This window comes from Streptomyces sp. HP-A2021 (genome assembly GCF_022807935.1).
Lineage (GTDB): Bacteria > Actinomycetota > Actinomycetes > Streptomycetales > Streptomycetaceae > Streptomyces > Streptomyces afghaniensis.
On sequence record NZ_CP094344.1, the window covers coordinates 5,124,157 to 5,177,976 of the forward strand.

57 protein-coding genes, 3 tRNA genes and 3 pseudogenes (2 of these 63 cut by a window edge) are annotated in these 53,820 nt (G+C 68.8%); 22 read left to right on the forward strand and 41 right to left on the reverse strand.

The genetic code is table 11. The annotated features are described in order from the left end of the window. Positions 1-3,728: the 5' portion of a PAS domain-containing protein gene (locus MQE23_RS23035; protein ID WP_243380118.1), read on the reverse strand. It extends 1,099 nt beyond the left edge of the window; 3,728 of the gene's 4,827 nt are visible here — the first part of the coding sequence; the start codon lies at positions 3,726-3,728; its stop codon lies off the left edge, out of view. A 325-nt stretch (positions 3,729-4,053) separates the two neighbouring features. Further along, complete coding sequence (locus MQE23_RS23040; RefSeq protein ID WP_020274954.1) at positions 4,054-4,605, reverse strand: SSI family serine proteinase inhibitor; 552 nt, start codon at positions 4,603-4,605, stop codon at positions 4,054-4,056. 244 nt (positions 4,606-4,849) lie between these two features. On the opposite strand from MQE23_RS23040, the gene MQE23_RS23045 reads away from it, so the two are divergent. Further along, positions 4,850-4,940 (forward strand) — tRNA-Ser (locus MQE23_RS23045). Positions 4,941-5,002: 62 nt separating this feature from the next. Here MQE23_RS23045 and MQE23_RS23050 read toward each other — a convergent pair. Further along, entirely contained in the window at positions 5,003-5,773 is a 771-nt protein-coding gene (locus tag MQE23_RS23050) for an arginase family protein (protein ID WP_243380120.1), read from the reverse strand. Between the two features lie 232 nt (positions 5,774-6,005). Here MQE23_RS23050 and MQE23_RS23055 point away from each other — a divergent pair. Continuing rightward, positions 6,006-6,078: transfer RNA gene (locus MQE23_RS23055), tRNA-Arg, on the forward strand. Between the two features lie 77 nt (positions 6,079-6,155). Here the strand turns inward: MQE23_RS23055 and MQE23_RS23060 are convergent. The 10 genes from MQE23_RS23060 to MQE23_RS23105 form a co-directional block, all read right to left on the reverse strand. Beyond that, positions 6,156-7,391, reverse strand: coding sequence for a site-specific integrase (locus MQE23_RS23060; RefSeq protein ID WP_243380122.1), 1,236 nt, complete (start codon positions 7,389-7,391; stop codon positions 6,156-6,158). Then, positions 7,379-7,588, reverse strand: a complete 210-nt coding sequence (locus tag MQE23_RS23065; RefSeq protein WP_243380124.1) for a helix-turn-helix domain-containing protein — start codon at positions 7,586-7,588, stop codon at positions 7,379-7,381. Before MQE23_RS23065 ends, MQE23_RS23060 begins: the two co-directional genes overlap by 13 nt. Further along, complete coding sequence (repSA, locus tag MQE23_RS23070; protein WP_243380125.1) at positions 7,585-8,964, reverse strand: replication initiator protein RepSA; 1,380 nt, start codon at positions 8,962-8,964, stop codon at positions 7,585-7,587. The genes MQE23_RS23065 and repSA overlap by 4 nt, the downstream gene beginning before the upstream one ends. Beyond that, complete coding sequence (locus MQE23_RS23075) at positions 8,957-9,142, reverse strand: hypothetical protein (RefSeq protein WP_243380127.1); 186 nt, start codon at positions 9,140-9,142, stop codon at positions 8,957-8,959. The genes repSA and MQE23_RS23075 overlap by 8 nt, the downstream gene beginning before the upstream one ends. Before the next feature lie 88 nt (positions 9,143-9,230). Further along, entirely contained in the window at positions 9,231-9,548 is a 318-nt protein-coding gene (locus tag MQE23_RS23080) for a SpdD-like protein (protein ID WP_243380128.1), read from the reverse strand. 27 nt (positions 9,549-9,575) lie between these two features. Further along, the gene (locus tag MQE23_RS23085) at positions 9,576-9,731 is read right to left on the reverse strand and encodes a hypothetical protein (RefSeq protein WP_243380130.1); all 156 of its coding nucleotides are present in this window, start codon (positions 9,729-9,731) and stop codon (positions 9,576-9,578) included. An 11-nt stretch (positions 9,732-9,742) separates the two neighbouring features. Further along, positions 9,743-9,934 (reverse strand): mobile element transfer protein, encoded by a 192-nt coding sequence (locus MQE23_RS23090; protein ID WP_243380132.1) that lies wholly within the window; start codon positions 9,932-9,934, stop codon positions 9,743-9,745. A gap of 21 nt (positions 9,935-9,955) precedes the next feature. Then, positions 9,956-10,630, reverse strand: a complete 675-nt coding sequence (locus MQE23_RS23095; protein ID WP_243380134.1) for a DUF2637 domain-containing protein — start codon at positions 10,628-10,630, stop codon at positions 9,956-9,958. An 84-nt stretch (positions 10,631-10,714) separates the two neighbouring features. After that, positions 10,715-12,070, reverse strand: coding sequence for an FtsK/SpoIIIE domain-containing protein (locus tag MQE23_RS23100; protein ID WP_243380135.1), 1,356 nt, complete (start codon positions 12,068-12,070; stop codon positions 10,715-10,717). Positions 12,071-12,072: 2 nt separating this feature from the next. Next, complete coding sequence (locus tag MQE23_RS23105; protein ID WP_059423151.1) at positions 12,073-12,426, reverse strand: hypothetical protein; 354 nt, start codon at positions 12,424-12,426, stop codon at positions 12,073-12,075. Between the two features lie 331 nt (positions 12,427-12,757). On the opposite strand from MQE23_RS23105, the gene MQE23_RS23110 reads away from it, so the two are divergent. Then, entirely contained in the window at positions 12,758-13,891 is a 1,134-nt protein-coding gene (locus MQE23_RS23110) for a helix-turn-helix transcriptional regulator (protein WP_243380137.1), read from the forward strand. On the opposite strand, the gene MQE23_RS23115 is transcribed toward MQE23_RS23110, so the two are convergent. After that, a complete protein-coding gene (locus tag MQE23_RS23115; RefSeq protein WP_243380138.1) occupies positions 13,875-14,669 on the reverse strand; it encodes an NUDIX domain-containing protein in 795 nt (264 codons plus the stop codon). The two genes, MQE23_RS23110 and MQE23_RS23115, sit on opposite strands and share 17 nt — an antisense overlap. A gap of 625 nt (positions 14,670-15,294) precedes the next feature. Between MQE23_RS23115 and MQE23_RS23120 the strand changes: the two are divergent. Then, positions 15,295-16,496 (forward strand): annotated as a pseudogene (locus MQE23_RS23120) (IS110 family transposase). Between the two features lie 271 nt (positions 16,497-16,767). Here the strand turns inward: MQE23_RS23120 and MQE23_RS23125 are convergent. After that, entirely contained in the window at positions 16,768-19,197 is a 2,430-nt protein-coding gene (locus tag MQE23_RS23125) for a S8 family peptidase (RefSeq protein ID WP_243380140.1), read from the reverse strand. After that, positions 19,194-20,147: an ATP-binding protein gene (locus MQE23_RS23130; RefSeq protein ID WP_243380141.1), complete on the reverse strand. Its 954-nt coding sequence runs from the start codon at positions 20,145-20,147 to the stop codon at positions 19,194-19,196. Before MQE23_RS23130 ends, MQE23_RS23125 begins: the two co-directional genes overlap by 4 nt. 487 nt (positions 20,148-20,634) lie before the next feature. Between MQE23_RS23130 and MQE23_RS23135 the strand changes: the two genes are divergently transcribed. Together MQE23_RS23135 and MQE23_RS23140 are read left to right on the forward strand one after the other, a co-directional pair. Then, positions 20,635-21,321, forward strand: coding sequence for a hypothetical protein (locus MQE23_RS23135; protein ID WP_243380143.1), 687 nt, complete (start codon positions 20,635-20,637; stop codon positions 21,319-21,321). Positions 21,322-21,446: 125 nt separating this feature from the next. Further along, positions 21,447-21,617: a hypothetical protein gene (locus tag MQE23_RS23140; protein ID WP_243380144.1), complete on the forward strand. Its 171-nt coding sequence runs from the start codon at positions 21,447-21,449 to the stop codon at positions 21,615-21,617. 341 nt (positions 21,618-21,958) lie between these two features. On the opposite strand, the gene MQE23_RS23145 is transcribed toward MQE23_RS23140, so the two are convergent. Both MQE23_RS23145 and MQE23_RS23150 read right to left on the reverse strand, forming a co-directional pair. Next, a complete protein-coding gene (locus tag MQE23_RS23145) occupies positions 21,959-22,237 on the reverse strand; it encodes a hypothetical protein (protein ID WP_243380146.1) in 279 nt (92 codons plus the stop codon). Continuing rightward, complete coding sequence (locus MQE23_RS23150; RefSeq protein ID WP_243380147.1) at positions 22,237-22,446, reverse strand: hypothetical protein; 210 nt, start codon at positions 22,444-22,446, stop codon at positions 22,237-22,239. The genes MQE23_RS23145 and MQE23_RS23150 overlap by 1 nt, the downstream gene beginning before the upstream one ends. 236 nt (positions 22,447-22,682) lie before the next feature. Between MQE23_RS23150 and MQE23_RS23155 the strand changes: the two genes are divergently transcribed. Continuing rightward, complete coding sequence (locus MQE23_RS23155; protein ID WP_020274950.1) at positions 22,683-22,946, forward strand: winged helix-turn-helix domain-containing protein; 264 nt, start codon at positions 22,683-22,685, stop codon at positions 22,944-22,946. A gap of 51 nt (positions 22,947-22,997) precedes the next feature. On the opposite strand, the gene MQE23_RS23160 is transcribed toward MQE23_RS23155, so the two are convergent. The 3 genes from MQE23_RS23160 to MQE23_RS23170 form a co-directional block, all read right to left on the reverse strand. Then, entirely contained in the window at positions 22,998-23,834 is an 837-nt protein-coding gene (locus tag MQE23_RS23160; protein WP_037671349.1) for a protein kinase, read from the reverse strand. A gap of 71 nt (positions 23,835-23,905) precedes the next feature. Continuing rightward, a complete protein-coding gene (locus tag MQE23_RS23165) occupies positions 23,906-24,349 on the reverse strand; it encodes a hypothetical protein (protein WP_020274948.1) in 444 nt (147 codons plus the stop codon). A gap of 205 nt (positions 24,350-24,554) precedes the next feature. Then, positions 24,555-24,797: a hypothetical protein gene (locus MQE23_RS23170; protein ID WP_037671347.1), complete on the reverse strand. Its 243-nt coding sequence runs from the start codon at positions 24,795-24,797 to the stop codon at positions 24,555-24,557. A gap of 113 nt (positions 24,798-24,910) precedes the next feature. Here MQE23_RS23170 and MQE23_RS23175 point away from each other — a divergent pair, with 113 nt between their 5' ends. Beyond that, on the forward strand, positions 24,911-26,251 hold the full coding sequence (locus tag MQE23_RS23175; RefSeq protein ID WP_243380149.1) for a helix-turn-helix transcriptional regulator: 1,341 nt from the start codon (positions 24,911-24,913) through the stop codon (positions 26,249-26,251). Here MQE23_RS23175 and MQE23_RS23180 read toward each other — a convergent pair. Further along, a complete protein-coding gene (locus MQE23_RS23180) occupies positions 26,229-26,762 on the reverse strand; it encodes an NUDIX hydrolase (protein WP_243380151.1) in 534 nt (177 codons plus the stop codon). The genes MQE23_RS23175 and MQE23_RS23180 overlap by 23 nt on opposite strands. Before the next feature lie 229 nt (positions 26,763-26,991). On the opposite strand from MQE23_RS23180, the gene MQE23_RS23185 reads away from it, so the two are divergent. Beyond that, positions 26,992-27,873 carry a hypothetical protein gene (locus tag MQE23_RS23185; protein WP_128092637.1) on the forward strand — a complete coding sequence of 294 codons (882 nt, stop codon included), beginning with the start codon at positions 26,992-26,994 and terminating at the stop codon, positions 27,871-27,873. A 349-nt stretch (positions 27,874-28,222) separates the two neighbouring features. Beyond that, the gene (locus MQE23_RS23190; RefSeq protein WP_020274943.1) at positions 28,223-28,549 is read left to right on the forward strand and encodes a GYD domain-containing protein; all 327 of its coding nucleotides are present in this window, start codon (positions 28,223-28,225) and stop codon (positions 28,547-28,549) included. An 18-nt stretch (positions 28,550-28,567) separates the two neighbouring features. Here MQE23_RS23190 and MQE23_RS23195 read toward each other — a convergent pair. The 3 genes and pseudogenes from MQE23_RS23195 to MQE23_RS23205 all read right to left on the reverse strand — a co-directional run. Then, a pseudogene (locus MQE23_RS23195) lies at positions 28,568-28,954 on the reverse strand (PIN domain-containing protein); the annotation flags it as partial. Between the two features lie 11 nt (positions 28,955-28,965). Continuing rightward, positions 28,966-29,191 (reverse strand): annotated as a pseudogene (locus MQE23_RS23200) (hypothetical protein); the annotation flags it as partial. A 109-nt stretch (positions 29,192-29,300) separates the two neighbouring features. Continuing rightward, the gene (locus MQE23_RS23205; protein WP_020274942.1) at positions 29,301-29,777 is read right to left on the reverse strand and encodes a MarR family transcriptional regulator; all 477 of its coding nucleotides are present in this window, start codon (positions 29,775-29,777) and stop codon (positions 29,301-29,303) included. 103 nt (positions 29,778-29,880) lie between these two features. Between MQE23_RS23205 and MQE23_RS23210 the strand changes: the two genes are divergently transcribed. The 8 genes from MQE23_RS23210 to MQE23_RS23245 all read left to right on the forward strand — a co-directional run bounded on the left by MQE23_RS23210 (position 29,881) and on the right by MQE23_RS23245 (position 39,946). Further along, positions 29,881-30,276: an HGxxPAAW family protein gene (locus tag MQE23_RS23210; protein ID WP_243380153.1), complete on the forward strand. Its 396-nt coding sequence runs from the start codon at positions 29,881-29,883 to the stop codon at positions 30,274-30,276. A 127-nt stretch (positions 30,277-30,403) separates the two neighbouring features. Then, positions 30,404-31,276 carry a DUF2797 domain-containing protein gene (locus MQE23_RS23215; RefSeq protein ID WP_037671343.1) on the forward strand — a complete coding sequence of 291 codons (873 nt, stop codon included), beginning with the start codon at positions 30,404-30,406 and terminating at the stop codon, positions 31,274-31,276. A gap of 175 nt (positions 31,277-31,451) precedes the next feature. Then, a complete protein-coding gene (locus tag MQE23_RS23220; protein ID WP_037671358.1) occupies positions 31,452-32,192 on the forward strand; it encodes a response regulator transcription factor in 741 nt (246 codons plus the stop codon). Then, entirely contained in the window at positions 32,189-33,811 is a 1,623-nt protein-coding gene (locus MQE23_RS23225) for a HAMP domain-containing sensor histidine kinase (protein WP_243380154.1), read from the forward strand. Before MQE23_RS23220 ends, MQE23_RS23225 begins: the two co-directional genes overlap by 4 nt. Positions 33,812-33,825: 14 nt before the next feature. Then, positions 33,826-35,202, forward strand: coding sequence for a bifunctional glycosyltransferase family 2/GtrA family protein (locus MQE23_RS23230; protein ID WP_243380156.1), 1,377 nt, complete (start codon positions 33,826-33,828; stop codon positions 35,200-35,202). Then, positions 35,199-37,406 (forward strand): glycosyltransferase family 39 protein, encoded by a 2,208-nt coding sequence (locus MQE23_RS23235; RefSeq protein ID WP_243380158.1) that lies wholly within the window; start codon positions 35,199-35,201, stop codon positions 37,404-37,406. The genes MQE23_RS23230 and MQE23_RS23235 overlap by 4 nt, the downstream gene beginning before the upstream one ends. A 118-nt stretch (positions 37,407-37,524) precedes the next feature. Beyond that, entirely contained in the window at positions 37,525-39,021 is a 1,497-nt protein-coding gene (locus tag MQE23_RS23240; protein ID WP_243380160.1) for an MFS transporter, read from the forward strand. A gap of 157 nt (positions 39,022-39,178) precedes the next feature. Beyond that, positions 39,179-39,946, forward strand: a complete 768-nt coding sequence (locus MQE23_RS23245) for a TetR/AcrR family transcriptional regulator (RefSeq protein ID WP_243380162.1) — start codon at positions 39,179-39,181, stop codon at positions 39,944-39,946. A 7-nt stretch (positions 39,947-39,953) separates the two neighbouring features. On the opposite strand, the gene MQE23_RS23250 is transcribed toward MQE23_RS23245, so the two are convergent. Together MQE23_RS23250 and MQE23_RS23255 are read right to left on the reverse strand one after the other, a co-directional pair. Continuing rightward, positions 39,954-40,424 carry a PPOX class F420-dependent oxidoreductase gene (locus tag MQE23_RS23250; RefSeq protein ID WP_020274933.1) on the reverse strand — a complete coding sequence of 157 codons (471 nt, stop codon included), beginning with the start codon at positions 40,422-40,424 and terminating at the stop codon, positions 39,954-39,956. Positions 40,425-40,434: 10 nt separating this feature from the next. Then, a complete protein-coding gene (locus MQE23_RS23255; RefSeq protein ID WP_020274932.1) occupies positions 40,435-40,728 on the reverse strand; it encodes an STAS domain-containing protein in 294 nt (97 codons plus the stop codon). 276 nt (positions 40,729-41,004) lie between these two features. Between MQE23_RS23255 and MQE23_RS23260 the strand changes: the two genes are divergently transcribed. Together MQE23_RS23260 and MQE23_RS23265 are read left to right on the forward strand one after the other, a co-directional pair. Further along, positions 41,005-41,727, forward strand: a complete 723-nt coding sequence (locus MQE23_RS23260) for an ANTAR domain-containing protein (RefSeq protein WP_051185655.1) — start codon at positions 41,005-41,007, stop codon at positions 41,725-41,727. A gap of 57 nt (positions 41,728-41,784) precedes the next feature. After that, the gene (locus tag MQE23_RS23265) at positions 41,785-42,486 is read left to right on the forward strand and encodes a GAF and ANTAR domain-containing protein (RefSeq protein ID WP_020274930.1); all 702 of its coding nucleotides are present in this window, start codon (positions 41,785-41,787) and stop codon (positions 42,484-42,486) included. Here MQE23_RS23265 and MQE23_RS23270 read toward each other — a convergent pair. The 3 genes from MQE23_RS23270 to MQE23_RS23280 form a co-directional block, all read right to left on the reverse strand. Next, positions 42,469-43,290, reverse strand: a complete 822-nt coding sequence (locus MQE23_RS23270; protein ID WP_020274929.1) for a YceI family protein — start codon at positions 43,288-43,290, stop codon at positions 42,469-42,471. The two genes, MQE23_RS23265 and MQE23_RS23270, sit on opposite strands and share 18 nt — an antisense overlap. Positions 43,291-43,380: 90 nt before the next feature. Further along, the gene (locus tag MQE23_RS23275; protein WP_243380164.1) at positions 43,381-45,927 is read right to left on the reverse strand and encodes an MFS transporter; all 2,547 of its coding nucleotides are present in this window, start codon (positions 45,925-45,927) and stop codon (positions 43,381-43,383) included. Between the two features lie 13 nt (positions 45,928-45,940). Beyond that, positions 45,941-46,429, reverse strand: coding sequence for a MarR family transcriptional regulator (locus tag MQE23_RS23280; RefSeq protein WP_020274927.1), 489 nt, complete (start codon positions 46,427-46,429; stop codon positions 45,941-45,943). A gap of 215 nt (positions 46,430-46,644) precedes the next feature. Between MQE23_RS23280 and MQE23_RS23285 the strand changes: the two genes are divergently transcribed. Beyond that, a complete protein-coding gene (locus MQE23_RS23285) occupies positions 46,645-46,842 on the forward strand; it encodes a hypothetical protein (protein WP_020274926.1) in 198 nt (65 codons plus the stop codon). Positions 46,843-47,136: 294 nt separating this feature from the next. On the opposite strand, the gene MQE23_RS23290 is transcribed toward MQE23_RS23285, so the two are convergent. The 8 genes from MQE23_RS23290 to MQE23_RS23325 form a co-directional block, all read right to left on the reverse strand. Beyond that, positions 47,137-48,042 carry an RNA polymerase sigma factor SigF gene (locus MQE23_RS23290; protein ID WP_243380166.1) on the reverse strand — a complete coding sequence of 302 codons (906 nt, stop codon included), beginning with the start codon at positions 48,040-48,042 and terminating at the stop codon, positions 47,137-47,139. A 268-nt stretch (positions 48,043-48,310) separates the two neighbouring features. Further along, positions 48,311-49,156 (reverse strand): RNA polymerase sigma factor SigF, encoded by an 846-nt coding sequence (locus MQE23_RS23295; RefSeq protein ID WP_128092436.1) that lies wholly within the window; start codon positions 49,154-49,156, stop codon positions 48,311-48,313. A gap of 213 nt (positions 49,157-49,369) precedes the next feature. Then, a complete protein-coding gene (locus MQE23_RS23300) occupies positions 49,370-49,663 on the reverse strand; it encodes a Dabb family protein (protein WP_037666512.1) in 294 nt (97 codons plus the stop codon). Further along, the gene (locus tag MQE23_RS23305) at positions 49,663-49,839 is read right to left on the reverse strand and encodes a hypothetical protein (protein WP_243380167.1); all 177 of its coding nucleotides are present in this window, start codon (positions 49,837-49,839) and stop codon (positions 49,663-49,665) included. The genes MQE23_RS23300 and MQE23_RS23305 overlap by 1 nt, the downstream gene beginning before the upstream one ends. Positions 49,840-49,922: 83 nt before the next feature. Continuing rightward, a tRNA-Ser gene (locus MQE23_RS23310) sits at positions 49,923-50,007 on the reverse strand. 45 nt (positions 50,008-50,052) lie between these two features. Then, positions 50,053-50,484 carry a tRNA adenosine(34) deaminase TadA gene (tadA, locus tag MQE23_RS23315; protein ID WP_243380168.1) on the reverse strand — a complete coding sequence of 144 codons (432 nt, stop codon included), beginning with the start codon at positions 50,482-50,484 and terminating at the stop codon, positions 50,053-50,055. Positions 50,485-50,540: 56 nt separating this feature from the next. After that, positions 50,541-51,077: a hypothetical protein gene (locus MQE23_RS23320; RefSeq protein ID WP_020275502.1), complete on the reverse strand. Its 537-nt coding sequence runs from the start codon at positions 51,075-51,077 to the stop codon at positions 50,541-50,543. A gap of 275 nt (positions 51,078-51,352) precedes the next feature. Further along, positions 51,353-51,607, reverse strand: coding sequence for a hypothetical protein (locus MQE23_RS23325; protein WP_037671906.1), 255 nt, complete (start codon positions 51,605-51,607; stop codon positions 51,353-51,355). 132 nt (positions 51,608-51,739) lie between these two features. Between MQE23_RS23325 and upp the strand changes: the two genes are divergently transcribed. Further along, entirely contained in the window at positions 51,740-52,375 is a 636-nt protein-coding gene (upp, locus tag MQE23_RS23330; protein WP_037671908.1) for a uracil phosphoribosyltransferase, read from the forward strand. 15 nt (positions 52,376-52,390) lie between these two features. Here upp and MQE23_RS23335 read toward each other — a convergent pair whose 3' ends face one another. The 3 genes from MQE23_RS23335 to MQE23_RS23345 form a co-directional block, all read right to left on the reverse strand. Beyond that, positions 52,391-53,008 (reverse strand): LytR C-terminal domain-containing protein, encoded by a 618-nt coding sequence (locus MQE23_RS23335; RefSeq protein WP_020275505.1) that lies wholly within the window; start codon positions 53,006-53,008, stop codon positions 52,391-52,393. A gap of 121 nt (positions 53,009-53,129) precedes the next feature. Next, the gene (locus MQE23_RS23340; protein ID WP_003991361.1) at positions 53,130-53,426 is read right to left on the reverse strand and encodes a type II toxin-antitoxin system VapB family antitoxin; all 297 of its coding nucleotides are present in this window, start codon (positions 53,424-53,426) and stop codon (positions 53,130-53,132) included. A gap of 338 nt (positions 53,427-53,764) precedes the next feature. Beyond that, positions 53,765-53,820, reverse strand: the final stretch of a protein-coding gene (locus MQE23_RS23345) for a hypothetical protein (protein WP_020275506.1). Its footprint extends 97 nt past the window's final position; only the last 56 of its 153 coding nucleotides appear in the window; the start codon falls outside the window, past its right edge; its stop codon occupies positions 53,765-53,767.

The window sequence follows — 53,820 nt, forward strand, 5'->3', positions numbered from 1 at the left end:
GTGCCGAGCTTGCGGCGCCGGCCCGATCCGCCCGACTGGTGCGGGGGCGGCGTCGCCGTCGACTGGGGCGCGGGCGCGCCCGGCGCCTGCGGTACGGAAGCGGCCGAGGGACGCGCGGCGGGCATGCCCGACGGCTGCTGCATCTGCTGCACCTGGGCCGCCTGCCGGTTGAACGGCACGCCCTGCCCCAGCGTCCGCACGCTGATCGCCCGCCCCTGCGTCGAGTTCGGATCGACGGGCGCGGCCGCCTCGGCGGGCAACGGCTGAGCCGCCCGCTGCGCCTGCGCCGCGCCCTCCGGCGGCAGCGGGGTCCCGGGGGCCGGGGTGCCGGGCTGGGGGGCCGGGGCCTGGGCCTGTGCCGCGGGGGTGCCGTTCGCGGGTACGGGGTGGGCGATGCCGTTGGGGGCTACGGACTGTGCCGCGCCATTCGGAGGAACGGCTTGTGCCACGCCGTTCGGAGGAACGGACTGTGCCGCACCGTTCGGAGGTACGGCGACACCGGCCGCCGGGCTGTCGGCGGCGGGCCAGGGCTGTGGCTGGGGGGCGGGGGTGCCTTGGGCCGGGGCCGGGGCAGGGGCTCCGGGGGTGGCGGTGCCCGGGGCAGGGGTTCCCTGGGCCGGGGTGCCCTGTCCGGGGGCGGCCTCGGCGGGGAGCGGCTGACCTGCGGAGGTCTGCTGCTCCGGCGCGGCGACACCCTGCTGCGGCAGGGGCTGGGCGCCGTAGGGCTGGTTCGGGGACGCGGGCTGAAGCGCCTGCCCCGGGAGAGCCGCCGCCTGCACGCTGTGCCCGAGACCGCCCGGGGCGGGCACGGACACACCCTGCGGAGGTACGGCGACGCCCTGCACGGGTACGGCGACGCCCTGGGGCGGGACTGCGGTGCCCTGTGGTTGGGGGACGTTCCCTTGCGGAACGCCGCCCTGCGGCTGCATGGCGTTGGGCTGTGGGTGAGCGGCGTTCCCCTGCGCCGGAACCGCCACGCCCTGCTCGGACCCGGCCCCGTCCGCCGGCTGCGCCGCCACGGCCCGCCGCCGACGCCCGGTCGGCGCACTCGTGGGATGCGGCTGGGGCGGGGTGTGATCGGCGGACTGGTCGTGCGGGACGGCGTCGTGCCGCCCCTCGTCGGCGACCCCGTCACCGGCCGCACCCGAACCGGGAACCGCCACGACCCCGTGCTCCTGCCCAGGCACCTGCGCCTGGCCGGGCACCTGTCCCTGGCCGGGCACCTGCCCCTGACCCGGCACACCACCTGGGGCGACCTGCTGCCCCTGGTCGGCCGGGCTGGACGTGCCCGCCGGACCGGCCGGGGCCTGATCCGCCTCGGCCGGCGGCAGGGCGAACACCGGACGCGGCCCCGCCGCCTCCTGCGCGGCCGCCCGCTCGGCGGCGGCCGCCAGCGCCCGTCGCCGACGCCCGGTCGGCTGAGCAGCCTGACCTTGCCCCTGCCCTTGACCCTGACCCTGGGCCGCATCGGCGGACCCCGTGGCGGCCTCGCCGGACGCCGCGGGCAGCGCAGGCGGCAGCGCATGCTGCTCGCCGGGTTCACGCCGGGCCCGCCGCCCGGAGGGCGCGGGCACGCCCTGCGGCGGAACGGTCCCGCCCAGCCCCGTACCCGAGGCGGCGGTCCCCGCCGCGTGCTCGGCTGCCGTGACCACGGCCCCTTCGGCGACTCCCTGGACGGCACCCCCGACGGGCAGGGCCGCAGCCGCACCGGCGTCCTCGGCCGCACGCCGCCGACGCCCGGTACCGCCCGACCCGGCCGCACCCTCACCGGAAGCCTGCGCGGGAAGGGCTGCCGGTTCCCCGGCAGCCCGCCTCCGGCGCCGCCCGGTGGGCACGGCCCCCTCGGCACCGGACCCAGCGGCCCCACCGTGCCCGCCAGTCCCCTCACCCTCAGCCGGAACGTCACCGTCCAGGAAGGCATCGGTGGTGGCCCGCCGAGCCCGGCGCCGCCCTCCACCAGAAGTCTGCCCACCGGCGGTCTGCCCACCGGAGGTCTGCTCACCGTCGGCAGCGGGCAGCAGCCCCTCGTCGACCGCCTGGGCGGCGGCATCCGCCGCGACGGCCCCGGCCCCGCCCCCGATCGGCACTTCGAGGACGTACGCGTTACCGCTCATCCCCGGCACTTCATGCGTCTGGAGCACGCCACCGTGGGCCCGGACGATCCCGCGGACGATGGGCTCGTGCACGGTGTCGCCGCCGGCGTACGGCCCGCGCACCTCGATACGTACGACCTCTCCGCGCTGCGCCGCCGCCACCACGACGGTGTTGTCCAGGTAACCGCCCGCCGACACGGGCGTGTTGCCGGTCGCGTCGACCCCCGCCACGTCCGCAACCAGGTGCGCGAGGGCGGTGGCGAGCAGCCGGGGATCGACCTCGGCCTCGATGGGCGGCGCGTGCACGGCGAACTGCACCCGCCCGGGCCCGATGAGCTCGACGGCCCCGTCGACACCGGCGGCGACGACGGCGTCCAGCATCACCTTCGTACGGGAGATGCCCTCGCTGCCCGCGTCGAGCCGCTGGTAGCCGAGGACGTTGTCGATGAGCGTCGTGATGCGCGAATAGCCGGCGGACAGGTGGTGCAGCACCTGGTTGGCCTCGGGCCACAGCTGCCCGGCGTCGTCCGCGGCGAGCGCGGCCAGCTCGCGCCGCAGCTCCTCCAGCGGCCCGCGCAGCGACTGCCCGAGCAGGGTCAGCAACTGCTCGTGCCGCGCGGCGAGCGCCTCGTACCGGTCCTTCTCCCGCTCCCCGAGGGCGGCGTACCGGTCCTCGTTCGCGCCGAGTTCCTCGGCGTGCCGCTCGTGCAGCTCCTCCAGCTCGGTGACGTGCTGCTGGCGCAGCGCGGTCAGCTCGGAGGCGTGCTCCTCGGCGATCCGCTCCAGCTCCTCCGCGTGGCGCTTCTCGGCCGCCTCCTTCTCCTCGACGACGGCGTCGTACGGCCGCCGGTCGGTGAAGGTCATCACGGCGCCGACGAGCTGGTCGCCGTCGCGCACGGGCGCGGTCGTCAGGTCGACCGGCACCTTGCCGCCGTCCTTGGCGTACAGCACCTGCCCGCGCACCCGGTGCTTGCGCCCGGAGCGCAGGGTGTCGGCGAGCGGCGACTCCTCGTACGGGAAGGGGGAACCGTCGGCGCGCGAATGCAGTACGAGATCGTGCAGCGCGCGGCCGCCGAGATCGCTGGCCCGGAAACCCAGTATCTGAGCGGCGGCCGGATTGACGAGCACGATCCGCCCGTCGGTGTCGGTTCCTACGACACCCTCGGCCGCGGCCCGCAGAATCATCTCGGTCTGCCGCTGCGAACGCGCGAGCTCGGCCTCGGTGTCGACGGTCCCGGTCAGGTCCCTCACGACGAGCATGAGCAGCTCGTCCCCGCTGTACCCGTACCCGTCGTAGGCCTGCTGCCCGTTCTCCAGATTCGCACTGGTGACCTCGACGGGGAACTCGGTCCCGTCGGTCCTGCGCGCGATCATCCGGGTCGGCTTGGTCCGGGCCTGCGGATCGAGGTGCTCCGGCCGCCGCATGGACCCCGGGATGAGCTTGGAGTCGAACTGCGGCAGCAGATCGAGCAGCCCGCGCCCCACCAGAGCGGTCCCCGGGGTCTCGAAGGCCTCCAGGGCGATGGTGTTCGCGTTGACGACCGTCCCGTTGGCATTGACCAGCACCAACGCGTCGGGGAGGGCGTCCAGTATGGCTGCGAGGCGAGCAGCGCCTCGGGATGGCCTGCTGCTCACGAGACGCTTCCTCCCTGTTACCGCACCTTGCCGACCGCTCGGGCCATCTTGCCAACCGTCCCGCGGCGTGTCACGCGAGGGAGTCTAAGGGCTGCGGTTGCGCTCGCGACGCCGGATGAGAGCGAGGTCGCACGAGGAAGTGACCCCGAACTGACGACCGAGTAACCGTAAACGCCCGCCCTCCTGCAACGACGTCGCGGGACCTTCGCGGGACCTTTACGTGGGCAGTGTTTCTGTACCTTTTTGCCCGGGTGGCCGAATGGGGCCGTGAGGTGGCCGGATAGGGGCGCGAGCGGCGACACGGGGCGAAACCGCGACGGTTCCTTCAGAAGCGCTTCCCGGACCTCATGTCCGGCAGCAGCGGCACGAGCCGGTCCCAGCGGGCGATCCCGCAGCCGTCACGCCGGTCGTACGTGGCGTCGACGGGCCGCCCGGCCCAGGTGCCGGTGACACGCGCGGTGGCCGGCCCGCCGTACTGCATGGTGCAGAAGCCGCCTTCCGGGGCGGGTGCGAAGACGTCCTTCCCCCACCGCGTGTCCCGCTCCAGGGCGGCACAGGCTCCGCGCGGGTCGGGATGACTCCCGCCGGCGGGCCCGCAGTACAACTCGTACGTCCCGTCGGCCCCACCGCCCGCGTTCCGCACGGTGACGGTGAGACGGTCCCGGTCCGGGCCCCCGGTGAACCCGGCTCGGGACGGGCCGGCCTGGGCGTACGCGGCCGGGGACACCGAGGCCAGAGCCCCGAAGGCGGCGACGGAGGCGGCGGCACCGACGACGAGCCGCCGCAGACCGGGGCGAGCGGTGGTCGGGGAGGTCCGGGAGATCTGGGAGCTCCGGGTGGCGTTTCCGGGTTCAACCCGGCGAATGGCATGCAGCATGACCTGCCTAACGCGGCGCGGCCCACTACGTTGCGCGCCGGGCGGACGCGCCACACGACTCCACCGCACACCCAGCCGCCCCCACACCCCGGCACACCCTCCGACACCGGCGCTACCGGCCGACACAAGGCCTTTGCCCTGCGACCTTCCCGCCTAGTACCGTGGGGGTCGATTGGTGACAGCACGCTCGACTGTGTCATCATCGGCACGCACCGACTCGCGCTCGCGCGGGCGGATGTGCACTGGAGGCGTCGCCTAGTCCGGTCTATGGCGCCGCACTGCTAATGCGGTTTGGGCCTTAAAGCCCATCGAGGGTTCAAATCCCTCCGCCTCCGCACTCTGACCAGGGAGTTCGGCCCCACGCGGCTGGACTCCCTGAGTCGCGTTCAAGCCGCCTTCACCGGTCGGCCTCGAACAGCCCCTCCACGATCCGCCGCAGCACCGCTTCCTCCTGGGCGACGGCTTCCGTCCGCTCGTACTCGGTGAGCGCGAGGCCGGCGAGAGCGAACTCGTCAGTCAGTGCCCGCACTGCCCCGACCAGCTCCTCCACGCCGACTCCGCCCGGCTCGGGCGTACCGACGGCCGGGAACACAGTCGGGTCCAGGACGTCGAGGTCGATGTGGAGGTACACCGCCTCGGCGCCGGTGGCGCGCACGGCGGCCAGGAGCGGCCCCGGCTCTGTCAGCTGCTCGGCGCCGACGTGCCGTATGCCGCGGCTCTTCACAAGGTCCTGCTCACCCGGGTCCAGCGACCGCGCGCCCGCCAGCACGACGCGGTCGGCCGACAGGCTCCGCGCGGGCCGAAGGCCCTCCGGCCCGTCGCCGATGAGGGCGCGCAGCACCATGCCGTGGAAGGCTCCGGAAGGCGACGACTGGGGGGTGTTGAGATCCCCGTGCGCGTCGAACCACACCACCGTCAGCCGGTCTCCGTACGCCGAGAGCGCGGCCTCGACCGGCGCGAGGTCGACCGCGCAGTCGCCGCCGATGGTCACGGTCGGCTCGCCGGCCGGAACCTCGGCCAAGGCCGTGCGCACCGCCAGCAGATGGCGCTCCAGCACATCGGCGCTCTGGACACCGCCCCGTGCCTTGCCGACGCTGTCGTCGATCGTGACCGTGTGCCGTCGGCCTGCGGGTATCAACCCGGCGAGCCAGGCGGCCCCCCTGGGCAACCGACGGGCCGTAGGGGCCCCCGACCCCTGCCACTGCGCCACCTCAAGCACCACCGGACCGCCCACGAAGGCTCCCCTCCACCACTCGATCACGAAGCTCCATCTGAGGCCATTTGCGCAGGTCACAAGTGGTATGGCAAACGGATTTCACATGGCGGCGGCAGTCATGTAATGTTCTTCCTGTCGCCGCGAGCGAGCCGCAAGGCCCGGGAGCGGCGAAAAAACAAAACAAGCACTCGTAGCTTAACGGATAGAGCATCTGACTACGGATCAGAAGGTTGCAGGTTCGAATCCTGCCGAGTGCACACAGGTCAAAGCCCCCTCGGGATCTTCCCAGAGGGGGCTTTGTTGTGCCGTACAGCAGCGAAGTACAGCAACCGTGTCAGCCGGTACCGCCCATGGCGTCGGACAGCTTGCCGATCGCGGCCCGTACCGCTTCGTCGCTCGCCTCGCCATACACGTCCATGGTGATGGCGATCTGCGAATGCCTGAGAATGCGCTGCGCCACCTTGGGGTGGACTCCGAGAGCCACTAGAAGCGCGGCGACGGTATGCCGGGTGTTCCGTAGCGGGATCACGCGGAGGCCGGCGCGACGAACCCGCAGCGCGAACATGCGGGTCAGGTTCCCCGGCTCGATGGGCGTGCCGTACTTGGTGGTGAAGATCAGGCCGTGTGTGTCCTGCCAGAGGTCACCGGCCGCCTTACGATCGCCGATCTGCTGAGCACGACGGATCCGGAGCGCCTTGAGGCACAGGGCAGGCAGCGGCAGGAAGTCGTCCGACTCCTCCGTCTTGGTCTCGCGATGCAGGATCTGCCGTCCGGCGCGCTGGATCTGGTGATCCACATAAAGCTCGCCGGTCTCGAAGTCGACCGACTCCCAAGTCAGTCCCAGCACCTCGCCCCGACGCAGGCCAAGACAGAGCACGAGCACCCAGGCCGCGAACAGGCGATCCCCGCGAGCGGCGCAGTCGGCGAGGAACCGGCCCGCTTCGGCAACCGACCAGGGCTTGATCTTCCTCCGCCGAGGCTTGGGGACCTTGACCAGAGAGGCCACGTTCTTGCTGATCTCCTCCTCAGCCACGGCATGGGTCAGGGCCGCACGGAGGGCATCACGAGCCGCTTGGACGACGCGCCGCGACGGGTGAGCCTCGCAGCACTCCCCGATCGCGCAGCATCGCTGAGCCTCGCGCCGACGCTTGGCGTCCTTGCCCTGGGCACAGCACTGGCACGAGGTTGAGAGCTTGTTGATCCATTCCCGCACGTCCCGGACAGTGAGCTTGTCGATCCGCTTCGCGCCAAGGTGCGGATTGATGTAGAGCCGGACGCAGCCTTCGTACGAGACATACGTCAGAGGCGCCAGGTTCGGCTTCACGACCGAGTCGAGCCAGTACGTCAGGAACGCAGCCACCGTCCGGTGCCGAGTGACGACAGGCCCCTTCTTCGCCTCCGCATGGAGGTTGAGCCACTTCTCGTGGACCTCCTCGCGGGTCTTGCCGTAGGCGTACTTCCGCGCCCGCTTGCCGTCCGGCTTGGTCACCCAGACGTAGGCCGCGTAGCCGTTCTTGTACGGGTAGATCGAGCCTTCGCCGTTACCTCGCTTGCCACTCACGCCGACCACTCCTGTTCGGCTTCCTGGGCGCGACGATCGATGTACTCGTCCACGTAACGGGGCAGAATGCGGCGGTTACGGCCGTCCTTGATGGAGCGGATCTCCCCGGTGAGGACCAGCATCTTGGTCTTGGAGAGGCCGAAGCCGAGCATCTCAGCAACCTCGCGTGTGGTGTACCACTTCCGTTCGATCACTGCGGTGGTCATGCTGCGGGTCCTTCCTGTGCGAGTTGGTCGCGTAGGGCTTCGCGGGCGGTTTCGCGGTTGAGTTGGAGGTCGCGGGCGATGGTGGCGGCGAGGGCGGATTCGCCGGGGGTGTGGCCGTGTCCGGCGTACTGCCAGTCGGCCAGGACCAGGACGGTGTCCGGCTCGCGGTCGTCCAGGCCGAGAGCGGCGTGTTCCTGTGCGGCGCGGTAGTCGGCGCGGGCCTGGCGGAGGGCGCCGAGGGTGGTGGAGTAGCGGCGGGACTTGGAGGAGAAGTGGCCGCGGAAGCCGAGCATGTGAGCCCAGGCCCACAGGCGCCGGTCCGGGTAGAGCGGGTCGAGTTCCTTGCAGGCCTTGATGAGGCGGCGGGTGTGGTCCGGGACGCTGTGGCGGTCGAGTTCGGATAGTTCGCCGATGCGCCGGTCGAGGGTGCCGGTGTTCTCGGCGGCCTTGGTGGCGTACTTGGCCACGTACGAGGCCACGGCCTGTTCGGTGATCTGGGAGCCGTCGCCGAAGGCCTTGACGGGCCGGACGTCGAGCTGGGTGCCCCAGCGGAAGGTCCGGGCGGGCTGGTCTTCGGCGGCCGGGACGGAGACCGAGGTGTAGGAGTGCGCGGCAGCTGCTCGGATCGCGTCGGCGAGGAGGGCGACCGTGGCCCAGGACGGTGGGGTGGTTTCCGGTCCGTCGGGGCCGTCGATGCGGATGACGGCGTGGAAGTGCACGGCGCCGCGCTTTTGGAACTCGGCGACTTTGCCGTAGGAGAGGCGGGCGCACTCTTTCAGCTCGCGCTGGGTGATGCCGGCGCGGGCGGCGATCTCGCGACGGAGGCGGTTGGTGAAGCGCTGCCACAGCTGTCCGGCGTGGTTGTTGAACAGCACCGCACCCGCGTAGTCGTACGTGGCCGGATCGAGGGCCGTGCCGAGGGCGGGATCGTCGGCGGCGTGGTGGGTGCCGCAGCGGCAGGCTCCTCGGTCGGGCCGGTTGTGGACCGGGCCGAACGAGGGGGCGGTGAGGGTGGCGAAGACACGGGGGTGGTCGCGGACGGTGGCGGGGATATCGCGGCGGTCATCGCCAGCCAGGCCCGCGCGGATGAGGCGGTAGGTGTCGCCCGCGTAGGTCCAGGCGCAGGAGGGGCAGCGGGAGGCGCGGCGGTTGCCGCAGGCGACGCGGAGACGTCCACCGGGCTCGGTCTCGGTGGTGTAGTGGTGCAGGGTCTCGCCGGTGGTCTTGTCCTTGTGCAGGGTCCAGCCGGTGAGGTGGATGGGGTCGGAGCAGCCGCCGGTGCGGCGGATCTGTTCCTGCCAGCGGTGGTAGTCAGAGGCCGAAGCCACCCTCAGCAGGTCGCCGAGGGTGGTCGGGTCGAGCAGCGTGTCAGGCACGGGCGCCCTCCCGCGTGCGGCGGGTGCGGGTGATGCCGGTGCCGTGGCAGGCCGGGCAGTTGGCGGTGATGGTGCGCAGGTGGCCGTGCCGGTCGCGGCCGCCGGTGGTGATGGCGGCGGTGGCGAAGCCGTCGCAGTTGGGGCAGATGCGGGGCGCGGGTGTGGTGCGGTCGGTCATGCTGGGTGTTCCTTCCGGTTGTGAGATCGGACAGGGACGGCGTCCGGGCGGCGGATGCTTGGCGGTATCGGAGCCGCCCGGGGGCCGGTCAGCGTCGCTTGGCGTCGGAGGCGAGCAGGGAGCGTAGGACGACGGCGCAGACGGCGACCGAGGCGCCGGTGATGGCGACGGCCAGGAGCATGGAGACCAGGACGGCGCCGACGACCAGGACCACAGCTGTGCCGCCGCCGACCAGGGCGAGGGCCGTACCAGGCGTGAGCTGCACCGTGGGCCGGGCGGGGGCCGGGGCCACCGGGACGGGCGGCGGGGGCTGGGCGGCCGGGGTGATGGTGGTCGACTCGACCACGGTGGGCGGGCTGACGTGGCCGGTCGGCGTGGGCATGGTCGGGATCTTCGGTCGGAACACTTCAATGAACTCCCGTCCGTGAGTGGGTTACTTGACGAAGGTGTTGATGGCGGGGGCCAGGACGCTGTCGGCGAGGAGGAAGCCGCCGAGCAGCAGGACGGCGATGAGCCAGGCGGGCGGGCGGATGAGCTTGGCGCCGAGGTAGCCGACGACGAGCAGGGCGAGCCAGAGCGGTACTTCCATGGCGTGGCCTCCTAGCGGACTCGGCATCGGTGGGTGCGGGCGGCGAGCTGGGCGGCGGACTGGCTGGAGTAGTCGGAGGACCAGCCGCAGCGGTCGGCGGTGCAGACGGCGGCGTACTTGGTCTGGCCGTGGCGGTCGCGGTGGGTGCCGATCTGCACGGGTCCGATCCGCATCACGGAGTGGAAGTGGTCATGAGCGGGCATGACGGTGTCTCTCCCTTCAGGTCAGGCGAGTTGGGCGGCGATGGCGTTGGCGAGCTGGGGCGGGACGCCGAGGCGGGCGCGGAGGGTGTCGGTGTCGATTGGCGTACCGGTACGGGCGTGGTGGTCGTCGGCGACCTTGCGGGCGTGGTCGATCAGCGCGGCCGGGACCGGCGCAGCCGGAGCGGGCTCGGCCGGGGCGGGCTCGGCGACCGGGAGGGCCGGGGTGTCGTCGACTGCCGAGACCGGCTCGGGTTCTGGTTCGGTCTCGGTAACCGGCTGAGGGTCCGGCTCGGTGACCGGGGCTGCGGGTGCCGGCGGATCCGGTTCCCGGTCCGTGGCGGAGTGGGCAAGGAGCGTGCCGCCCATGAACGCCAGCGCGGGCCAGGCGGCGACCAGGATGCGCAGCCACGCCGGGACGTGGTCGAGGTCGAGGAGTCCGGCGGTGGCGACGTTGGCGCCGAGCGAGGCGACCAGGGCGATCACGAACCAGCACCAGGCCAGCCGTGAGGGGCCGTCCGAGCGGAGTCGGCGCCAGGCAGCGACCAGAAGCAGGTCCACGCTGATCGGGTAGGCCCAGGCTTTCCAGCCGTCCTGTCCGGCAGCGGCGGCGAGGTCGTGGAGGTGGGCGAAGGACAGCGCCCCGGCGATGACGGCCTGGACCAGGACGGCGTCGACGCGGAGAGCGGGGCGGGCCATCACGGCTCCTTCCTGTGATGTGGCATGGCGGGGGTAAGGACCTGGCGCGAAGCGGTCACGCCAACCGGTGGGACAGGGGAAGGGTCAGGCCGTGGCGGGGGCTGCCTTGGACAGCGGCACCCGGGCCGAAGGCAGCGCAGCAGCCGCGGGCCGGTAGGCGGCCAGGGCGGGCACATCGGGGGTGCGGTCGGCGTACTTGTTGCAGACGTTCACGGCCTGGCGCAGCGAGGTGTGCGGGGCGCGGATGCGATGCCAGCCACCAGTCGAGTCACCCGCGATCGCGATGCCGCGTGTCTCGGCGGGGATCTGGATAGCGGCCAGGACGGCGTCCGGAGAGATATCGCCGAAGGCCATGTTCGCGGAGGTCTCGTCGTTGACGCGGTGGGCGGTGCGGCCGGTGAGCTGGGCACGGAGCATGGTGATGCCCTTGCCGAGTTCGGAGCCGAAGCGCTGCCCGCAGATCTCCAGGTAGATCCCGGCCGCGCGGCCGAGCTGGGCGAGACGAACGAGGGCGGTGATGATGCGGTCGCGCCGCTTCTCTTCCTCCTTGCTGGTGAAGAGGGCGAGTTCGGCGACCTCGTCGACCAGGACCACGACCGGGACGGGGCGGATGTCGTCGGGCAGGTCCCAGATGTCGGCGGCGATCTCCGCATCCGGCACCGCGACACTGATGCGCTGCTCCGCCCGGATCAGTTGGTAGACCTCCTCCATGTGGGACACGAGGGCTTCGAGCAGTTCCAGGGCGGTGTCGGGGTTGTCGGCGAGGGCGGAGAACCGGCGGGCGAGCGGGAACAGCTCGACGCCTTGCTTGCAGTCGATGCCGACCAGGGCGACGTCCATCGGGGCGAGTCCGGCCACGAGGTTGCGCTGGTAGACGGACTTGCCGGACTCCGTAGCCCCCAGGGTCAGGCCGTGCGGAACAGCGCGGTAGTCGCGGTAGTGCACAGAGCCGTCCTCGCGCAGTGCGACCGGGACCCGCATCGGACGCGTGTCGGTCTTGGCGGGCATCTGGACCTGCTTGAGCACGTCGTAGCCGGTCATCCGCACCTCAACGACACCGGAGCGCACCTCACGGGAGGTCACGCCGTACATCCCGAAGGAGTGGCGCAGCCGATCCGTGGCCGCCGACACGTCGAAGGCATCCTGTCCCGGTCGGAGCTTGAGCCGCAGGACCAGGCCGGTCCGGGTGGGTCGCAGCCGCAGGATGCGCGGCACCCGGGACTCCGGCACCGGCCGGTTGGCCACCCGGGCCAGCGCCAGCCGCCAGCGCGAAGGCGGGACCGTCAGCCCGCAGGCGTCCATGACCGAGGAGTACCGGACCAGGACCCGCACTGTGGCGAGGACGACTCCGAAGGTCAGCCAGTACCAGGCGGGGCGCCGCCACCGCAGGAGACCCGCAGCGGCGACGACCACAACCACAGCGACCATGAACCAGGTCATGATCAGGCCGCCTCGGATGCCGAGCCGGTGGCGGCCAGCGAGGTCACGGCGACCGCGCGGAAGGCGATGCCGTGGCGCTTCTGGCCGTTGAACTCGTTCTCCCACGGCCGGGCGATCAGGCCGGTCAGGGCGACCGGGGTGCCCATGGCCAGGTCGCTGGAGATACCGGGCTCGGGGACGGTGATGGACAGGATCTCGACTTCGTCGTTGGCCGCGAACATCACGTCCACGGTCATCAGCTTGACGCCGTCGGCGTCGGTGGCGATCTCGCCGGTACGGCGGTCACGGACCTTGGGCTGCGGGGCCTTGGCCACCATCACGGTGGCGCCGGACGTCTCAACGGGGATCTGACGCATGATGAAACTCCCTTGAGAGGGGCGGGAGCGGCGTACTTGCTTGGCGGTGGGTCGCCGCTCTCGTGCGTTGACAGATGAGCGCAGCAAAGCTGCGGGTTCGCGCCCCAACTGGTGCGCACCAGTAGGTTGCATCTGGTGCGCACCAGATGTCAAGCGCTGTCGCTGCTTCGGCTTCTCAACTCGCCTTGCTGCGACGGTTCTAGGGAACCGTTTCTGCCAACGCCCCGGTAGCCAACAGGGGTTAACACCTGACGCGTTAACCCCTGCCGACCTGCGGTGATGTGAGGCATGCTGCAATGAGTTCTCTGTAACCCAGGCAGGGCGGCGCCAGGTGACGAACGGACTCAAGGCAGCAAGGAGTGCACGGGAGTGGTCGCAAGAGCGGCTGGTCCGGGAAATCGAGCGCTATGCGCAACAGCACATGCTCGATGTCGCGTCGAGAGCCAGCCTGCGCGTGTACGTCTCGGAGTGGGAGAACGGCCGGCGCAACGTCTCAGCCCGCTACGCCAAGATACTGCGCGCGCTGCTTGGCATCACTGATGACGAACTGTCGGGCAGGACTGAGCTGCTGACGCCATCGGTCACGGCGGATGGATATGACGAGCTGATGGGCCGAATCGACGCGGCTCGCAGCATCAGCGCGTCCATGGTGGACACGTTCATGGACCAAACGGAGTTGCTCCGAACCATGGACCGGCAGATGGGGGCCGCAAGCCTCGTCGACCAGATGACGGCCCACCTTGCGACGCTTGAGGACGCCCTCACCTTCGCAGTGCTGCCCGAAACCCGGCGTCCAGTCGCACGTGCCTTGGCAGGGGCAGCGACACTCGCCGCCTGGCAAGCTCTTGACGTCGGAGCCATTGAACGAGCCTGGCGATACTACGAGTTGGGCAAGCGCGCCGCCCAGGAGGCCGAAGAGCCGATGTACCTGGCGCACGCCACAGCCGAACAGGCCTACGTGCTCTGCGATGCCGGACGGGCGCCCATGGCGGTGCAACTGATACGCGAGGCACAACGACTCGGCGGCACGGCCATGTCCCCACGCCTTACAGCTTGGCTGCACGCCGCGGAAGCCGAGATATACGCCCGAGCCGGTATGCCCGACGACTGCAAGCGCGCACTGGAGAGCGCCATACGGTCCCTGCCTCCGGGTGAGGACGCCCGCGACCCGGACATGCTGAGCATCTTCCTCAACGAGGGGCACCTCGCCAGATGGCGCGGCAACGCACTCGCCCTGATCGGTGACCACGAAGCAGTCCAGAGTCTCTACACAGCCCTGGACACAGCCGACCCGACGTTCATACGGGCGTCCGCAGGGCTGCGCTGCGATCTCGCGCAGGCACACATGGCCCGCGGCGAGTACGACCAGGCGCAAGAGCATCTCCGTCAAGGTCGCTTGATAGCGAACCGCACCGGATCGGTACGTCAGAGGCGCAGGATCGAGCAGCTCACGCAGCAGTTGTAGGCGAAACGCCAGCGCCACGCGAAGCGAGGACGTGGAGCAGGGCCACGAGGGTGCCAGAGCCCATGAGTTCGCCCCGCGCCATGAGGCCAGGAATGTCAGAGAGCGGCACCCAGGCGATGTGTCCCGCCTCCTCCAGGTCCGTCGGCTCTCCTACGAGCTTGGCGCCCTTGCCTACGAAGATGTCGTGCGGTGAGTCGACCATGCCCACCATGGGCTGATACGTGACTACCTGCTCAAGGGAATCCGGCCGCCAGCCGGTTTCTTCCTCGACCTCACGCAGCGCCGTCTGCAAGGAGTCCTCCCCCTCGTCGACGATGCCACCCGGGAGCTCCCATCCGAACGAGTCGGGCACGAAGCGGTAGCGCCACATCATCAGGACGCGGTCCTGGTCGTCGATGACGGCCGCGATGGCCACGTGGTGGAGCTTCACTACGTGGTGCTCGAAGCGGTCGACTCCTGGCGGCTCGACGTCGACGAGGCTGAGCTTCACCCAGCGGTTGTCGTACAGAGTCCGCTCACCATGGATCTGCCACGGCTCGACATCCGCCGGCGCCTGGGTAGTCACAGACCGATCCGGCACCCGGTAGGAGCTACGGCCATGCACCTCAATGGCGCTCTCTGCGACGAGCTTCGCCAGCACCTGGCGGAGAGCCGTACGGCCGATGCCCAGCTCTTCGGACAGGGTTCGCTCAGATGGGATCTTGGAGCCAGGCGAGTACTTCCCCGTCGAGATCCACTCGCGGATCGTGCGGTAGACCCGCTCCGACTTCGGTCCCATCCGTTGAGCACACTCCTTGTCGCCGAGTTATGTCGAGCGACACAAGCGTAGCCGCCGGAGTACTCACGTGAGTAGACACAGCCGGAACCAGACGATCAGTGGGGGGCGCGGTAAAACTTTCCCTACTTCATCAAGGCGGCTCGCTCCGCTCACCGCGCGCGGCCCGGCCCCCGGCCGGGCCTGCGCTCCTGTCTCCGCCCCGCTCCAGCCCGGCCGGCACCCGTGCCGCGTGACAGCAATCAGCCAGCTGATGCCAGAGGAGGGGGACGTCGTGGCTGGGGCGGTCGGCTCCGTGGCTTTAGGCAGCCACTTTGGCGCGAGCCTCGAAGATCATGGCCCCAACGTCGTGCTTTACCGGGCAGGTCCACAGACTGCCCGACGCGCCGGAAGCTTACGGGGCCATGATCACTCGCGCCAAAGCAGCTCCGTAAGTTGTTCGGTGGCCCGGGAGGGCTGGATGTGGCTTCAAAGCAGCTTGCCGACCGTGGCTCGGCTGGAGTGGCCGTCCGGCCCTCCGGGGCGCCCTGGTCGCTGATTGAAATACGCGGAACGCGTCGCTGTTTACGGAGCTGACGACGGGGTGTCCTACGGGCCGACGGACGGAACTCGGCTGCGGGAGGGACGCGTGAGCAAACAGCGGGCCCGTATATGGGTCGGTATCGACGCGGGCAAGGGCCATCACTGGGCCGCAGTGGTCGACGAGACCGGCGCGACCCTGTGGTCGAAGAAGATCGAAAATGACGAGACGGCGATCCTGACCGCGCTCGGCGAGATTTTGGACCTGGCCGACGAGGTGCACTGGGCGGTGGACATCTCCAGCAGGTCCTCCGCCCTCTTGCTGGCGCTGCTGGCCGCCCACGGCCAAAGGCCGTCTACGTCCCCGGCCGCACCGTCAACCGCATGGCCGGCGCCTACCGGGGCGAAGCCAAGACAGATGCCCGCGACGCCTACGTCATCGCCGAAACCGCCCGCCACCGCCGGGACTTCGCACCCCTCGACGTGCCCGCGCAGCTCGCCGCTGACCTCGCGCTCCTGACCGCCCACCGCACCGACCTGATCACCGACCGGGTGCGAACGGTCAACCGGCTCCGCGACGTGCTCACCGGCATGTTCCCCGCTCTGGAGCGCGCCTTCGACTACTCGGCCCGCAAGGGCGCGCTGGTGTTGCTGACCGGCTACCAGACCCCGGCCGCCCTCCGCCGACGCGGCTTGACTCGCCTGACGGCCTGGCTGGCCAATCGGGGTGTCCGCGACGCGGACAACGTGGCCGTCGCGGCCGTGACAGCCGCCCAGGCCCAGCAGACCTCGCTGCCCGGCGAGGACACCGCCGCACAGATCATCGCCGACCTGGCGATGCAGATTCTGGCCCTGGACGACCGGATCAAGCGCATCGACCGGCAGATCCGCGACACCTTCCGCACCCATCCACAGGCCGAGATCATCGAGTCTCTGCCCGGCATGGGCCCCGTTCTCGGAGCCGAGTTCGTCGTCGCCGCGGGCGACATGACCGCCTACGCCGACGCCGGCCATCTGGCGTCAGCCGCAGGCCTGGTCCCTGTCCCACGCGATTCCGGCCGCCGCACCGGCAACCTGCACCGGCCCAAGCGCTACAGCCGCCGCCTGCGCAGAGTCTTCTACCTCTCCGCGCAGACCAGCATCGTCCGCGACGGCCCGAACCGGGAGTACTACCTCAAGAAACGCGGCGAAGGCTGCAAACACGTCCAAGCCGTCATCGCCCTCGCACGCCGCCGCACCAGTGTGCTGTGGGCTCTCCTACGCGACGACCGAGCCTTCACTTCCAGCCCACCCACCACACAGAGAGCCTGACTCAGCCCGACGGCAAAGAACCGGCAGCATGGTTGAGGCCAGTGGGGGTCCAGCGAGGCACACGCGCGCCTGATCCGTCGGCGTGCCCGCCATCGTGGCTGGCTTTCGTCGGCTGAGGCACAACGATCTCAAGACGAAGTGCTACCCGCACGGGGCGGAGGGCGCCCTACGGCCTTGACTCGGCCATTGAAACTCCAGCCCAAAGCCACTCCACCGACCTAATGCGGCTGGCCGCTAGTCACCCCCGAAACAACGATCAGCCGCCCGACTCTTACCTCAAACGCTCGCGAGTGCGTAGGCGAGGTACTCGACTGCGAATTTCGTTGTAGATAGGTGGAAGGCGGTCATCAACCCAGAACCTAACGGCGATTGAGTAGCGCTGCTTGCTTCTTGGCGCGACCCAGCGCCTGGTGCTTTGCACTGCGAGAAGGAACTCGTTTCCGTTCCCGTCGAGCTTCTGAAGCGACTGCTTCCAAACGTATCTACCGACCTGGTTTGCACCCCGCGACCGCACAGATTTGCTAGGACTGAAAGAAATCCGATTAACTGGACTCATGTCCGAAAGGCGAGAGACGCTAGCGTTGATATGTCCCGCCGCCTTATCGTCCAAGAACAATTTCAGTGCCGCATCGGCCGAAATTCCACGAACCATCTCGAAAGCCATTTTGCTACCGAGATAGTCGTATCTGCGCACTCTGACTGGGGGGTCGTAGCAAAGAGCGACGGTAACTCCACGCGGGAAACGGCGACGCTCAAAGAACGGCTCAGGGATGGGCAGAGCAAAAAGGTGAACGTCGTCTACCGCAATCTCATCCTCGGCGTACAGAACAGTGTTGCGCTCGTCGCTGGTGACGCTGTCGAGCATAAGAGGGAGACCGTACCCGGTCGCTCTTCGCTGCATCTGCTCCCGCTTTGCCTTCGACAAATCAGCATGGCCGTCCAGGAAACTAGGCGGCTCTTGCGTCGACTGCAGAATTAGCGCCCTGAGCAGATTGGCTGACGCGTTCGGGAAAGACCCGTGCAGCGCTCCCCCAATCCGAGCCACGAGTGGGGCAGCAAGGCTAGTGCCCAAGTCGCGCGTAATAACACCACTGGCGTCGGGACGACCGTCTGCCACGAGCATCTGCAGTTCGTCAGCCAGTCGCAGATCCCCGGAACCGACCTCCTGCGCCACGGTTCCGCCTACTGCGGCAAGTTCGGGCTTAACCGCTCCTGCGACTCCCTCACCGACGCGGGAAAACGGTGACGGCCACCCGAAGTCACCGATTGCACGGAGTCTCAAGGGAGTATGCCTAGGAGGTGGAACTACGCTACCAACCGTCAACGCGAGAGCAGCGGGTGCAGGATCGATGATCCGGGTCGCATCCGACTCGACCAAGTAGCGCGCGTAGCTCGTTCTGAAATTCTCATCGTATTCTGCTGCATAGTCCGCTGGATACGCCGTTCCTGTAGGAACAGTGAAAATTACATTCAGCTCACGAGCCAACTGGTCGAGCATGCCAGCCAAAAGGGGCGCTTTGCTACCCTCATAAGAGGATTCAAGATCTCCAAGGCTCAGGTTAATGACCCGAACACCTCGACCGGTGAGATACCTGACAGCATCTTCGATTTCATTCTCGATGAGCCGGTGGGCGGGCAACTCGTTATTTTCATCGAGGACACGCACCGAGAGAACACGGCAAGTGGGCAGTTCCCACTCATTGTCAATAAGTTGTTCCTCGATTTGCCCTCTGACGATGATTGATGCAACCGCAGTGCCATGACCCGTGCGGTCGGCACCGTCAGGCAGCCAATCACTCAGAGTAACTGCGCCAGCAATACACTCGCGCAGTAGAGGATGTTCGGCCGCCACACCGCTGTCGATCAACCCAACTACGGGTGCATCGGGACTAGCCGCTGGCAGTTCTCCGATCTCTTCTGCTGAGTACTGACTCAGTGCCGTATTCCGAGGAAGCAGTCCTCCTGGCACAAGCGCCACGCGCGCCACAAGATCCACGTGCAAGAGTGACTCGACGACGTCCCGCAGTGCTTTCACGCGCACCAGACAAATGCCAGCGGACGGACTGACGTACCTGTCGATAATCTCTCCGCTGCGGTCGGCGATACCCGCTTCGATTTGATCGACCCACTCATTTGCCACGGACAGCTCGCCCGGATACCAAACTTCTACATCAACGACGAGTGATTCACGTTCGGGGTCGCTAAGTGCTTCTTCGAGTAGGTGGCCGACACGGTCTTGAGGACCGTACGGGCGAACAGTATCGATGCTGTCGAAGAAGCTGATGTAGGGTGGATTTTTCTGCTTGCCCTCTGGCCCTTCCTTGTATGCCTTCAGGCGAGCCATGAACTCACTGAGCTGCGGATCGCCTCCGAACGCCACAACCTTCTTCTGGGTGCTCGAATCAACCACCCGAAGACCAGCGTTGGCCCAATCACCCTCATCTTCGACTGAGATCGTCGGCCCGGTCTCCACAACCACAATCAGCTTCGGGTCGATCCCTAGGACAGCGGATCGGTCCTCAACGTCTGCAATGACTAGCTCAGCAGCGGCCTGCAGATCAGTGGCATGCGTCTCAGAGTCAGGATGCCGAGGCCCATTACCCACGGCCCGCTTTACTTTGCGCCGGCCGCCTGTGTAGTCGATTCGCTCAAATGGAAGGTGATCCAGGCGAATCGGCTCCATACCCGGTAACGGCTTCATTTCTGTACCTGACCTGCTTCCTTCAGCCGCTTCCTACGCGAGTGAGCGCTGTCCACGATATCGGCCGTTGTCAGAAACTCATTGTCGGAAAGAACGCATTTCCGAAGGGCATCCAAGCAAACCGATTCAATCTGCGCGTGGCTCAGCCCCTGCAGGGAACGCGCGGCCTGTTCCCTGTTGACTTTCAGTCGTTTGGCGCGCCGTAGTTTGATTTTGAGCAGGTGGGAAATCTGCTCTTGTGTTGGATATTTATAGGTCAGTATCTCATCAAATCGTCGCCAAAGCGCCGAGTCGAGCAATTCACCGTGATTGGTGGTAGCCACCACTAGGTTATCTGACGAGTAATTTTCGAGCTCTTGAAGGATTACAGTCACGACACGTCGAATCTCGTCGTTATCTGACCCATTTCGATCGCTTGTTAGCATGTCAATTTCGTCGAAGCTTAGGACCCATGTACCACGACGGGTGAACTCGAGGATCTTCTCGATGTGCCGAGCCGTTTGCCCCAAGTACGACGAAACAACTGCCGCGAGTCGGACTCGGGCGAGGGGGACGCCGAGCGCATGAGCAAGCGCCTCTGAAGTCTGTGTCTTGCCTGTCCCGCTCGGGCCGGCGAGTAGTAGTCGACGCCTCGGCCTCAAACCATGCGCGGCAAGGAGGTCCCGCCGCTGATGCTCACGTACGAGTTCGAGAAGAATCTCCTGGTTCTCCCTTGAGAGCACCATGTCTGTGAAGCTGACGCGGCTCTCACTAAGGGCGAGGAGCGGCATGCCGTCATCACTCAATGGCAGCGACGCAGCTCCGCTGGTCAGTGGGCGCTTATGTCCTCGCACTGATTCCGCGTGCCTCTCAATCGCCTGAGCGAGGCCCCCGGCCCTAGCTGTTTCGTTCTGATGGACGCCGCTACTAAAACCCATCAAAGTATCCTGGATCACCGCATCCTCACCCACGCGTTGTCAGATGCTCCTGCTGCGGCCGGCCCTGCGAAGATCGGTTTCTTCGGGCGCCGGGGCACACGTCTACGCGGTGTATGATACCCCATACGTTCGGCAACTATGCGGAGATGTCGAAATGAAAAACCTCCACCTTCACGTTTTCGGGGGCTAACTTGACGGGCAGTGAAGTGTCCTACGCGGAATGTACGAGTCCGACTTTTGGCAGGGCTCTAAACAGTTTTACCCGCGAGGACATCGATGGGGGTTTCATCATCACGGGAGAGTGTCCTGACTGCAGGCACAACTTCACCTATGTGCTGATGACCTCGCCACAGTTGATAACACCTGGTCGTGCGGTGTCGGGTCAGTCAGCTAGAGGCCTTACGGACAGGCCCGCTAAGCATCTGGTGATGTGCTCATGCTCTGAAGACCACCCCGGTCGACCTGAGGGGACCAGTTCGGGTTGCGGGGCCAGGGCTTTCGTAACGATTAGGCGCTAACCATGGGGATTTTCAGGAAGAAGTATAAGGCAGAGGATGACCTCTCGGGGGTAACGGCAAATCAGCTCACGCTTGAGTTCGTAGACGTTCCAGTAACCAGTGAGGACGTTGAATGGGATCGGCGAGCCACAGAAGCACGATTCAATAGTCTCACTGCTATTCAAGCAACGGCTGAGCGGTGGGGCGCCACGATTCTCGTCATCACAGGCCTTCTTACGGCGTTGACGGTGATTCGAGGCCCCAGCGATCTCAACATGTTGCAGAGTACGACTAGTAAAGTCGTAGTAGGAATCCTTTCAGCTTTTTCGCTGTTTGTAGCTTTGGCTAGCGTTGTCTACGCTGCTATGGCTGCCCAGGGGCAAGCGGTTCGTCTCATTCCGACCGGTGACAGGTTTCGGCAGGCTACTCTTACAGGCGCAGACACCGCCAATAAGTATCTGACGCGAAGCCGACAGCTAGCCCTACTAATCATTCCCTTTTACTTGGCTTCCATTGCAGTTATGTCTTACGCCCCTCAGAAAGACTCCGGTAAGCCGGTAGTCTCTGTAACGGACGCGAGCGGTGTTACTTACTGCGGTAGCGTGAAGGTATCAAAGGGAATCTTCATAGTTGTGAGCGAAAAGGGAGTGGTCAATAAGGTGCCCTCCAATGCGATTCGCGCAGTAACGGCTCAAGCGAAGTGCAAGTAGTAATAGTGCCTAGGTGTAGTGCATGGGCACGTGGCGGGTCCCCTCTCACTCTCGTTGGTTAGGAGGAGGGTGAGACGTTGACAGCGCGGCGGGACACGGCGTGATCATCTGCCATGCTGGGAATCATGGCCTATCGCCCGTACCCGGTCCGCGAGCGCGCGCTGCGACAGATCCTTCGTAGGCACCGGAACGAGCTGCCCCCCAGTCTGTTGCCGCCCACCCGCACACAGCTCTCGAACGTCGTGGGCGAGTACCGTCTCTCGACGCGCCCGGGCGTCTCCTCCGGCATCCGCTAGCAGTATGCGCCCATGGCGTTGGGATGAAGGAAGGCACGGATCGTGCCATGCGCGTGGCTTCGTGGCCGCTGCTGTCTTCGGCTGGGCATCTTCATGGCTCTCGTAGAAGCCCTCAGCGGACGACCCTGCTGGGGTACAGCAGCGAGGTACAGCAACCCCAGCAACCGGCAGCGCTCCACGCCGCCCCTCATGGGCTCCCCGGCAGCCTGTATGACCTTCAATGACCGATCTCTGTAGAGCTACGGATCAGAAGGTTGCAGGTTCGAATCCTGCCGAGTGCACACTGATCAGGAGCCCCGGAGAGATCCGGGGCTCCTGGCGTTTTTGGACCGCTTCGCCGGCTAGTTCAGACTCTTCAGCCGCATCCCCCGGCTCTCAGCGATACGGAGTGCGTCTGCCAGCGCTTCGGTCAGGCGCTCCGCGAGGAAGCGGAGTTCTCCGTGCGGGGTGTCCGGCAGCATGTTGTGGGAGTGAGCGAGAAGTTCGTTGCCCATGTCGAGCTGGATCGACTCCGTGACATCGGCCAGCCGGGACACCGGTCCGCCATGGTCGTCAGTGATCAGGTAGCAGCGCTTGCCTTCACCGCCGACCCAAGCGAGCAGACGAAGATCGTTCGTCATCAGGCCGCCTCCAGCCCGTGGATCCAGTACGGGCCGGCCGTCGTGTCCTGGCCCAGGGTGGTGGTTGCCAGTTCGCGTCGGTGCTGCTCGTGGGCGGTCACGTACGGACGTACCGACCTCGCTGCGGTGGCGTCGAGCGGACTGTCGTCCAGCGCGTACGGACTGCGCGGCAGCGGTGGCCAGGAGGCCCGGGGGACATCGGTCGGCAAGACCGAAGTGGGAGGCTTGGAGGGCATGTCCGCACCGCGCCCTCCCTTCAGCAAGAGGGAAACCCACGTGGTGAGGAGGCGGATAAAGTCGGTCACGTCGTCAGCTCCGATCGGTTTGGCTGGTGGCCGCGCCCCCGGACGGCGGCATCCGTCGCGGGGGTTCTTCGCTAGCAAGCGCGGTATACCGCAGTCTACTGCGGTCGCGCGGTCTACCGCAGAGTTTTAGCGTCCACCGCATGAGCCCTGAGCTTGACCGCACCCGTCCCGTCTGGCGCCAGGTCGCCGCAACCATCGCCACCCGCATCGCTGACGGCGAGTACCCGGTCGGTGCTCGTGTCCCCTCCGTCGTCGAGTTGTCTGCCGAGTTCGGCATCGCCAGCTCGACGGCACAGAAGGCGCTCGCCCATCTCAAGGCGGAGGGACTCATCCGAGCCGAGGTCGGCCTGGGCTCGTTCGTCGCCGAGCGGCCTGTGGAGGCCGACGTCGAGAAAGACGCGTAGGCACGGAGACCGAGCCGCTCCCTGCGGTGCGGACGAACCGGCGCTTGCGGGTCAGCCAAGGGCTTTGGCCACTTCGTAAATCGTGGGCCTGTCCTCGGGCGCATGGCTGAGCATGGCGTCGATCAGTTCGCCAAGCTCACCGGGCGCCTCGACGGGGCGGCGTCTGCCGTTGGCCACGGCCTCTCTCTGGACGGGGCGTGGAGCGTCGTCCGGGTACTCGACGGCCCGCCAACCGGTGGCTGAGATGAGCAGGGAGGCGCCGAGGGCGTAGATGTCGGCTTCCGGCGTGGGCTCGGCTTCCCCTGTGGCGAGCACGCTGCGCGCAATCTCCGGTGCTTCGTAGTGGACGAGGCATCCGCGGAACGGGAAGTCGTACCTCTCGGGGACGTGCCCACCTCGGGCCAGAGCCAGATCGATGAGATGCGTCCGCTCCGGCCCGACGATGAAGTGGGCGGGCTGTACGTCGCCGTGGGCCCAGCCCTTGGCGTGCAGTTCGGCCAAGGCCTCGACACAGCCCAGCGCCACGCTGGCGTGCGGTGCGACGGACGAGCCTTTGCTACGGCAGGGCTCCCACAGCCGGTACAGGTCCGGCCCTTCATGCCACGGCTGGAAGTTCCACGTCCCGTGCTCCCACTCTCCGTAGGCGAAGTCGTCGAACCCGAGGCGATGCAGCACGGCACCCTCGCGTGCGGGCGCGAGGGCGGTCCAGGGCTGAGCGGGCCAGTCGGCCGTAGCCTCGATCGGGTAGCCGACCTTGACGGCGTAGTGACCTCGATGGCTCTGCACCTCCCAGACCATGGAGCCCCGGCGGTTCAGGACCAGGCGCTGAGACGTGGGCATGAGGGAGTCGAGCACCACGATCGGCAGTTCAGAGGGTGACCCGGACAACGTCTGTTCTCCTTCCGGGCGAACGCGGCCGACCATGAGTCGAGGCCGGCCGCGCCGCTGCTGTCGTGTTGCTACGCCTGGCCGTACGGGCGGCCGCAGTCGGAGTCGCACTGGGCAAGGTTCGTGCCGTCCACGGTCCACAGGTCGTCGAAGACCATGAAGCCAGCAGTCTTCATGGCCCGTGCCGAAGCCGCGACCTGCTTCGGATCACGGGCGCCACCACCGGGCTTCGGGTTGTGGTGCAGGAAGCGGCCCGCGTACCGCTCGCACAGCTCGGCGTACTCCTTGGTGTGCAGGATGAGCGCGTGAAGGCCCAGGTCCACGTCGTCCGACGGGACCATGGGGACGATCGCGGTGGCTGCGGTGACCACGAAGGCGACCGCCTGGTCCGCGATCTGCTCGGCACGCTCGGGTGACTGCCCGTTGTGGACGACCACGAAGCGGGCGAGGCTCTGGAACAGTTCCTCGCCGGCCACCGCGCGGCCGGACCTCTGGTCGTTCGCCGTTGCCGTCATGCGAGTACTCCTTCTGGGTAGTGGAGCGTGGCACTTACGGAGTTGGGAGGCCGCCCCGAACGTGGGTGGGGGAACCGGGGAATGAGCACCCGTCCGGGGCGGCCGGTCTACTGGCCGACAGCGAGAGCCATGCCGATCACCAGGCCGCACGACCCGCTGATCATGATGATGAAGAGGACTCCCGCGTATCGGCCGATGGCGCGCATCACAGGCCGTCCCTGCTGCTGCCGTTCTTGACGGCCAGGCGGGCGCTCAATTCCTCCCGAGCACTCGGCTGCACCACCTTGTCCGGCATGGCATCCCACTCCCGGCCGCCGCCGATGGGCCGTATCTGCACTCGGCCGCCGAGCTCACCCATGACGATGCCGATACGTCCCTTGGCGGTGTCCTTCGCCAGTTCACCGATGCCTGGTCTGGTCTGCTGGTTGCTCGCCATGCAAGGGAGCATCGCGATCGGAGGGCCGTCGCCAAAAGGTCAGGCTGATTACCCAACTTGGGTAACATCGCCGGAAGTAGAGAACCAGCGACGTTGCGTAGCCCTCGCAGTGTGGGAGCTTGCCGATGCCCGACGGGGACCGGCCACAGGAACTGCCGGCCAGGCTGCTCACCGATCCCGAGATGATCGATGCGTGTCGGGTCCGGGACTTCGCCAGAGTCTTCCGGCTGCTGAAGGTCAGGGCGGGGATCTACCCGTCGATGATCGCCCGGCGTTGTGACCTGACGCCGAGCCGAGTGGGCGAAGTCATCGCAGGCCGACGCCACTTGCAGCACATGGACGTCATCGAGCGAATCTCAGACGGCTTGCGCATCCCAGGAGACATGCTCGGGCTTGCCCGCCGAGCGTGGGAGACGCCCCAGGCCCTGGTGGTCGACAAGCGCGAGGCGCCTCAGATACCGGAAGCCGAGCAGCCTGCCCCCACGTCTCTGCCAGGTCCCGATGTGGACAGCATCTTGGCGTTGGCCACGCGAACGAGCCTCAACGCGGCAACGCTTGAAGCCTTCCGTTCCTCCATCGAGGACTACTGGCGACGAGACGACCAGCACGGTGGCGAGGCACTGCGGCCAGCCATTGTCGGCCAGCTCCGCCATGTCGTTGGACTCTTGCAGGAGAGCCGACCACCGTCCATCCAGAACGGCCTGTACGGCATCGCGGCCGAGCTGGCACGCCTGACAGGCTGGACCTATTTCGACGCCCGCCAGTACAACCAGGCCCGCGCGTATTTCACCGAGGCCCTGCAACTGGCGAAGGAGATCGGCGACCGGCAGTTCATGGCCAACGTCCTCGCCTGCATGAGCTTGCAGGCGACCTACCAGGACAAGCCCGCAGACTCGTTGGCACTCGTGACCGCGGCCCAGGATCAGGCTCGATCAGCACTCGGCAGCACACCGCGCGTTATGTCGATGCTGGCAATGCGGGAAGCATTCGCCCATGCCACCCTCGGCAACCGTGATGACACGCACCGGGCGATCGGGGAAGCGCACAGCCAATTCGAGCAGATCGGGGCGAGCGATCCGGACCCCTCATGGGTGACCTACTTCGATGAGCCGAAGCTCATCGTGGACACGGGCATCGCCCATGGCCGTCTGGGCGAAGCGGCAACCGCCGAACCCTTGATCGCCGATGCCCTGCGGCGAGAGCACCACACCAACCAGCGAGGCCGCGCGTTCCACTCGTTCTGGCTGGCCCGTACACAGCTGGACCAGGGCAAGCTTGACCAGGCGTGCCACACCGCCACGCAAGCCCTGGAGCCCGCGTCGGCGGTGGCCTCGGAGCGGGTGTCAGGGCATCTCAGAGAGTTCTACGACCAGTTGGCCCAACACAGGCAGGAGCCCGTGGCCCTTGCCTTCGAGGCACGGCTGAGGGAACTCCTTCCGCCGGTCACCGGATCGCTTCGTCCATGAGCAGGTAGAGCAGGCCGACGAGCGATCCGCTGCTGACGATCTCGCGGCGGTCGATCATGCCCCGCACCTCTGAGAGGGGGATCCACTCGATGCGGTCGGACTCGTTCTTCTCTGTGGGCGGCCCGGCGTAGGTAGCGCCGTCGATGCGGAAGACATGGTGCTGCGAGTCGGTGATGCCGTTTGCCGGCTCGGCGTAGATCAGGGGCTTGATAGGGCCGGGGCGCCAGCCGGTCTCTTCCAGGACTTCGCGGGCCGCCGCTTCCTCCGGGGTTTCGCCCTCCTCGACCAGGCCCATGGGCAACTCCCAGGCCCACGAGTCCGTGATGAAGCGGTGACGCCACATCATCAGGACTTCTCGGCGATCATTGACCACGGCGGCAACGGCCAGGTGCCGGAGGCGAACGACGTGGTACTCCCACCTGCGCCCGTCAGGCTGCTGGACGTCGACCAGACACAGGTTCACCCACTTGTTCGTGTAGACCTGTCGCTCACCGTGGGTCTTCCACTCCATACCTGCGGCCCCTCTCGATCGGTCTCCAGGATCTCAGACCGAGCCGGAAGCAGGTGCATGTTCCTCTCTTTTCGCGTCACCTTGACGAGATGCGCCGCCAAGGCCCCGAGCACCGAGACCTCGTCCTAATCAGTTCCTTGAGGACTCATTTGGCCTTCACCAAGGTGCAACTTTAACGCTCTGCAACTTAAGGTGCTTTGCAAGGGGATAGCCGGAGGACTGTCGCGGCATGAATGAGATTAAATATTCACTTCGCGCACGAAGATGGAGAGAAATAGCTGGCAATAAAGGTAAATTGGAAGGAAGGTGGGCGAAGAGGGAATCAAAAGGGCCCTGGAAGGATATAGCCACAACGGCGGCCGGCATCACATCTCTTGCCGGACTCGCCCTCTATGGCAGCGTCCATTTTGCTGACGCCGCGTTTTATGCGCACCTTGGTTTGACTCCGGAGGATGTAGGGCTAAATCCGGCAGTGACGCTGGGGCGAGTTTCTGTGTCATTCATGCTCATCGCCGCTGCCCTATTTATTGTTGTTCTTCCAGTAGTGATATTTTGGCGGCGAACGTCCTTCCCTTGGCTCTTTTTGACACTCGTCGGGTCTGCGATCGGAAACGTTCTACTGATTGAGCTGTTCGCTCCATCCTCCGAGGTCGGGCAACTGGCGGTCGGGATTGGTGAGATTGTTTTCGTATTTATAGTCTTGGCAGTGCATGAGGTGGGGTTCTCGGCGATCCTGGATAACGTGAAAGAAAATAAGGTAGAGGTGGCAATTTTCGCATCATTTGTGGTGTTGCTCGTGTTCGGTGCAGCTGGAATCTTCGGCCTTAAAGCTGCCTACGGTATCGACTCAAGAGTTACTCCAGAATCCGCATTTGGTGTACTTCCTGAATCCTTCCCGGGGGTGGGAAGATTGGGGCTGCTAGGCGTGGAGGCGAAGCCTGCGAATATCGTATGGGTGAGCGACAGCTTGAAGGGAGGTGTGGCAACAACGAAGGGGTTTCCGTTAGTATTCTTGGGGACCGAGAGGAATCTGCATTTTCTATACGATGCGCGGCGCAGACTAGTTATTCGGGTCCCTGCGACGCTAGTGCTAATTGATACTCGGTCATGAAAATGACGCCAACCGCAATGTAAAGCCCATCTCCCGTCTCTGGCATCAACAGCCACGTAACGCCAGCGCACAGTCGCGGACCGAGGTGTCGTGCCATCGTAGGTTGGGGCGCTGAATGGCTGGTCTGCAGGGATCGCATCTGGGGTTTGAACGCGCCTACGGATCAGAAGGTTGCAGGTTCGAATCCTGCCGAGTGCACACGGACCAGAGCCTCGGGTCCGGGGCCTCTGGCGTTTCCGCGACTCGACGGGCGCTTATCGACCCCGGCCATTCGAGGGATGCGCGGGTCCCGCCGACACCTTTCCCGCCCCGCGGGGGCAATGCCTTGAGGGAACGAAAGGGAGGCAAGATGCCGCTCTACCTGTCAAGGTTCAGCTACACCCCGGAGACCTGGGCGAGGCTGATCGGCCACCCGGAGGACCGGGCCCGGGCCGCGCAGTCGTACATCGAGTCCGTCGGCGGAAAGCTCCATGGCTTCTGGTACGCCTTCGGCACGCACGACGGTTACAACCTGTGGGAGGCCCCGGACAACGTGTCCATGGCCGCGGTGGCGCTGGCGATCAGCGGAGGCGGCGCGCTGAGCTCGTTCGAGACGACGGTTCTCCTCACCGTTGACGAGACGATCGAGGCCCTGCGTACAGCGGAGCAGGTCCGGTACCGGGCTCCTGGCGCGTAGCGGAAGGCCTCGGCTCCAGACCTTCTCCACGCTCACCCGTCGATGCCCGGCCGTGAGCAGCCCGATGTTCTCCGTGTCGGACGTCAGGATCGTCAGCCTGCCGGGATGCTGTAGGGCGGTCGCGCACAGCATCGCGTCGATGGCGTACTTGTGACCGTGCAGGTCTGCCGTGTGCAGCAAGGTGGCGGCGGAGTGCGCGATGGACTTGGTCACCGGTTCGACAGTCAAGCGGGACAGGGCCCACTTCAGGGCGGCGTCGTTGATCTTCGGGTGGATCGCCTCGACCAGCAAGCACCGCCGCAGAGGTGACCATCGGCAGGTCCGCGTCCCGGGTCGCCGTCAGTCACTCGTGGATCTCCCGGTCACGCCGTACGGCCTTCACCAGGCCTCGCTGTCGAGGACCAGGGCGCCGCTCGCGCGGCCGTGCCGGCGTCGGAAGAGCCGCCGGTCAGTCGGGCGCGCTTGCCGGCCGGCCTCCGGGTCGGCTGGGCCGTGCACCTGGTCGAAGTCCGCGATCAGTTCTTCGAGGTTGTCCCGCTCGATCTGCCGCTGGGCGGCCGTCTCCAGGTACGCCGAGACGCCCCGCTTGCCGACCCGCTCACGGATCGCCCGCGGCGTTCCGGTGGTCAGGGTGACGGAGATACCGCTGGTGGGACCGTCGCCGGGCAGGTAGTCCGCGCGGCGTCAGTCGTCACATGACGAGTATGCAGTTGAAGATGGCATCGCGAGCGATGCTGTTCTCGGTCGGCGTTCAGTCAGTGCGGCAGTGATCCTCCAAGTAGTCCGCCGCCAATGCGCTCGCGCGGGTGAACCAGTCGTTCAGGACTGCGATTTCGTCGGGGGAGTAGTCGGCGAAGAGTTGCGTGAGGCGGGCGTAGTACGGCTCGTAGACCTCTCGGACGCGGGCGACCGCGTCGGGCTCGGCGGCTACGCGGATGCGGCGGCGGTCGGTCGGGTCGGGGCGGCGGGTGATGTAGCCGGCGCGCTCCAGGCGGTTGAGGATGCCGGTGACCGCGCCCGTCGTGACGTGGACGCGGGCTGCCAGGTCGCCGGCCGTGGGCAGGTTCTCACCGGCCTCGATGACGTAGGCGAAGCAGGTGAGGTCGGTCACACTCAGGCCTACCTGCTGGGCGATCTCGTGCTGCCCGACCAGGTGGGTCGCGATGAGGTGGTCCATCGCCGACAGTGCCTGCTCCGGCGTGGCGGCCGGACGCGGCTTGGCTTGCATTCCCAGATCCCTTAGTTCGTGAGATGTTTGGGTTCTAAAAGGCTAGCTGGTGAGGGGTTCGGGAGCGCGGGTTCCCGGGCCTTCGTGTGTAAGGGGGCAGCATATGAGCGCACATCAGTATGACCACGGGCATACCGTCGCGGGATGGGTCGGAACCGCGATCGCGAGTGTCGGGGCCGTCGCGGCGGGGGCGGGTGTGTGTTTCGTCTCCGGCGTGCTGATCGCCGGCGGGCTCGCGATCGGTGTGGTCGCTCTGCTGGTCACCTGGGCGCTGCATCTGGCCGGCTGGGGGAAGGGACCGGGGATCCGGCCCCGGGAGGAGTGGGGCTGGCGGGTGCGGGACTCGGGGGCGCGGGCCGGGCATGACGAGTGCCTCGGGTGCCGGCTGGCCGGGCGGCGGCGGACTGCGCAGGTGGCCGGGCCTCTTGTCGTACGCGGTGATGTGAGTGTGGGCGGGGAGAGCGAACCCGCTGCCGTGGGGGCCGACTCCGGGCGCTGATTCGCGCGAGCGCCATAGTCGGCGAGCGCCATTGTCGGCGAGTTCCCTTGTCGGTGGGCGCCGTTGCCGACCGACGCCGTTGCTCGCCCGACGCCGTTGTCAGTGGTGCCCTCTACGCTCGGCAAAGATGGCACAGGCATGGAGGTGCTCGGGGCTGCGGTGGTCCGCCGGTGGTCCCGTGCTGGTGTGGGACGGTGGGCGGCGCAGCGCGCTGACCTGGGGGAAACGCGTGGCCTTCGGGGTCGCGGAGGGGGGCGTGCGGACGTGCGTGGGGGCTCGGGGGCATGCCTGTCCGACGAGGGCGGCCGTGTCGGCGCGGAGTACGGGGGCGCGGTGCGAGGAGTGTGCGCGGCTGGACCGGGCGCACTCCGTGGCCGCCGACACGATCGCGGACGACCCGCGGCCGTATCACGTGTATCTGGCGTGGTTCGGGCCCGGCATGGTCAAGGTCGGGATCACGGCGGAGGAGCGAGGCTCCGCGCGGCTGCTGGAGCAGGGGGCCGTGTGCTTCAGCTGGCTCGGAGTCGGGCCGCTCATGGCCGCGCGGCGTACGGAGGAGTTGTTGCGGGCCGCGCTGCGGGTGCCCGACCGGATTCCATACGCCGAGAAGCGGGTCGTGCGGGCCGTGCTGCCCGAGGCGGCGGCTGACCGGGCCGTCGAGGTCGCCGAGTTGCACGCGCGGGCCGTGGCGCTTCCCGCGTGGCCGGAGTCGCTCGTGCGGGAGCCGCTGCGCGTTGTCGATCACGTGGAGGCGTTCGGGCTCGCGGGGCTGCCCGTCGCCGTCGGGGAGGTGGGCGAGCTCGTCGCGGGTGGGGTCGTGAGCGGGGAGCTCGTGGCTGCTGCCGGGCCCGATCTGCATCTTGTGACCGCGGGTGGGGTCGTCGTGCTGGATACGCGGCTGATGAGCGGGTGGGAGCTGGTGCCCGCCGGGGGTGCGGAACTGACCGTGCCGGTGCGGGAGTTCAAGGAGGATGCCGGGGTGCAGGACGGGTTGTTCTGACCGCCGCCCAGCGGATCCACAGCTTCCCCCTCACGTCCAGCAGCGACCCCCGCAGGCCCCACCCCACCCGACCCCGGCATTCCCAGGCGTTCCCTGAGAAGCGCCTGTGTGTTTCTCAGGGAAATCACAGGTTGCCGAAAGGGTGCTCTCAGAGCACGCCGACATCGTGTTCACCATGACCACGACCTCGCCCCAGGGGCGCACCGAACTGCTGAGGCCGGACGGGAGCCCCGTCCGAGTGCTTGTGGTGGACGACGAGATGTCGATCACCGAGCTGCTGTCCATGGCCCTGCGCTACGAGGGCTGGCAGATCAGGAGCGCGGGAGACGGCCAGGGCGCCCTCCAGACCGCGCGCGACTTCCGGCCCGACGCCGTCGTGCTCGACATGATGCTGCCCGACATGGACGGGCTGGCTGTGCTCGGGCGGCTGCGCCGTGAGCTGCCCGACGTGCCGGTTCTCTTCCTCACCGCCAAGGACGCCGTCGAGGACCGGATCGCCGGGCTGACGGCCGGCGGGGACGACTACGTCACCAAGCCGTTCAGCCTCGAAGAGGTCGTCGCGCGGCTGCGCGGGCTGATACGGCGGTCCGGTGCCGCCGACCGGCGTTCCGACTCCACGCTGGTCGTCGGTGACCTCACCCTCGACGAGGACAGTCACGAGGTGACCCGCGGCGGTGAGAACATCCACCTGACCGCGACCGAGTTCGAGCTGCTGCGGTTCCTGATGCGCAATCCGCGGCGCGTGCTCAGCAAGGCGCAGATCCTCGACCGCGTGTGGTCGTACGACTTCGGCGGGCAGGCCAACGTCGTCGAGCTGTACATCTCGTATCTGCGGCGGAAGATCGACGCGGGGCGGGAGCCGATGATCCACACGCGGCGTGGTGCCGGTTACCTGATCAAGCCCGCGGCCTCATGAGCGGGCGGCGACGGCCGGATCCGCAGCACAGGACGGGCAGGCTGTCGCGCGCGGGCAAGCCGCGCACGCTGCGGACACGGCTCGTCGTCGCGTCCGTGGTGCTGATCGCCGTGGTGTGTGCGGTGATCGGGACGGTGACGACGCTTGCCCTCAGGTCGCATCTGTACGAGCAGTTGAACGATCAGGTCGACGACGCCGGCAAGCGTCTGTCGGGGCCCATGAAACCCGGGGGAGAAAAGGACTCCGACTCGATCGACAGGATCACCGGCTTCGTCAGGGGACCGGCCCAGCCGGGGACGATCGCCGCCGAGGTCGGTGCCGACGGCACGGTCACCCGGGCGGCCATCGCCAAGGAGGCCGCCGACGAGATCGGCCCCTTCCAGCGGAATGCGGCCGTCAGCCTCACCGACGAGCAGAAGGCCGCCCTCGCCGAGGTGCCGACCAGTGGAATGCACACCGTCGACATCCCCGGCCTCGGCGAGTACCGCGTGCAGTACGTCCCCGGGGCCGACGGAGGCCTCTACTACGTCGCCCTGCCCACCAAGTCGGTCACCACCACGATCAACACCCTCATCCTCGTCGAGGTGAGCGTCACCGGGGCAGGCCTGGTCGCCGCCGCCATCGCCGGTTCCGTCCTCATCGGCGTCGCCACCCGCCCCCTCCGCCGCGTCGCCGCCACCGCCACCCGGGTCTCCGAACTCCCCCTGCACACCGGCGAGGTGAACCTCAGCGAGCGGGTCCCCGACTCCGAGACCGATCCGCACACCGAGGTCGGCCAGGTCGGTGCCGCGCTCAACCGGATGCTCGACCACGTCCACGGCGCCCTGCACGCCCGGCAGCAGAGCGAGACGCGGGTCAGGCAGTTCGTCGCCGACGCCAGTCACGAGCTGCGGACTCCGCTCGCCTCCATCCGCGGGTACGCCGAGCTGACCAGACGCGGACGGGAGGACGTCGGCCCCGACACCCGGCACGCCCTCGGGCGGATCGAGTCCGAGGCCGGGCGCATGACACTGCTCGTCGAGGACCTGCTGCTGCTCGCCCGGCTGGACGCGGGGCGGCCGCTGCAGTTCGAGCAGACCGACCTCGTACCGCTCGTCGTGGACACCATCAGTGACGCCCGTGCGGCCGGTCAGGACCACATCTGGCGTCTCGACCTGCCCGACGAGCCCGCGCTCGTGTCGGCGGACGCGGCCCGGCTCCAGCAGGTCCTCGTCAACCTGCTCGGCAACGCCCGCACCCACACCCCACCCGGTACGACCGTCACCACCCGCGTCCAGCGGCGCGGCCCCTGGCTGTGCGTGGACGTCGAGGACAACGGGCAGGGCATTCCCGCCGAGTTGCTGCCGCACGTCTTCGAACGGTTCGCGCGCGGCGACTCCGCGCGGTCCCGCGCCACCGGCTCGACGGGTCTCGGCCTCGCCATCGTGCAGGCCGTGGCGACCGCGCACGGCGGTGCCGTGACCGTCGACAGCGTGCCCGGGCGGACCGTGTTCACGGTGCACCTGCCCGCGCTGCCGGCCCAGCCGCAGCCCGAAATGAGCCGGCAGCAGCACTCACGCTCGCAGCAGCACTCACAGGCACGCCACAGCGTCACCACATGGGCACAACAGGGCGCCTGACGAAAGTCGGTTCCATGCGAACCGATTCTTCTCCCGGCACCCTGCCGGCGCGGGAGCACCTCCCGGCCGCACCAGCCGGTACGCCTGTCCTGGACGTAGTGATTCCCGTCTACAACGAGGAGAAGGACCTCCAGCCGTGCGTCCGCAGACTGCACGAGCACCTCGCCCGCACGTTCCCGTACGCGTTCCGCATCACGATCGCGGACAACGCCTCCACGGACACCACCCCGCAGGTCGCGGCACGGCTGGCAGCGGAGATCCCCGAGGTCAGCACCTTCCGCCTGGAGCAGAAGGGCCGCGGCCGGGCCCTGCGGGCCGTCTGGTCGGCCTCGGAGGCCCCGGTCCTCGCCTATATGGACGTCGACCTGTCCACCGACCTCAACGCCCTCCTCCCGCTGGTGGCTCCGCTGATCTCCGGCCACTCCGACCTCGCGATCGGCTCCCGGCTGGCGCCCAGTTCCCGCGTGGTGCGCGGCCCCAAGCGGGAGTTCATCAGCCGGGTCTACAACCTCATCCTGCGCGGCTCGCTCCAGGCCCGCTTCTCGGACGCCCAGTGCGGGTTCAAGGCGATCCGCCGTGACGTGGCGCAGGTGCTGCTGCCCCTGATCGAGGACACCGACTGGTTCTTCGACACCGAGATGCTGGTGCTCGCCGAGCGCGCGGGGCTGCGGATCCACGAGGTGCCGGTCGACTGGGTCGACGACCCCGACTCGACCGTGCACATCGTCCGGACCGCCACCGACGACCTCAAGGGTGTGTGGCGGGTCGGCAGGGCCCTGGCCACCGGTTCGCTGCCGCTGGACCGGCTCGCCCGGCCGTTCGGCGACGACCCGCGTGACCGTGAGATCAAGGACGTACCGCGGGGCCTCGCCCGTCAGTTGGTCGGGTTCTGCGTGGTCGGCGCTCTCTCCACCCTCTTCTACCTGCTCCTCTACAGCGGCTTCCGCGTCTTCACCGGCTCCCAGGCCGCCAATGCCCTCGCCCTGCTGGTCTCGGCGATCGCCAACACCGCCGCGAACCGGCGGCTCACCTTCGGGGTGCGCGGGCGCGGCGGGGCCGTACGGCACCAGGCGCAGGGCTTGGTCGTCTTCGGCATCGGGCTGGCCCTGACCAGCGGCTCGCTCGCCGCGCTGAACGCGGCCACGTCCGAGCCCGCGCACTCCACCGAGCTGGCGGTCCTCATCGCCGCCAACCTCGCGGCGACCGTGCTGCGCTTCCTGCTCTTCCGGGCGTGGGTCTTCCCCGACCGGCGCGAGGGCGGCTCTCCGGTGGCCGCCTCGTACGACACCACCCAGTTCCGCGCCGGCGATGTCGCGGACTCCTGGCGGGACGCCACCGCGCAGCTGCTGCCGGTGCGCCCCCACGACACCGATGCGAGGGACTTCCGATGACCGTCCACCACGACCAGCAGGTCACCGACAGAGGACAGAGTCCCGACACCGGGCCCCAACGCCCGCCTGCCCACGCACCCGCCCCCGACGCCGGTGAACCCAAGCGGCCCCTGCCCCGACGGCTGTGGCGCGGCCGGCCCGAGGACCCCCGCTGGGCCCGCCCGGCCTTCCTCGCCCTGCTCCTGGCGACCGCGGTGCTCTACCTCTACAACCTGAGCGCCTCCGGTTACGCCAACTCCTTCTACTCGGCGGCCGTCCAGGCGGGCAGCCAGTCCTGGAAGGCGTTCTTCTTCGGCTCGCTGGACGCCGCCAACGCCATCACCGTCGACAAGCCCCCGGCCGCGCTGTGGCCGATGGCCCTGTCCGTGCGGCTGTTCGGCCTCAGCTCCTGGGCGATCCTGGCCCCCGAGGTCCTCATGGCCGTCGGCACGGTGGCCGTCGTGTACGCCTCCGTACGCCGCCGGTTCAGCCCCGCGGCCGGTCTGATCGCGGGCGCGGTGCTCGCGCTCACCCCCGTCGCCGCGCTGATGTTCCGCTTCAACAACCCGGATGCGATGCTGGCCCTGCTGATGGCCGTGGCCTGCTACTTCGTCATCCGGGCCCTGGAGGACGGCCGTACGAAGTGGCTGGTGTGGGCCGGGGTGGCCATCGGCTTCGCCTTCCTCGCCAAGACCCTCCAGGCCTTCCTGATCCTGCCGCCGCTGGCCCTGGTCTACGGGGTGTGCGCGCCGGTGTCGGTGCAGAAGCGCCTCGGGCAACTGGCCCTCGCCACGATCGCGCTGGTCGTCTCCGGCGGCTGGTGGGTCGCGATCGTCGAGCTGTGGCCCGCGTCCTCCCGCCCGTACATCGGCGGCTCGCAGAACAACAGCTTCCTGGAACTGACCTTCGGCTACAACGGCCTGGGCCGCCTCAACGGTGACGAGACCGGCAGCGTCGGAGGCGGCGGTGGCAGGGGCAACGGCGGTGGCAACTGGGGCGAGACCGGCTGGGACCGCCTGTTCGGCTCCAGCATCGGCGGCCAGATCTCCTGGCTGATTCCGGCCGCGCTGATCCTGCTGGTCGCGGGTCTGGTGGCGACGCGGAAGGCACGGCGTACGTCGGTGACGCGCGGTTCGTTCCTCGTCTGGGGCGGCGCGCTGCTCACGACCATGCTGGTCTTCAGCTACATGCAGGGCATCTTCCACGAGTACTACACGGTGGCGCTGGCCCCCTACATCGCGCCGCTGATCGGCATGGGCGCGGCGCTGCTGTGGGAGAAGCGTGACAAGGTCTTGGCGTCGCTGACCCTGGCGGCGGCGATGACGGCGACAGCGGCGTGGGGTTACGTCCTGCTCAACCGCTCCTCCGACTACCTGCCCTGGCTGAAGTGGCTCGTCCTGGTCGGCGGCCTGACGGCGGCCCTCGGCCTGATCTTCGCGAGCCGGCTGGGGCGCGGACTGGCCCTGGGAGCGGCCGGGCTGGGCCTGGTCGCGGCGCTGGCCGGGCCGGCGGCGTACACGCTCACCACGGTGAACGAGGGGCACACGGGCTCGATCGTCACGGCTGGTCCGGCGGTCGCGGGCGGCCGGGGCGGTCCGGGCGGGGGTGGCTTCCCGAGGGGTGACGGTTTCCCGGGTGGCGGCCAGAACCAGCAGAACGGCAACGGCACCGGGAACGGCACCGGCAATGCCCAGGGCGGGCAGGGCAACGGCTTCCCGGGCGGTGGTTTCCCCGGCGGTGGTTTCCCGGGCGGTGGCCCGAACCAGCAGGGCCAGAACACCACCCCTGGAGGCCGCATCGGCGAAGGCGGCCGGACGGGCGGCATGGGCGGTGGCATGGGCGGCGGCATCGGCGGTCTGCTCAACGGCGCCAGCGTCGGCTCCGAGGCCAAGAAGCTGCTGACGACCGACGCCGACCAGTACACCTGGGCCGCGGCGGCCATCGGCGCTCAGAACGCCGCGAGTTACCAGCTGTCCACCGGCGAGCCGGTGATGGCCATCGGCGGCTTCAACGGCACGGACCCGTCCCCGACCCTGGCCCAGTTCAAGGAGTACGTGGCGGACGGAAAGATCCACTACTTCATCGCGTCCGGCGCGGGCGGCGGCATGCGCGGCGGCAGCGACGGCACGTCCTCCCAGATCACCTCCTGGGTCGAGGCCAACTTCAAGAAGGTCACGGCCGGTTCGGCCACCTTCTACGACCTCACGCAGAAGGCGAGCAACTGACAGCCCCTGACCGGGAGAAGGGCGGTGGCCGAAAGCCACCGCCCTTCTCCGTTGCCCGGGCAGGCGAAGCCGGATACTCGATTGTACGGCGTATGGGAATTATTCTACGGTGTACAGCATGACGACATCCCCCCAGGAAGAGGCCCCGCCGCAGACGGCACCCGGCGGCCATCCCCAGCGCTGGCTGATCCTCGGTGTCATCTGCCTCGCGCAGCTCACCGTGCTGCTCGACAACACGATCCTGAACGTGGCGATCCCCTCGCTCACCCGCGAGCTGGACGCGACGACCGCCGACGTCCAGTGGATGATGAACGCCTACTCACTGGTGCAGTCCGGCCTGTTGCTCACGGCGGGCAATGCCGCCGACCGCTACGGCCGCAAGCTGCTGCTGATGGCGGGCCTGGCGATCTTCGGCATGGGCTCGCTGGCGGCCGGGCTGTCCCAGAGCCCGGCCCAGCTGATCGCGGCCCGCGCCGGCATGGGCGTCGGCGGCGCGCTGCTGATGACCACGATCCTCGCCGTCGTCGTGCAGATCTTCGACGACAAGGAGCGGGTCAAGGCCATCGCGCTGTGGTCCACGGTCAGTTCGCTCGGGTTCGCGGCCGGGCCGCTGATCGGCGGAGTGATGCTGAACCACTTCTCGTGGGGCGCGATCTTCCTGATCAACATCCCGGTCGCCGCGATCGGCCTGATCGCGGTCGCCGCTCTCGTGCCGGAGTCCAAGCACAAGGCGGGTGACCGTCCCGACCTGGTCGGCGCGGTGCTGTCGACCATCGGCATGACGTCCGTCGTGTACGCGATCATCACCGGCCCCGAGCACGGCTGGACGTCCGGACAGGTGCTGGTCTCCGCGCTGATCGGCGTCATCGTTCTCGGCCTGTTCGTGACGTGGGAGCTGCGGACCGAGCACCCCATGCTCGACATGCACTTCTTCCGCAACCAGAAGTTCGTCGGCGCGGTCGCGGGCGCGATCCTCGTGGCGTTCGGCATGACGGGCTCGCTGTTCCTGCTCACCCAGCACCTCCAGTTCGTGCTCGGCTACGAGCCGCTGGACGCCGGTCTGCGGACGGCGCCGCTGGCGTTGACCGTGGTGGCGCTCAACTTCACCGGGCTCGGCGCGAAGCTGGTGCTCAAGGCCGGTACGCCGGCGGCCATCGCGCTCGGTATGACCCTGGTGTCGGCGGGGCTGGCGGCGATCGCGCTGCTCGGCGGGCACGGGTACGGAGGGACGTTGCTCGGCCTGGTCGTGATGGGCGCGGGTGTGGCGTTGTCCATGCCGGCGATGGCCAACGCGATCATGAGCGCGATACCGCCGGAGAAGGCGGGGGTGGGAGCGGGGATCAACGGGACGCTCGCGGAGTTCGGCAACGGGCTCGGGGTGGCGGTCCTCGGTGCGGTGCTCAATTCGCGGTTCGCGTCGTTGGTCGCCGTGTCGGCGGCGTCGTTGCCGGCGGCGTTGGCCGCGGCCGACAGTGCGGGGGAGAAGGCGCGTATCTCCGACGCGTTCGCCTCCGGGCTGGAGACCAGTCAGTTGGTGGGGGCGGTGGCTGTGCTGGCCGGGGGGTTGGTCGCGGCGGCGTTGTTGCGGCGGGCTGAGCGGGCAGAATCCGCCTAGGAGCTCGCCTGGGAGCTCGGGGTGTGCGGTTGTCGTGCGGGTGCGGGTTCACCGTGGTTGATCGCGCCCACGCGGCGGAGCCGCAAGTCGGCGCAGCCCCGCGCCCCTTTCGGGACGCCTAGCATGATCGGCGTTGGCAAGTTGAGGAAGGTGCGCCATGGCGAAGGCGTCCGAGAAGGCCGCGCGGACCAGCGTCTGGCTGGAAAGCAAAGCGCACCGGCGGCGCGGCGGCGGTGGGCAGCCCTCGGGGCTGGACCGGGCGCGCATCGTCGAGGTCACCGTCCGGCTGCTCGACGCCGAGGGGCTGGCCAAGTTCTCGATGCGGCGGCTGGCCGCTGAGCTGAACGTCACCGCGATGTCCGTCTACTGGTACGTCGACACCAAGGACGACCTCCTCGAACTCGCCCTGGACGAGGTCATGGGCGAGATGCGGCTGCCCGATCCGGATGCCGACGAGGACTGGCGGGACCAGGTGCGGGCGCTCGCCCGGGAGTACCGGACGCTGCTGGTGCGTCACCCCTGGGTGTCCGCGCTGGTCGGCGTCTTCCTCAACATCGGCCCCAACAACCTGGCCTTCTCCCGGACCGTGCAGCGCGTCGTCCGCCGGACCGGACTGCCCGCGAAGCGCCTGACGAGCACGATCTCGGCCGTCTTCCAGTTCGTCTACGGCTACGGCACGCTGGAGGGCCATCTCTCCGCCCGGGCAGCGGCCGGCGGCATGACCGTGGACGAGTACTTCCAGCAGGCGCTGAGCACGGTGACCGCGGCCCCGCAGGCCGCAGACGTCATCCAGGAGTCCCAGGAGATCATGGCGGCGCGCGGCGGCGACACCGTCGCCGAGATGCTGGAGCGCGACTTCGAGTTCGCGCTGGAACTGCTGGTCGCGGGCATCGAGGCGATGGTCGCCCGGGAGCGAGGGGCCTGAGCTCCGGCTACTCCCCCTCGACCAGCCGTGCCGGGAATCCGCCGGTCGCCACCGGCCCCCACCGCTCCGGTGTGATGCGGATGATCGACTTGCCCTGCTTGACCATCGCCGCGCGGTACTCGTCCCAGTCGGGGTGTTCCCCGGCGATGTTCCGGTAGTACTCCACGAGCGGTTCGACGGAGTCGGGGGTGTCGAGGACCTCGGCCGTGCCGTCGATCTGGACCCAGGGGCCGTCCCAGTCGTCGCTGAGGACGAGCAGGCTCACGCGGGGGTCCCGCTTGGCGTTGCGGGTCTTGGCCCGCTCCGGGTACGTCGAGACCACGATCCGGCCGGAGTCGTCGACCCCGCAGGTCAGCGGCGAGCCCTGGGGGCCGCCGTCGGACCGCCGGGTCAGCAGGATCGCGTGGTGCCGGGGCCGTACGAAGTCGAGCAACTCGTCGAGGGAGACGCGGGTGTTCGTCGCGATGTTCGGTGCCATGCCAGGCAGCCTACGACGCCATGGCCTCGGCGAGGTTGTCGTACACGGGCACGTCCCGGCGCAGGCCGGTCAGCTCCAGTACGCGGCTCGCGACCCCGTCCGGCCGGGCCACCAGACGCATCCGGGCCCCGGGGCGCAGCCGGTGACGCACGTCGTTGATGAGGCGGACGCCCTGGGAGTCCATGAAGTGGGTCGTGGTGAGGTCGAGGACGAGGACTTCCAGCCGGTCACCACGGGCCAGGGTCTCGGACACGATGAGCGGAAGCAGTTGCTCCGCGTTGCCGAAGTCGATCTCCGCGGGCATGGGGAGACGGACTCGGCCGGGCAGGTCTCGGGGTTCGGTGGGATTCGGGAGGAAAGTCACAGCACTCACCTGGCAGACGTTCGTCCGGATTCCGGTAAGGCCGCTTCCTGACCCTCGGGCCCATTCCACCACGCCGGGCCGCGGCTGCGGAAGCGCCCGTGGCGGCCGTCGGCCGGACGTCACCTGGACGCAACCGAGCAGCTAGAGTGCTGTCCGTCCTGTGCTCGCAGTCGGGAATGTGCTGCGGAGCTCTCCTGCGCACGGCCATGGTCGTGCATGCCGAAGAGGTTCGTGGTGGCTGCGTCCGAGTTTCCTGATTTGCCCCGTTTTCCGGTCGGCTTCGAGCTGGCCGAGGCCCTGACGGTGGCGTCTCAGCAGCTGCACGAGACACCCACGCCGCACAACACGCTGCGTACAGCGGTACGGCTGGCCGTCCACATCATGCCCGGGGCCGAGCACGCCGGCGTCTCCGAGATCGAGCGCGGCAACAAGTTCCGCACGCTCGCCTGGACCGACGACGTCGTGCGCTCCGCCGAGGCCCGGCACGGCGGCCGCGAACCGCACGCGCACTGGGAACAGTTGTGGCACAGCCCGGTCGCGCGGATAACGGACAGCGAGGCCGGCGACGGCTGGGACGTGCTGTCGGCCCTGGGGCTGCGCTCGGCGCTGTCGCTGCGGCTGCGCGCCGACCGCCGCAGGCTGACCGTGCTCACGGCCTACGCGCGCAAACCGGGCGCCTTCGACGAGGACGCTACGCGCATCGGCCGGCTGTTCACCGCGCACGTCAGCATCGCCCTGGACTCCGCCACCGTGCGCGAGCAGCTCACCGAGGCCATGCACACCCGGGACCTGATCGGCCAGGCCACCGGCATCCTCATGGAGCGCCGGGGCATCGACGCGGCCGCGGCCTTCGAGAGCCTGGTGCGGGCCTCCCAGCGGGAGAACGTGAAACTGCGCGATCTGGCCCGCGAGATCGTCGGCGCTCACAACTCGACGTGAGTCACTGTGAGTTAGGGCGGGGGCGTTAAGGGACGCCGACGGGATACCCGTACGTTCATGAGTTCCGAGACGTCCGACACGCTGGACCAGGCGATGGTGCGCAGCAGCGGTCTCGACACCCTGCTGCGCGATCTGACCGACCGTGCGGTGCAGGAGGTGCCGGGCGCCGCCGCGTGCAGCATCACGGTGCGCCGCGGCGGCCGGCTGCTCACCCTCGCCGGCAGCGCCGGCCTGCCCAGCGGCCTGGACCAGCGGCAGTACGAGAACGGCTCGGGCCCCTGCGTCGAGGCCGCCGAGACCGGCGTCGAGCAGTACGCCCCGGACCTGGCCGAGGAGTCCCGCTGGCCGGCGTACACGCGGTACGCGCTGGACACGGGCGTCCGGAGCGTGCTGGCGGTGCCGCTCGCCGTCGAGGGCGAGACGGGAGCGGCGCTCAACTACTACGGCGAGCGGCCCGGGGTGCTCGGCACCGGCCGGGACAAGGCCCGGACCTTCGCGGCCCGGGCGGGGGACGCGATCGACGTCGCGCTGCGCATCGAGCACCGGCGCCAGTCGGCGGCCGACGTGCGCACCGCGCTGCTCTCCCGCAGCGTCATCGACCAGGCGATCGGCATCCTCATGGCCCGGGAACGGATCGACGCCCGGGACGCGCTGGAGCGGCTGCGCCGCGCCTCGCAGCACCGGAACGTCAAACTCCGCGACCTGTGCGGCCAGTTGGTGGCGAAGGTCTCCGGACCGGCCTCAGACGGCCGGAAGTGACTCGCCCTGCACGGCCTGGATGTCCAGCTCCACCTTGAGCGTCGTGCCGATGGCGGCGATGCCGGCCTGGAGAACCTGGTTGTAGTTCATCGCGAAGTCCTCGCGGTGCAGTTCGGTCGTGGCACGGAACGCCGCGCGGGTGCCGCCCCACGGGTCCGGGCCCGTGCCGAGGTAGGCCAGGTCCAGGTCCACGGCCCGTACGACGCCGTGCATGCCCAGCTCGCCGTGCACGGTCCACCGGTCGGACCCGGCCGCCGTCAGACCCGTCGACCGGAAGGTGATCTCCGGGAACCGCTCGACGTCCAGGAAGTCCGGCGACTTCAGGTGCCCGTCGCGCATGCCGTTGCCGGTGTCGATCGACGCGGCCCGGATCACCGCCTCCACGCGCGACTTGGTGACGTCGTCCGGGGCGATCTCGATCGAGCCGGAGAACTCCGTGAAGCGGCCGTGCACGCTGGAGATGCCCAGGTGCTGGGCGACGGCGGCCACGCTGGAGTGCACCGGGTCGACGGTCCACGGCCCCGGCGGCGGCAGCTCGGTGCCGCCCTGCCGTGCCAGCGTCACCGTGCCGACCTCGGCCCGGCCGCTCGCCGTGACGATCACGCTGGAGGCCGCGGGCGCGTAGCCGACGGCGGTGACGATGACGGTGTACGCCCCCGGCTCCAGCGGCGTCGCGTCCCGTACGGCGCCCTCCGCGTCGGCCTCGGCACGCAGCGCCTGCGCCCCGGTCATGTCGGCCACGGTGACGACCGCGTGCGACACGGCCCAACCGTCCCGGGTACGGATCCTCGCGGTCAGTCCCATCTCAGCTGCTCCTCAGAATGAAAACCGGCCCGCGACAGGGGGCGCACCTCCGCTCAGAGCGCGCCCACCTGTCACGGGCCGGGGTCCGTACTACTCGCCGGGGTGGGCGAGTTCGATGTCGTGGGCGTCGGTGCCGCGGCCCGTGACCGTCAGGGCGGTGGCCACCGGCGGGTAGCCCGTGGCGATGACGGTGTACTCGCCGCCGTCCAGGTCGGTGAAGGCGTACGCCCCGTCCGATCCGGTCGTGGCCGAGCCGACGACGTTGCCCGCCTGGTCGACCAGCGTCACCCGGGCGTCGGCCAGCGGGCCGTGCGGGGCGCGGACGACACCCTGGACGCGGGCGCCCGAGTCCAGGTCGATCTCGACCCGGGTGACCCCGGTGCCGCCCACCTCGACGGGCAGGGCGCGCGGCCGGTACCCGGCGGCGTTCACCGCGACGGTCACCGCCCCGGGCACCAGCTCGGCGAACGAGAACTCGCCCTGCTCACCGGTGGCCTGGGTGGCCAGCAGGTCCCCGCGCACGTCGGTCACGATGACCATCGCGTCCTTCACCGGCTGTCCGCCCTCGGCGGCCCGCACCAGGCCGGTCAGCCCGCTGGTGCCGCTGAGCAGGATGTCGTAGGCGACCGGCTCGCCGTTCACCACGACCGTGGAGGCCTGCGGCTGGTAGCCGTCGGCGGAGGCGATCAGCACGTACGACCCGGCGCCCGGCGCGTCGACGGCGTAGGAGCCGTCGGCCTGCGCCACGGACCGGCCCAGCTGACGCCCGGCCAGCGAGATCAGCGTGACGGCGGCCTGCGGCACGGGGGTGCTCTCGTTGCCGCGGACGAAGCCGCGGACCGGCACACCGTTCCCACCGGACGCGGGCTCCTCGGCCCGGGTCGCCGTGGCGACCGCGGCGAGCCGCTGCGTGCCCTCGGGCCCGGCGCCGTCGGCGGCCTCGGTGTCCGCCACGGCCCAGCTCGGCACGGCCTTCTCCGCGGCGGGAGCCTCGGCGGCCGCCTCGGCGGGAGCCTCCGCGCGGGCGTCGGTGTCCGCCGCCTGCGCCAGCCCACCCTTCGTCTTCAACGGGACCTCCTTGATGAACAGCGACACCAGCAGCGCGAGCAGCGCCAGCGGGGCCGAGTAGAGGAACACGTCCGCGACACCGTGGCCGTAGGCGCTCTCCACGACGGTGCGGATCGGCGCGGGCATCGCATTCAGGTCGGGGATGCCGCCACCGCCGGTGCCGGCGTGGCCGAGGGCCTGGCCCTTGGCGCCGAGGCCGGCGAGACCGTCCTTGACGTAGTCGGTGATCTTGTTGCCCAGGACCGCGCCCAGCGCCGAGACGCCCACGGCACCGCCCAGGGACCGGAAGAAGGTCACCGTGGAGCTGGCGGCACCCAGGTCGCCCGGCTCCACCTGGTTCTGCGTGCACAGCACCAGGTTCTGCATCATCATGCCGATACCGAGGCCCATCAGCGCCATGAAGATCGCTATGTGCCAGTACTCGGTGTCGTACCGGATCGTGCCCAGCAGCCCGAGGCCCGCGGTCACCAGCACACCGCCGCCGAGCAGCCAGCCCTTCCAGCGGCCGGTCCGGGTGATGACCTGGCCGGAGACGGTGGAGGAGACGAACAGGCCCGCGATCATCGGGATGGTCATGACGCCGGACATCGTCGGCGACTTGTCCCGCGCCAGCTGGAAGTACTGGCTGAAGAACACGGTCCCCGAGAACATCGCGACACCGACGAACAGCGAGGCCACGGAGGCCAGCGTGATGGTGCGGTTGCGGAACAGCCGCAGCGGGATGATCGGCTCGCTCGCCTTCGCCTCGACCAGGACGAACAGCGCCAGCAGCACGACCGAGCCGCCGACCATCGCGTACGTCTGCCACGACAGCCAGTCGTACTTGTCACCGGCGAAGGTCACCCAGACCAGCAGCAGGCAGACGGCCGCGGTGATGAAGAAGGCGCCGGCCCAGTCGACCTTGACCTTCCGCTTCACGACGGGCAGGTGCAGGGTCTTCTGCAGCACGATCAGGGCGATCACGGCGAAGGGCACGCCGACGTAGAAGCACCAGCGCCAGCCGAGCCAGTCGGTGTCGGTGATGACACCGCCGACCAGCGGACCGCCGACCATGGCCGTGGCGAAGACGGCACCCAGGTAGCCGTTGTACCGTCCGCGCTCACGCGGCGAGATCATCGCCGCCATGATGATCTGGGCCAGCGCGGACAGACCGCCCATGCCGATGCCCTGGACCGCGCGGAACGTGATGAGCATGCCCGGGTTCTGCGACATGCCGGCCGCCGCCGACCCCAGGACGAAGACGACCAGAGCGAGCTGGATCAGCAGCTTCTTGGAGAACAGGTCGGCGAGCTTGCCCCACAGCGGCGTCGACGCGGTCATCGTCAGCAGGGACGCGGTCACGACCCAGGTGTAGGCGCTCTGGCCGCCGCCGAGGTCGCCGATGATGCGGGGCAGGGCGTTGGAGACGATCGTCGACGACAGGATCGCGACGAACATGCCGAGCAGGAGACCGGTGAGGGCCTCCATGATCTGCCGGTGCGTCATCGGAGCGCCGCCGCCGGGGGAGCCGTGGGAGCCTCCCCCGTGCTTGGCATGAGCCCGCACACCGGCTGGTGTGGTCGTTGCCATGGGCTTCCTTTTCTTACGTGCTTGCGGGTGTACGGGTGGTCTGTTCGACAGCGGGTGGTGCCGCCCGGGTCCCGGGCCGGCAGTCGAAGCTCTCCCTCAGCCGGGCCATCAGGTCCGTGAGCCGGCCGACGTCCTCGTCGCTCCAGTCGCTCAGGCGCTCGGCGAGGACCTCGGTGGTCCGCCGGGACAGCTCGTCGAGCTGCGCGTGGCCCGCGGGGGTGAGGCGCAGGATCCGGGAGCGCTTGTCCGCGGGGTCGGGGGAGCGTTCGATCCAGCCCCGGTCCACGACGTGCGCGACGTGGCGGCTGGTGACCGACATGTCCACCGCGAGCAGCTCAGCGAGCTTGCTCATGCGCATGTCGCCGTGGCGACCGAGGATGGTCAGTACGGTCGCCGACCCGCCGGGGCAGTCGGCCGGCATGATCCGGCCGAGCTCCCGCTTCACGGCGCCGAAGGCACTGAACTGGCGGACCAGCTCTTCGTACTGCGCCCTCTCGGCCATGACACCTCCCGCTTTCGTTGCTTAGGGCAACCATAGGAGCTGTTGGTTGCTACAGGCAAATAAAAGAGGGGCGTTCGGCATAAAAACTTGGCAAAGGCAAGTATTGCGGTAGTAAATGTGCAGGTCGTGAGGCTGGGGGGAAGGGCCGGGTGGGACTGAACGGAATGCCAACCCCCACTTGGGGAGCCCCGGCGTTTTCGCTAGGGTCTCGGGCCATGGCTAACAACCAGGCCCCGCAGGGCAATCACGACCCCGCCGGCAGCACCCAGATGTTCCGCGCGTTCGTCGACGAGGCGCCGCAGGGGCGGCAGGCCGCGCCGACGAGCGGTGGCGGGCCGCGTATCGGTCTCATCCTCGGCGTCGTCGTCGCGGTCGCGGTGATCGCGGGGGTGGCTTGGCTCGCTCTTGGGTGACGTCGGCCAGGTGTAACTCGGCGTTGGTCGCCGGGGTCGGGTGGGCCCGCAATCCGGCGGAGCGGGGTGCCGCTGTGCCCACCCGTGCCGCCCTTGGCGGCACGATTGCCCGCAGCTAAGTGCGCCCGCACCCGCCTACGGCGGGAAGCGGACGTGTCGGGGGGTGTCCGCCCGCAGCGGTTGGCGCGTCAACGGGCAGTTCGTCGGTGTCCGAGTCCATCGCGCCGTTCCGAGGACGGACACCCCCGGTGCGGCCCCGACCCACCACCACCGGGTGGGCGACGGGGCGCGCGGTCAGTCCGAGATGAGCCCTTCCCGCAGCTGCGCCAGTGTCCTCGTCAGCAGGCGGGACACGTGCATCTGCGAGATGCCGACCTCCTCGCCGATCTGCGACTGGGTCATGTTCGCGAAGAACCGCAGCATGATGATCCGCCGCTCACGAGGCGGCAGTTTGGCCAGCAGCGGCTTCAGCGACTCCCGGTACTCGACGCCCTCCAGGGCGCTGTCCTCGTACCCCAGCCGGTCCGCCAGCGAGCCCTCGCCACCGTCGTCCTCCGGTGCCGGCGAGTCCAGCGAGGACGCCGTGTACGCGTTCCCCACCGCCAGCCCGTCGACGACGTCCTCCTCGGACACCCCGAGCACGGACGCGAGTTCGGTGACCGTCGGCGAGCGGTCCAGCTTCTGCGAGAGCTCGTCACTGGCCTTCGTCAGGGCCAGCCGCAGTTCCTGAAGCCGGCGCGGCACCCGCACCGACCACGACGTGTCGCGGAAGAACCGCTTGATCTCGCCCACGACGGTCGGCATCGCGAACGTCGGGAACTCGACGCCCCGTTCGCAGTCGAACCGGTCGATCGCCTTGATCAGCCCGATCGTGCCGACCTGGACGATGTCCTCCATCGGCTCGTTGCGGGAGCGGAACCGCGCCGCCGCGTACCGCACCAGCGGCAGGTTGAGCTCGATCAGCGTGTCACGGACGTATGCACGCTCGGGGCTGTCCTCGTCGAGCGCGGCCAGCCGCAGGAACAGGGAGCGGGACAGGGTGCGGGTGTCGATGGCCCCCGTGGCCACAAGCGCCGGCGCGGGCTCGGTCGCGAGCTCGGCCGGAACGTCGTCGATGGGGCCGAGTGAGTCGAGAGCATGGGGAGCTGTGTCGCTCTCCGCGAGCGTGAGCACCTTCGAGCTGCCCTGTTCTGCGGACATGCCACCCCCTTTGGGTCGCGGGACGGTCGCGGCGAACGCCCCCGTCTGAGGAACGCAGCCTTCACCTGAATACCGGAGCCGAAGCCCCGGCAAACGCGCTTCCCGCAGAATGTCACATGTCGGCAACACGCTGTAGTGACATGTCGACATCTGAGACGCGAATCCGCCCTGCAAGAAAGGGGTCTGACGCCCTGTCGGCGCCGAGGCGTCGGCAACCGCCCTGACCAGCGATTCCCTCGCCCCGGTGACCTCTCGCTCCTGTTTCCGGTTACGCGTCGATCCGGTTCGCGGACCGCAACCGCTGGAAGCTACGCGCGAGTAGCCGCGAGACGTGCATCTGCGAGACGCCGAGTTCCGCACTGATCTGAGACTGCGTGAGGTTGCTGTAGTACCGCAGCAGCAGGATCCGCTGCTCCCTTTCGGGCAGTTGTACGAGCAGATGCCGTACGAGGTCCCGGTGCTCCACCCCGTCCAGTGCGGGATCCTCGTAACCGAGCCGGTCCAGCAGCCCCGGCAGCCCGTCGCCCTCCTGTGCGGCCTCCAGTGAGGTCGCGTGGTACGACCGCCCGGCCTCGATGCAGGACAGCACCTCGTCCTCGGTGATGCGCAGTCGCCCGGCGATCTCGGCGGTGGTCGGGGTGCGCCCGAAGGCGGTCGTGAGGTCCTCGGTCGCGCTGTTGACCTGCACCCACAGCTCGTGCAGCCGGCGCGGTACGTGCACCGTGCGGACGTTGTCGCGGAAGTAGCGCTTGATCTCGCCGACCACCGTCGGCATCGCGAACGTCGGGAACTGCACACCCCGGTCCGGGTCGAAGCGGTCGATGGCGTTGATGAGCCCGATGGTGCCGACCTGGACGACGTCCTCCATCGGCTCGTTGCGGGAGCGGAAGCGGGCGGCCGCGTAGCGCACGAGCGGGAGGTTGGCCTCGATGAGCGCCCCGCGCACCCGGTCGTGCTCCGGTGTCCCCGGCTGGAGCTCCTTGAGCTGACCGAAGAGGACCTGTGTGAGGGCTCGGGTGTCGGCGCCGCGGCTCCGCTGGGGAGCAGGGGCAGCCGGGGGAGCCGGAGGGGCAGGTTCCGCGGACGGCGCCTGAGGTGCGGTATTGGCCAGCACGGTCAACTCCACCTCGTCATCCGTCAACCCGCCCGTCAGCTCTTCCAGCAAAAGCGGTCATAGCATCACAAGAAATGTGCACTGTGTGCAAGCACCCCATAACTACGTGTTGTGGGGTGAAATGCACCATCGATGCGCACCAGCACGGGCCGGCACCGGGCCGACAACGGAAGAGCCCCCCGTCGGAACGACGGGGGGCTCGAAACGGCGGGCTCAGAACTCGTAGTCGGCGATCACCCATGTGGCGAACTCGCGCCACTGCGCGACACCCGCCTGGTGGTCGGGATGCTCCACGTACCGGCGCAGTGCGTCCGCGTCGTCGAAGGCCGAGTTGATGGCGAAGTCATGGGCGATGGGACGGTCGCTGACGTTCCAGCCGAGCTCCCAGAAGCGGATCTCGGGGATCGTGCCCTCGAGGGCACGGAAGGCTTCGACGCCCTTCACGACCCGCGGGTCGTCGCGCTCGACGCCCTCGTTCAGCTTGAAGAGCACCAGGTGGCGGATCATCACTTTCCTCCGTCGGCGACCCACGTGGCGAAGTCGCCGAGGGCCTGGGCGGCGTCCGATATGCCCTGGAACCCTATCTGGACGTAGTCCGCGGCCTTGGCCGGGTCCGTGATGATCACGTACAGCGCGAAGACCACGACGACGTAGACGGCGACCTTCTTCGCGTTCACCGCCATCGCGGCCTCCCCTGTCACTGGTGTCCCATGCAGCGCACATGATCGCACGAAGGGCCCCGTCTGACGACGGGGCCCTTCTCCAGCGGTAGCGGAGGGATTTGAACCCTCGGTGACTTGCGCCACACTCGCTTTCGAGGCGAGCTCCTTCGGCCGCTCGGACACGCTACCGAGGGAGACCTTACAGCAAGGTGCGGCGTGCTTTGAAATCGGTATTCAGCGGCCGCGGAAGAACTCGGTGAGGACCCGGGCACACTCCTCGGCCAGCACGCCCTCGATCACCTCGGGCCGGTGGTTGAGCCGCCGGTCGCGGACGAGGTCCCAGAGGGAACCGGCCGCACCGGCCTTCTCGTCGCGGGCGCCGTAGACGAGCCGGTCGACGCGGGACTGCTGGATCGCGCCCGCGCACATCGTGCAGGGCTCCAGCGTCACCACGAGGGTGCAGCCGGCGAGCCGCCACCGGCCGAGTGCGGCCGCGGCCCGCCGGAGGGCGAGGACCTCCGCGTGGGCCGTCGGGTCGCCGCCGGCCTCACGCGCGTTGTGCCCGGCCGCGAGCACGGTGGTGCCGTCCGGAGCCAGTACGACGGCGCCGACGGGAACGTCCCCGCCCCGGACGGCCTCGGCGGCTTCGTCCAGGGCGAGTCGCATCGCGGAGCGCCATGGGTCCCGTACCGGATCCGGCTGTTGCGGGGTGGTGCGTGCGGTCAGCGGACGGTCTCCAGGGTCTCCGAGGCACCCAGCGCCTCGGCGATCTCCGTGACGGCGTCCGTCGCCAGCGAGCGCAGCTCCTTCTCGCTCACGCCGAGGTCGTCCAGGATCTGGGCGTCGCCGACCGGGCCGTGCGGCACGGCCTCGCCGGTCGCGGCGACCGCGTCGCCGTCGCCGGCCTCGTCGTCGTCGGACTCACCGTCCTCGGTGCCGTCGAGGTCGAGGGCGTCCAGGTCGTCCCCGTCGTCCGGATCGCGTCCGAGCAGCTCGTCGGTGAGCAGGATCTCGCCGTAGCTGCTGCGGGCAGCGGCGGCGGCGTCCGAGACGTAGATGCGCGGGTCCTCCTCGCCGTCCACACGGACGACTCCGAACCAGGCGTCCTCCTGCTCGATGAGCACGAGCACCGTGTCCTCGTCGGGGGAGGCTTCACGGGCCAGGTCGGCCAGATCCGACAGGGTTTCCACATCGTCGAGCTCTGTGTCGCTCGCTTCCCACCCGTCTTCGGTGCGCGCGAGCAGTGCGGCGAAGTACACCGTGACTCTCCCACTGGTCATAGGCGTGCCGGTTGGGGGTCCCCCCGGCGGAGGTTGCGGGCGGGGAGTGCTCGTCCGAGCCCCACCCACTCGGAATCGTGGCAGAAACAATGCGTTCAGGGGACGTCTTCGGCTCCCTGTGTCCGGCAGTTTTGATCGCACGCTCGTTGCCGCCACCTGCGGATCGTACGCGGCTTTCCCCCGCTGCACGCACGGTCACCCCGGCAACGTCCGCGCGGTTCGTGATCTTCCCCGGGGGTTTCCTCACCCGTTTCCTACCAGCGGAACGTGCGCATGCGCATCGCGTGCCGCAGCCGGGCCACCTTGACGCGGCGCGGCTGGACGCGGTCGCGCAGCTCCCGGGCCTCGGCCAGATCGCGCAGGAACCGGGCGCGCCGCCGCCGGCGCTCGGCGTCGGTCTCGTCCGTCCTCGCGTCCAGCGCGCCGGTCCTGCCGGTCTCGTCGGTCTCCGCGTCCGTCGCGGGCTGTGCGCGCGGCGACGGAACGTCTCGGGCATCCCGGTCGGGCATCAGGCTCACCACCCCCAGTCCGTCCTTCCCACTTTCCCCCGGACGGGCGGTTTGACGCCAGCGAACGGGTGAGGGCCGGACGGCGGGCTTGCCGTGCCGCCGGGGTGAGCGGGCCCGGTTACTGTTGTGGACATGCGTCTCCACGTCGTCGACCACCCCCTGGTCGCCCACAAGCTCACCACGCTGCGCGACCAGCGCACCGACTCCGCGACGTTCCGCCGTCTCGCCGACGAGCTGGTCACTCTGCTCGCCTACGAGGCCACGCGCGACGTGCGCACCGAACAGGTCGACATCAAGACGCCGGTGGCCACGACCACGGGCGTCAAGCTGTCCCACCCGCGTCCGCTGGTGGTGCCGATCCTGCGGGCCGGCCTCGGCATGCTGGACGGCATGGTCCGGCTGCTGCCGACCGCCGAAGTGGGCTTCCTCGGCATGATCCGCAACGAGGAGACGCTCCAGGCCTCCACGTACGCCACGCGTATGCCGGAGGACCTGTCGGGCCGTCAGGTGTATGTGCTGGACCCGATGCTCGCCACCGGCGGCACGCTGGTCGCGGCGATCCAGGAGCTGATCCGGCGCGGCGCCGACGACGTGACCGCCGTGGTGCTGCTGGCCGCGCCGGAGGGCGTCGAGGTCATGGAGCGCGAGCTGGCGGGCACCCCGGTGACGGTCGTGACCGCGTCGGTCGACGAGCGCCTGAACGAGCACGGCTACATCGTGCCGGGCCTCGGCGACGCGGGGGACCGGATGTACGGGGCGGCCGAGTAGGCCGTTCGGGGCTGCTCAGCAGCCCTTCTTCGACGACGGCGCCGGCTCGGGCCTGGCCAGCTCGGTCAGGGCCCGGTCGGCGTCCGGCTTCTTCGCCAGCTCCTTGAAGGCGTCGCCGATGACGAGGTCGAGGGCAGCGCCCTTGCGGGCCGCGTCGGTACGCCGCTCGGCGTCCGGGAGCTGGGTGCCGAGCACGGGCAGCGAGGTGTCGAGGGCGGAGGAGGGGCCGAGGAGCACGCCGGGGCCCTTGACCTTCTTGTCGTACTGCTTCGTCGCGTTGCCCACGTCGCCGATCTTGAAGCCGCGCTTCTTCAGCTCGTCGGCGGTCTTCTTCGCCAGGCCGCTGCGGGTGGTGGCGTTGAGCACGTTGACCGTGATCGTGCGCGGCTCGGGCAGGGCCCTGGCGCTGGGCGAGGGGCTCGACTTGGTCTGGACGGCGCAGTCCGTCCCGCCGCCGGCCGCCGAGGCCTTTCCGCCGCCGCCGGTGAAGACGTCGATGAGCTGCAACGTGCCCCAGCCGCCCACGCCGAGCACGGCGGCGGAGGCGGCGACCAGCACGACGAGCCTGCCGCGCCGCCGGGGCCGGCGCATCCGCGGGTACTTGTTTCCCTTGATGCGGTATTTGCCGCCCATGCCGGGGGGAGTCAGCATGCTCATGAGCGCAGCGTAGTGCGCCTGGGCGACGATGCCTACTAGATGATCATTCGACGTCGCCCAGCAGAACCCGAAAGGGTCAACCCGTGACCTGCCGGGCTCAGTCGAGCTCGAGCACGCGCGCGTGCAGCACCTGACGCTGCTGGAGTGCCGCCCGCACCGCGCGGTGCAGGCCGTCCTCCAGGTACAGATCGCCCTGCCACTTCACGACGTGCGCGAAGAGGTCGCCGTAGAACGTCGAGTCCTCGGCGAGGAGCGTCTCGAGATCGAGCTGCTGCTTGGTCGTCACGAGCTGATCGAGGCGGACCGGGCGCGGCGCGACGTCCGCCCACTGCCGGGTGCTGTCCCGGCCGTGGTCGGGGTACGGCCGGCCGTTTCCGATGCGCTTGAAGATCACACGGAAAGCCTACCGGGCAGGACCTTCCGGGCGCAGCCGTGGCGACGGAGTGCGACGCCGAAAAAAAACCCACAAGGCGGTACGAAACGGGAACGGGGCGTGAATATGCCGGAGCGTGAGACCGTGCCGGCGGCCGCACGCACCCGAGGCAGACCGGCAGGCTCCAGGCCCGCGCCGCCCAGGCGTTCCTGGAGCGGCTCACGCAATCCGTGCGCCTGATTCGCCCGAAAGGGGTCGCCGCGGACCGGTGGGAGGGCACACGCTCGCTCATCGGGACGGCCCGGCGACCGGGGGCGGCGGAGGCGCTGGTCCGGCCGCCACCGCCACCGCCGCTCGGTTCAGCCGCGTTCCCCTTCCTCCGGGCTCTGCTGCCGTTCCCGCGTCTTGGGCCCGG

What these genes read in the sequence shown, in the direction of transcription:
- MQE23_RS23040 (WP_020274954.1), bottom strand. Translation starts at nt 4,605, where the DNA reads ATGCTGCATGCCATTCGCCGGGTTGAACCCGGAAACGCCACCCGGAGC.
- MQE23_RS23065 (WP_243380124.1), bottom strand. Translation starts at nt 7,588, where the DNA reads ATGACCACCGCAGTGATCGAACGGAAGTGGTACACCACACGCGAGGTT.
- MQE23_RS23075 (WP_243380127.1), bottom strand. Translation starts at nt 9,142, where the DNA reads ATGACCGACCGCACCACACCCGCGCCCCGCATCTGCCCCAACTGCGAC.
- MQE23_RS23085 (WP_243380130.1), bottom strand. Translation starts at nt 9,731, where the DNA reads ATGGAAGTACCGCTCTGGCTCGCCCTGCTCGTCGTCGGCTACCTCGGC.
- MQE23_RS23090 (WP_243380132.1), bottom strand. Translation starts at nt 9,934, where the DNA reads ATGCCCGCTCATGACCACTTCCACTCCGTGATGCGGATCGGACCCGTG.
- MQE23_RS23095 (WP_243380134.1), bottom strand. Translation starts at nt 10,630, where the DNA reads ATGGCCCGCCCCGCTCTCCGCGTCGACGCCGTCCTGGTCCAGGCCGTC.
- MQE23_RS23100 (WP_243380135.1), bottom strand. Translation starts at nt 12,070, where the DNA reads ATGACCTGGTTCATGGTCGCTGTGGTTGTGGTCGTCGCCGCTGCGGGT.
- MQE23_RS23105 (WP_059423151.1), bottom strand. Translation starts at nt 12,426, where the DNA reads ATGCGTCAGATCCCCGTTGAGACGTCCGGCGCCACCGTGATGGTGGCC.
- MQE23_RS23115 (WP_243380138.1), bottom strand. Translation starts at nt 14,669, where the DNA reads ATGGGACCGAAGTCGGAGCGGGTCTACCGCACGATCCGCGAGTGGATC.
- MQE23_RS23125 (WP_243380140.1), bottom strand. Translation starts at nt 19,197, where the DNA reads ATGAAGCCGTTACCGGGTATGGAGCCGATTCGCCTGGATCACCTTCCA.
- MQE23_RS23135 (WP_243380143.1), top strand. Translation starts at nt 20,635, where the DNA reads ATGGGGATTTTCAGGAAGAAGTATAAGGCAGAGGATGACCTCTCGGGG.
- MQE23_RS23140 (WP_243380144.1), top strand. Translation starts at nt 21,447, where the DNA reads ATGGCCTATCGCCCGTACCCGGTCCGCGAGCGCGCGCTGCGACAGATC.
- MQE23_RS23145 (WP_243380146.1), bottom strand. Translation starts at nt 22,237, where the DNA reads ATGACGAACGATCTTCGTCTGCTCGCTTGGGTCGGCGGTGAAGGCAAG.
- MQE23_RS23155 (WP_020274950.1), top strand. Translation starts at nt 22,683, where the DNA reads ATGAGCCCTGAGCTTGACCGCACCCGTCCCGTCTGGCGCCAGGTCGCC.
- MQE23_RS23165 (WP_020274948.1), bottom strand. Translation starts at nt 24,349, where the DNA reads ATGACGGCAACGGCGAACGACCAGAGGTCCGGCCGCGCGGTGGCCGGC.
- MQE23_RS23170 (WP_037671347.1), bottom strand. Translation starts at nt 24,797, where the DNA reads ATGCTCCCTTGCATGGCGAGCAACCAGCAGACCAGACCAGGCATCGGT.
- MQE23_RS23175 (WP_243380149.1), top strand. Translation starts at nt 24,911, where the DNA reads ATGCCCGACGGGGACCGGCCACAGGAACTGCCGGCCAGGCTGCTCACC.
- MQE23_RS23180 (WP_243380151.1), bottom strand. Translation starts at nt 26,762, where the DNA reads ATGGAGTGGAAGACCCACGGTGAGCGACAGGTCTACACGAACAAGTGG.
- MQE23_RS23185 (WP_128092637.1), top strand. Translation starts at nt 26,992, where the DNA reads ATGAATGAGATTAAATATTCACTTCGCGCACGAAGATGGAGAGAAATA.
- MQE23_RS23190 (WP_020274943.1), top strand. Translation starts at nt 28,223, where the DNA reads ATGCCGCTCTACCTGTCAAGGTTCAGCTACACCCCGGAGACCTGGGCG.
- MQE23_RS23205 (WP_020274942.1), bottom strand. Translation starts at nt 29,777, where the DNA reads ATGCAAGCCAAGCCGCGTCCGGCCGCCACGCCGGAGCAGGCACTGTCG.
- MQE23_RS23210 (WP_243380153.1), top strand. Translation starts at nt 29,881, where the DNA reads ATGAGCGCACATCAGTATGACCACGGGCATACCGTCGCGGGATGGGTC.
- MQE23_RS23215 (WP_037671343.1), top strand. Translation starts at nt 30,404, where the DNA reads ATGGCACAGGCATGGAGGTGCTCGGGGCTGCGGTGGTCCGCCGGTGGT.
- MQE23_RS23220 (WP_037671358.1), top strand. Translation starts at nt 31,452, where the DNA reads ATGACCACGACCTCGCCCCAGGGGCGCACCGAACTGCTGAGGCCGGAC.
- MQE23_RS23225 (WP_243380154.1), top strand. Translation starts at nt 32,189, where the DNA reads ATGAGCGGGCGGCGACGGCCGGATCCGCAGCACAGGACGGGCAGGCTG.
- MQE23_RS23230 (WP_243380156.1), top strand. Translation starts at nt 33,826, where the DNA reads ATGCGAACCGATTCTTCTCCCGGCACCCTGCCGGCGCGGGAGCACCTC.
- MQE23_RS23235 (WP_243380158.1), top strand. Translation starts at nt 35,199, where the DNA reads ATGACCGTCCACCACGACCAGCAGGTCACCGACAGAGGACAGAGTCCC.
- MQE23_RS23240 (WP_243380160.1), top strand. Translation starts at nt 37,525, where the DNA reads ATGACGACATCCCCCCAGGAAGAGGCCCCGCCGCAGACGGCACCCGGC.
- MQE23_RS23245 (WP_243380162.1), top strand. Translation starts at nt 39,179, where the DNA reads ATGGCGAAGGCGTCCGAGAAGGCCGCGCGGACCAGCGTCTGGCTGGAA.
- MQE23_RS23250 (WP_020274933.1), bottom strand. Translation starts at nt 40,424, where the DNA reads ATGGCACCGAACATCGCGACGAACACCCGCGTCTCCCTCGACGAGTTG.
- MQE23_RS23255 (WP_020274932.1), bottom strand. Translation starts at nt 40,728, where the DNA reads ATGCCCGCGGAGATCGACTTCGGCAACGCGGAGCAACTGCTTCCGCTC.
- MQE23_RS23260 (WP_051185655.1), top strand. Translation starts at nt 41,005, where the DNA reads ATGCCGAAGAGGTTCGTGGTGGCTGCGTCCGAGTTTCCTGATTTGCCC.
- MQE23_RS23265 (WP_020274930.1), top strand. Translation starts at nt 41,785, where the DNA reads ATGAGTTCCGAGACGTCCGACACGCTGGACCAGGCGATGGTGCGCAGC.
- MQE23_RS23270 (WP_020274929.1), bottom strand. Translation starts at nt 43,290, where the DNA reads ATGGGACTGACCGCGAGGATCCGTACCCGGGACGGTTGGGCCGTGTCG.
- MQE23_RS23275 (WP_243380164.1), bottom strand. Translation starts at nt 45,927, where the DNA reads ATGGCAACGACCACACCAGCCGGTGTGCGGGCTCATGCCAAGCACGGG.
- MQE23_RS23280 (WP_020274927.1), bottom strand. Translation starts at nt 46,429, where the DNA reads ATGGCCGAGAGGGCGCAGTACGAAGAGCTGGTCCGCCAGTTCAGTGCC.
- MQE23_RS23285 (WP_020274926.1), top strand. Translation starts at nt 46,645, where the DNA reads ATGGCTAACAACCAGGCCCCGCAGGGCAATCACGACCCCGCCGGCAGC.
- MQE23_RS23290 (WP_243380166.1), bottom strand. Translation starts at nt 48,042, where the DNA reads ATGTCCGCAGAACAGGGCAGCTCGAAGGTGCTCACGCTCGCGGAGAGC.
- MQE23_RS23300 (WP_037666512.1), bottom strand. Translation starts at nt 49,663, where the DNA reads ATGATCCGCCACCTGGTGCTCTTCAAGCTGAACGAGGGCGTCGAGCGC.
- MQE23_RS23305 (WP_243380167.1), bottom strand. Translation starts at nt 49,839, where the DNA reads ATGGCGGTGAACGCGAAGAAGGTCGCCGTCTACGTCGTCGTGGTCTTC.
- tadA (WP_243380168.1), bottom strand. Translation starts at nt 50,484, where the DNA reads ATGCGACTCGCCCTGGACGAAGCCGCCGAGGCCGTCCGGGGCGGGGAC.
- MQE23_RS23325 (WP_037671906.1), bottom strand. Translation starts at nt 51,607, where the DNA reads ATGCCCGACCGGGATGCCCGAGACGTTCCGTCGCCGCGCGCACAGCCC.
- upp (WP_037671908.1), top strand. Translation starts at nt 51,740, where the DNA reads ATGCGTCTCCACGTCGTCGACCACCCCCTGGTCGCCCACAAGCTCACC.
- MQE23_RS23335 (WP_020275505.1), bottom strand. Translation starts at nt 53,008, where the DNA reads ATGGGCGGCAAATACCGCATCAAGGGAAACAAGTACCCGCGGATGCGC.